The organism is Streptomyces gelaticus (assembly GCF_014649535.1).
Classification (GTDB): Bacteria; Actinomycetota; Actinomycetes; order Streptomycetales; family Streptomycetaceae; genus Streptomyces; species Streptomyces gelaticus.
The window spans coordinates 478,937-534,691 of record NZ_BMTF01000001.1 but is presented as its reverse complement, the minus strand read 5'-3'; the positions used below and the strand labels follow the sequence as shown (position 1 = coordinate 534,691).

The window sequence follows — 55,755 nt, the reverse complement described above, 5'->3', positions numbered from 1 at the left end:
CTACGTCAGGGTGGCGCGCCCGACCGCCCGGCGGTCGGGCGTGTGCCACGCCACACCGCCCCAGGCGTCCCGGTGACCGAGCGTCACGACCAGCTCGGGGCGGTTGCCTGCGGATGGGGCCCGCCGTCAATCCACCCGGCGATCGCCGCCGCGCGGCCGTACTCCATGTCGTCCGGGTGGGCGACCACGGCGAGGGCACGCCGCCGGTCCGCGGGCAGGGGTTCGATCCGCTTCGACCCCGACCGTCCGTGACCGGCCCCGTGGCGTCGCCCCGGCCGGCTCAGGCCAGCGAGAGAAAGAGCTTCTCCAGCCGGGCCCGCATCTGGTCGCGGTCCGCCGGTTCCTGACCACCGTCGGCCATGCAGTGCTGAAGGCCCGTCGCGATGATCGCGAAACCGGCCCGGTCGAGCGCCCGGGACACGGCCGACATCTGCGTGATCACGTCCTCGCAGTCCCGGCCCTCCTCGATCATCCTGATGATCCCGGCGAGCTGGCCCTGTGCGCGGCGAAGGCGGTTGAGGACCGATTTCAGTTCGTCGGCCGCCATGTCGAGTTCCACAACATCCTCCTTCTGATACCCCAAGGGGTATTCTAGCCCGACCGGGGAAAGCGGGACCGCGTCCGTCCCGAGCCCCGGTGAACGAAAGGAAACACTGCTCGTGACCAGCCCCGTCTCCCTCTCCCCCGCCCAGGCCGCGGCGCGCCTCGCGGAGTTCACCGTCATCGATGTGCGGGCTCCCGGCGAGTACGCCTCCGGACATGTCCCCGGTGCGCTGAACATCCCGCTGGACCGCCTCTCCGAGGCCGTGCCCGCCCTGAAGTCCGCAGCGGCCCGCGGCTCGCTGCTCATGGTGTGCGCCTCCGGTGTCCGCTCCACCCGGGCCTGCGACATTCTCGCCGCCGCCGACATCGAGGCCACGACGCTCTCCGGCGGCACCTCGGCCTGGGAGGGCGAGGGCCGCGATCTCGACCACCCCGCCGGGGCCCGCGCCACCTGGCCGATGGAGCGTCAGGTCCGGCTCGCCGCCGGTTCGCTCGTGGTGGCCGGTCTGCTCGCCGGAGTGCGTTTCCCCGCGGCGCGCTGGATCTCCGCCGGTGTCGGCTCCGGTCTCGTGTTCTCCGCCGTGACCAACACCTGCGGCATGGCCGCGGTTCTGTCGAAGCTGCCGTACAACCGGGCCCCTCGCTCGGACACGAGCCTGGATGCCGCGCTGCACGCCCTTCAGAGCTGACACCCGTGGTGCCGTGAGCGGGCGGAACCGGCCGCGCGACGCGTGACCGGCTCCGCCCGCTCGTGGCAGCGGTCAGACTTCGTCCCTGACCAGGGCGAGCAGCCGGTCCAGCACCCGCTCCCCGCCCGCGCGCAGCCCGTCGTGCTCGAACTCATTGGTCACCCAGGTCCGCAGGCCCCGGATCGACGCCGCCGTGCGCAGCGCGTGTTCCGTATCGACGTACATGTCGTCGTGGTAGACGGCGGCCGCGACCGGCACCTGGTTGGCCGCCAAACGCTCGGTGTCGTACAGCGGCGCCCAGTCGGTACGGGCGGCCAGCAGTTCGGCGGTCTCGCGCAACGGGCGCAACGCCGGGTCCACCTCGAAGTGCCAGGGGTGGATGCTCTCACCGGTGAAGAGCACCGGACCGTCGCCCTTGAGCGCCGCGGCGGCGTAGAACTGTGGGAATTCGGCCCGGACCCGCTCGGCCGCCCAGCCGGTGGGCTGCTCGTTCTGGCCGTAGATCGCCTCGTGCATCAGCGCGTACAGCGGATGTCCGGCGAACGAGGTGGCGGTCCGCACTGCCTCCTGGAAGGTGTCGGAGAGCTCGGTGCCGTGCGGTGTGCGGACGAAGGCGTTCTCCAGCAGGTAGTGCAGCTGGTGGCTGCCGGTGCCGCCGCCCAGCATGATGCCGAGGGACTGGAACCCCTCGGGCGTCAGCCGGTGTCCGGCGCTGTCGGTGGGGCACTCCAGCAGATGGGCGGCGATCTCCCGGGCCCGCTCGATGTCCTGCGGGTAGCGGGCGTAGTGGGCGGCGACCTTGCGCTCGATCCTGGGGTAGGCGGCGCGGTACACGTCGTCGGCGTGTGCGTCCAGGGACGGCAGCCCACCGGTGATGAGGACGGTCTTGAGCCCTTCGGGGGCGGCCGACAGATAGCGGACCGCGCAGAAACCGCCGAAGGACTGGCCGAGGACCGTCCACGGCTCGCCGCCGGTCAACTGCGGGCGGATCAGCTCGCAGTCGCGCACGATGCTGTCGGACCGGAAATGGGCGAGGTAGTCGGCCTGCTCGCGGGGGCCGCCCCGCAGCGGCAGGGTCTGGCGGTTGGCCGGGGTGGAGAGGCCGGTGCCGCGCTGATCGAGCAGCAGCACCCGGAATTCCCGTACGGCCCGCCCCAGCCAGGCCTCCGCACCGACGAAACGCCGGGCGCCGAAGCCGGGGCCGCCCTCCAGGTAGAGCAGCCAGGGCAGCTCCTCGTCGGTCCTGCCGCTCGCCACGGCCTGCCTGCCGAAGACTTCGATCTGCTCGCCGCCCGGATCACTGTGGTCGAGCGGGACCGTGAAATAGCGGTCGGTGAAGACGATGCCGGGCTGCCGGTAGCTGCTCACAAGGTGCTCCTGAATCAGATGGGCCACGGACAGTTCAGCACACGGCCGTGACCCGGTCGGTCGCGGCCCGTGTGCGGGGCGCCCGGGTGCCTCCTACCGTGCAGGCATGATCCGGTTCGAGCAGGTCGGCAAGGTGTATCCGGACGGTACGAGCGCGGTCGACGATCTCTCCTTCGAAGTCGCCGAGGGGGAGCTGGTCACCCTCGTCGGACCGTCCGGCTGCGGCAAGACCACCACGATGATGATGGTGAACCGGCTGATCGAGCCCTCGTCGGGCCGGATCCTCGTCGACGGCGAGGACGTCTCCGGTCTCGACCCCGTGAGGCTGCGCCGCAGGATCGGCTACGTCATCCAGCAGGTCGGCCTCTTCCCGCACCGCACCGTCCTCGACAACACCGCGACCGTGCCCGCGCTGGTCGGCTGGAAACGGGCCAGGGCCCGGGAGCGGGCGGCCGAGCTGCTGGATCTGGTCGGCCTGGACCCGAAGACGTACGGCTCCCGCTACCCCGCGCAGCTCTCCGGCGGTCAGCGCCAACGGGTGGGAGTGGCCAGGGCGTTGGCCGCGGATCCGCCGGTGCTGCTGATGGACGAGCCGTTCGGCGCGGTCGACCCGGTGGTGCGCGAGCGGCTGCAGAACGAATTCCTGAGCCTCCAGGCGACGGTCCGCAAGACGGTCCTGATGGTCACCCATGACATCGAGGAGGCGGTCCGGATGGGCGACCGGATCGCGGTGTACGGGGCGGGGCGCATCGAGCAGTTCGACACCCCGGGCGCCGTGCTCGGGGCTCCCGCCACTCCGTACGTGGCGCGGTTCGTCGGCGCCGACCGGGGCCTGCAGCGGCTCTCGGTGACCACGATCGAGCCGGAGGATCTGGAGGGGCCGCCGCTCGCCCGCCTGGACGAGCCGGCCGGTGCGGCGGCGGCACGGCTGAGCGGCGCGGGTGCCCGCTGGGCGGTGGTGCTGAACGGCGAGGGCGATCTGCACGGCTGGGTGGCGGCGGATGCGCTGCGGATCGCGGGCGAGCACGGCACGGTCGGCGAACTGGCCCGCAGGATGGATGCCTGGGTGCCGGTCGGCGCCCCGCTGAAGCGGGCGTTCAGCGAGATGCTCCAGCACGACGCGGGGTGGATCGCGGTACTGGACGGGTCCCGGTTCCTCGGCGTGCTGACCCCGGCCAAGCTCCACGAGGCGCTGCGCCGCTCGGTCGACGCGGACGCGCGGGGCGTGGCCCGGGACGAGGTGGCCTTCGACTCGGTGGCGGACGCCTGAGGGCTGAGCCGGTGCTACCGCCCGCGCCGGTAGCTGCTGCCGTCCTTGGGCCTGACCAGCAGACCGGCGACGACCAGGTAGCGGCGCAGTGCCGAGCAGTCCTCGTGCACCGTGAGCAGCGCGTCGTTGATCTCCCGCTCCGTGTAGCTCCGGTCCCGCTCGAAGAGCGTCTCGGAGAGGTGGACGAGCAACTGCTCGCGACGGGCCGTCTTCCGGGGGATCGCCGTCAGGCGGCCGTGCGAGAAGAGCGCCTCGACCTGGTGCGGACCGCTTTGATCGTTGTCGGACATGGCAGGCAGGGTCGCAGGCGCCCGGCGTGCGGGCAACGGAATTTCGGCCCACCCACGGCCCGCACACAACCCGCCCGCAGCCCACGCTCATCCGCGCGGGACGAGGCGCTCGGACTCCAGGTAGTTGCGCGCCACGTCCTCGGGCAGCCGCCGCCAGGTGTCGACCTGCTCGTTGAGCCGGGCCAGGTCGGCGGTGGTCAGTACGGTGTTGAGCCTGCCGAGCGCCTTGCGTACGCCCTCGCTGCCCGCCCGGGACCGGTTGACGACGGGGACGATGTGGTCGGCGTTCTGGAGGTGCTTGTCGTCGGCGAGCAGGACAAGGCCGAAATCGTCGAGCGTGGCGTCGGTCGTGGTGGTCAGGACCATCTGGTCCTGACCGTTGCGGACGGCCTGCTTGGCCTGGGTGGTGCCGACGCCCTTGGGGTCCACGGCAACGATGCGGATGCCGTAGGTCTTCTTCAGACCGGGCGCGCAGTAGGGGCGCCGCACGCATTCGTCACCGGCCGCCAGACGTACGGACAGGCCGGACCTGCCCAGTTCGCTGAGGGTCTGGAGGTGGTGCTCGGCGGCGTACGGGGCGGCGACCGCGAAGGCGTTCTGGTCGACGGCGCGCCCGGGGTCGAGGACGGTGAGGCCACGCGGCGCGGCCAGCGCGCGCAGCGCCTTCATGGTGGCGGCGAGGTCGGGCGAACCGGCCGGGGCGGCGTCGGCCCCGTTCTGCTTGGCGTTCAGCCAGTCGGCGAAGGTGGCGGCGTACTCCGGCACGACATCGATCTGACCACTCTCCAGCGCCGGTTCGTAGATCTCCCGGTTGGTGACCGAAATGATCTTCGTGGAGTAGCCGGCCCGGTCCAGCAGCAGCGCGTACATCCGGGCGAGCAGGTCGCTCTCGGTGAAGCCGGCGGATCCGATGGTGAGGTGCTTGCTGTCGCCCGGTGGCCCGGTGACCTCGCCCCGGTTCTCCAGGGAGGGGCCGGTGGTGCACGCGGCCGCCGGGAGCAGTGCCAGCAGCACGGGGACGGTGGCCCATGGCCTCATCCGGATCCCCCGCCGCGCAGCCGGCCGGGCACGAGCAGCCGGGCCGCCTCGAAGAGCCCTTCGACGATCAGCGCGAAGACCGCGACGAGGACCGCCCCGGCAACCACCTGGGCGGTGGAGGCGAGGTTGAAGCCGGCCGTGATGATGCGGCCGAGTCCCCCGCCGCCCGCCAGTGCCGCGAGGGTGGCGGTGGCGACGAGCTGGACGGCGGCGATCCGTACCCCGGTGAGGATCAGCGGGAGGGCCAGCGGCAGCTCGACGCCCAGCATCAGCTGTCGGCCCGTCATGCCCATTCCCCTGGCCGCACGCACCACGTCGCGGTCGACCTCCCGCATGCCGACGTAGGCGTTGGTGAGCAGCGGCGGTACGGCGAAGAGCACGAGGGCGATGACGGTCGGCCACTCGCCGTGCCCGCCGATCGGGGTGAGGAGCAGCAGCACCAGCACGGCGAAGGTGGGCACGGCCCGGCCGATGTTGGAGACGTTGACGGCGAGTGCGCCGCCCCTGCCGAGATGGCCGAGCACCAGCGCGACGGGCAGCGCGATCAGGCAGCTGATCAGCAGGCAGACGACGGTGAGGAACAGGTGCTGGCCCAGCCGCTGCCAGATGCCGCCGTCACCGGACCAGTTCGCGGCGGTGGTGAGCCAGGACCAGGCGTCGGCGAGGGTGTTCACGACTGCCTCCGGGTCCACGGGGTGAGCAGTCGCTGCGCCAGCAGGAGCAGCAGGTCGGCGGCGACGGCGATGACGACACAGAGGACGGAGGCGGTGAGCACCTGGGCCTTGAAGTAGGTGTTCATCCCGGAGTAGATGAGGTTGCCGAGCCCGCCGTGGCCGACGATCGCGCCGACCGTGACCAGGGAGACCGCTGAGACGGTCGCGATCCGCAGTCCGGCCATGGCCGCGGGCAGTGCGAGGGGCAGCTCCACGGCGAGCAGCAGCCGCAGGGGCCCGTACCCCATGCCGCGCGCGGCCTGCCGGGTCTCCTCGGGCACCGCGCGCAATCCGGCGAGGATGTTCCGTACGAGGAGGGTGAGCGAGTACAGCACGAGCCCGGCGACGACGAGCGAGGCGGAGAGTCCGTAGACCGGCAGCAGCAACGAGAACATGGCGAGCGACGGCACGGTGTAGAGGATGGTCGTCACGGCGAGCACCGGGCCCGCCGCCCAGCGCCGGTGCCGCGCCGCGAGGGCGAGGGGAACGGCGAGGACCAGGCCGATGAGCACGGAGACGGCGGTGAGCTGGAGGTGCTGCACGACGGCGTCCCAGAGGATCTCGCGACGGCTGGAGAGATAGGCCCCGCAGAGCCACTCGTTGCGTGCCAGGCAGTCGTCCGGGGGCGCGGTCACCCGTCCATTGGAGCGCGTGGGGCGGCGCGGGCGCGCGTCCTGATCGGCTGTCCGGGGCGCTCCGGTGCCGGACTTGCTGCGTACGGGGGGGCATCGGCGCGTCTACCGCCCGGTACGGCCGGACCTGGCGGTAGACCGGGTCCACGTCCCGCGTTCCCTGTGCCCGCCAAGGAGCCCCGAATGCCGCCGTCCGGACCCTCCGACGACGCCTACCGCTTCGACGACCTGCGTGCGCTGTACGTCAACTGCACCCTCAAGCGCTCCCCGGAGGTCAGCAACACGGAGGGGCTGATCGACCGCAGCCGTGCGGTGATGGAGGAGCGCGGCGTCGGCACCGAGGTGGTCCGGGCCGTCGACCACGACATCGCGACGGGCGTCTGGCCGGACATGCGGGAGCACGGCTGGGAGCTGGACGCCTGGCCGGGACTGTACGAGAAGGTGATGGCGGCCGACATCCTGGTGCTGTGCGGGCCCATCTGGCTGGGCGACAACAGCTCGGTGACGAAGCGGGTCGTCGAACGCCTCTACGCCTGTTCCAGCATCCTCAACGACAAGGGCCAGTACGCGTACTACGGCCGGGTCGGCGGCTGTCTGATCACCGGGAACGAGGACGGGGTCAAGCACTGCGCCATGAACCTGCTCTACAGCCTCCAGCACCTGGGGTACACGGTCCCTCCCCAGGCGGACGCGGGCTGGATCGGGGAGGCGGGGCCCGGCCCCTCGTACCTGGACCCGGGGTCGGGTGGTCCGGAGAACAACTTCACCAACCGCAACACCTCGTTCATGGCCTGGAACCTGATGCACCTCGCCGCGATGCTGAAGCGCGCGGGCGGCATCCCGGCCCATGGCAATCAGCGCTCGGCGTGGGATGCGGGCTGCCGTGCGGACGCTCCCAATCCGGAGCACCGCTGACCGTGCCCCGGCCACGGGCGGGGCGCGGGCGGGCCGGCCCGCGCCTCCCCCGACGGTCGGCGGCAGCGCCGGCCCTCGGTCGTCAGTGCTGTCCGGCCGGTTCGAGGACGAAGACCGGAATCTGCCGGTCGGTCTTGAGCTGGTAGTCGGCGTAGTCGGGGAACGCCTCGACCGCGCGCCGCCACCAGAGGGCCTTCTCCTCGCCGGTGGCCTCGCGGGCGTTCATGTCCTGGCGGACCGGGCCGTCCTGGAGCTCCACCCGGGGGTCGGCCACGATGTTGTGGTACCAGACGGGGTGCTTGGGGGCGCCGCCCAGCGAGGCGACCACGGCGTACGTGCCGTCGTGCTCGACCCGCATCAGCGGGGTCTTGCGGATCTTCCCGCTCCTGGCCCCGCGGGTGGTGAGAATGATGACGGGCATGCCCCGCATCGTGGTTCCCTCGGTGCCGCCGGAGCTCTCGAACAGCTCGACCTGGTCGCGGACCCACTGTTCGGGGCTCGGCTCGTACTCTCCCTGCAGAGGCATGGCATCTGTCCCATCGTCGGCTTCCGGACACCCGGGTGTCGGTGTGTCCCGCTGCTCCGGGAAACTCTCGCACCATTCCGTCTGCCCGGCGCCCGGGTGGCTCCGTGCGGCACGGCGACGGAGTGATCCGACTCAGGAGTTCGGCGGTCTCAGCTGCAGTTGCAGCATCGCCTCGAACCGTGCCTCCGGATCGTCGAGGTCGATGCCCGCCACCACGGCCAGCCGCTTGAGCCGGTAGCGGAAGGTGTTGGGGTGGATGTGTACGGCGGCAGCGGCGGCGGCCACATCGCCGAAGGTGCTCAGCCAGGCGTCCAGGGTGTCGGTGAGGGCCGTGTTGTGCCGGGCGTCGTAGGCGCGCAGCCGTATGACGGGGCCGTCCGGCAGGTCGTCCTCGGCGGCCATCCGGTCCGTCAGCTCCTCCAGCAGCGCGGCGGCGTAGACGTCCGAGAGCCGGGCCGCCCTGCGCTGCGTCCGGCCGGAGCCGAGGACCCGCAGCGCACGGTCCGCGTCGGCGCGCGAGCGGCGCAGCTCCGCCGGACGGGCGGCGAGCCTGCCGATCCCGATGACCGCGGGCACCCGGTCCCCGATGCGGCCGAGGAACGCCTCGGCCACCCGGAGTCCCTGTTCGTCCGAGCCGGCGGGGAGGATCGCGTAGGTGACCGGGCCGAGTGTGGCGGCGGCGGTACGGGGATGGATCGCGGCCAGATGCAGGGTGAGCGCCTCGGCGACGCGGAGGCCGGCGGCCACCCGGTCGGGCGCGTACTGCTCGCCGGTCACCGCGAGCGCCAGTACGCAGGCGGGCTGGGCGGCCAGGCCGAGCCGTACGGCGGCCTGCGGTGCGTGCGCACCGCCCTCCAGGACCGTGGCGAGCAGATCCGCGCGCAGCCGGCGTTCGGCGTCCTCGCCCGTGCGGCGGCGCAGCAGGTGCAGGGCCGTCACCTTCGCCGCCTCCTGCAGGGCCTGCGTCCGGTCCGCGCTCAGTGGTCCGTCGACGACGACCCAGATCGAACCCAGGATCTCGCCGCCCGCCCGGACGGCGATCGCGACCCGGGGCTTGTCCGAGACGCCGTCGACATAGACGGGTTCCTCCTTGCGGTAGAGGGCCTGGAAGGCTCCGCGTTCCTCCAGGGCGCGCAATTTCCCGGCGGGCACCTGGCGGTCGAGGACGGTCGCGATCCGGTCGTTGTCGCCCTCGTCCTGCCGGCTGGAGAAGGCCAGCACCCGCCCGCCGCGGTCCTCCACGGTGACCGGGCCGTCCAGCAGCCCGGCCGTCGCGTTGGCCAGGGCGAACAGGTCCCCGGCGAGCGGCTCCGCGCCGTCGGCCTCGTCGGGGCCGCCCACCGTGCCCAGTTCGTCGACGGCGAGCAGCGACCGCAGCAGCGCGGCCACCTGGGCCCAGGACGCGCCGGGCGTCAGGCCGAGAACGGTCAGACCGGTGCGGGCGGCCGCCTCGGACACGGGTCCGTCCACCGGGACCGGGGAGCGGACCACCACGGCCGCCGCGCCGAGACCGGCGGCCCTGTCGACCAGGGCGGCGACCGGCTCGGCGCCGTACACACCGACGCCGAGCACCACCGCTCCGGGCAGCCGCGCCGGTTCGTCCAGGGGGTCCTGGATCAGTACCCCGCTGACGGTGCGGGCCGGGTCGGCCTCCCCGGCCACCACTTCGATCAGCGTCGAGCCGAGATCATTGAGGATCCGGCCGAGCACGGCCCGTGGCTGCTCCGTCATCTTCACAAGGTAGTTGATCGCGGTCCGTGCGGGGCGGGGCCGGTCATCGGCCGATCCATTCCGTCGACCTGGTCACCTCGGCCAGCTGCCCCGGGGCCGGGGAGATTCCGAGGCCGGGTCCCCGCGGCACGTCGAGATGGCCGTCCCGCAGCACGAACGGCTCGGTGATGTCGGTCCGGTAGTACCGGCCGGACGCCGACGTGTCGCCGGGCAGGGTGAAGCCGGGCAGTGCGGCGAGGGCGACGTTGGCGGCCCGGCCGAGGCCGGTCTCCAGCATCCCTCCGCACCAGACGGGGACACCGTTTGCGGCGCACACGTCGTGGATCCGCCGGGCCTCCAGATAGCCGCCGACCCGCCCCGGCTTGATGTTGACGACCGAGCAGGCGCCCATCGCGAGGGCGTCGGCCGCCGAACGGGCGGACACGATCGACTCGTCCAGGCAGATGGGGGTGCGCACCTGCCGGGCGAGTTCCGCGTGGCCCCTGATGTCCTCCTCGTCCAGGGGCTGTTCGATCAGCAGCAGCCCGTACGGGTCGAGCCGGGCCAGCTGTGCGGCGTCGGCGAGGGTGTACGCGGTGTTGGCGTCCACCTGGAGCGGTACGTCGTCGCCGAAGCGTTCGCGGACCGCGCGCACGGGGGCCACGTCCCAGCCGGGCTCGATCTTCAGCTTGATCCGCAGATACCCCTCGGAGAGGTAGCCGTCGACGGCGTCGAGCAGTGCCGGGACGGAGTCCATGATGCCGACGGACACCCCGGCCGGCACCCGCTCGGCCGTCGCGCCCAGCCACTGGCCCATCGACAGGTCGTGGGAGCGCAGCCAGGCGTCGAGGACCGCGGTCTCCAGGGCGGCCTTGGCCATCCGGTGGCCCTTGAACGCGGCCAGTGCCGGGGCGACCGCCCAGGGGTCGAGGTCCGGCAGGGCGGCGAGGGCGGGAACGAGGTAGCTGCGCAGCACGTCCGCGGCGGCCGCGGTGTACTCCGAGGAGTACAGCGGATCGGCCATGGTGACGCATTCGCCGTAGCCCTCGTGGTCCTCGGTCTCGACCCTGACCAGCAGGATCTCCCGGGTGGTCATCGTGGCGAACGAGGTCCGGAACGGTGCGACCAGCGGCATCGCGATCCGGCGCAGTTCCACACCGACGAGCTTCATGGCTGACTCTCCTGACGTCTGTCGATCACGTACCAGCCGTCCCGGGTGAATCCGGTGACGGTGTGCCCCTCGGCCATCAGCCCGCCGAGTACCTCGCGCAGCGCGTACCGCCATTCGCGGGCCAGGGACGGGTCGGTCCGGCGCAGTTCCTCGGCCTCGGCGGGGATCCGGACCAGGACGGTGTCGCCGTCCTGCCGCCCGACGACGGGGCTGCCGTCGGGTCCGGCGTCCAGTGCGACCACGGTGCGGTCACCCGCGCCGTCGACGGTGACGATGTGGGGTGTGCCCGCGGCCGATCCGACGGCGTGCTCGTCGGTCAGCTCCCAGCGCACCATCAGCCGGTCCGTCTCGGTCCCGGCGTTGACCTCGTCCCGCATGGCCCCGTAGAAGTCGGCCAGGTACTCGCTGGGCGTCGCGCCCAGTTTGGCCAGGTTGAAGTAGGCGTTGCGGCCGATCAGCGGGTCGAAGGTCCAGGTGACGGTGGTGATGGAGCGGGCCAGGGACCAGGCCCGCTGGTGCTGTTTGAGCGCGAAGCCGGCCTTGCGTCCCCGGACGCTGTCGTCCACTCCGGCGATGTGCGAATGAAGTCCGGCGCTGGCCAGGAAGCCCAGGCAGAACCCGGTCATCCGGCCGCCCCGCTCGACCCCGACGACATAGCTGCCGCAGTGGGCGAAGACCCGCAGCAACTCCGGGGTGATCATCGGGTTTCCGGGATCGGGGCGCCAGATCCGGTCCAGTACCCGGCACGCCTCGCGCATCTCGTCCAGGCCGTGCAGCTCCCTGATGGTGACGCCCGCGCGCTCGGCGGCCAGGGCCGCCGCGGCCGTAGCGGCAGCCGCCTGTGCGGCGTTCACGGTCCCACCTTGCCGGGGCCGGCCGGTGACGTCCGCTGCAGCGAGGACACCAGGGAGGCCACGAGTGCGGCGCGGCGGGGAAGTTCGGCGACGATCACATGCTCGTCGTCGGCGTGTGCCCCGCCGCCCACCGCCCCCAGGCCGTCGAGCGTGGGCGTGCCCGCTCCGGCGGTGAGGTTGCCGTCGGACCCTCCGCCGACCGCCACACCGCGCAGGGCGCCGAAGCCCAGCTCCGCGTAGTGGTCACGGGCGAGTTCGAACAGCTCGGCCGAGGCGGTCGCGGGCAGCGGCGGCCGGTCCGGGCCGCCGGACAGCGTGAGCGAGGCGCCGTCGAGCACCGGCCGGAGGGCGTGCACGGCACGGTCCACCCGGTCCTGTTCGGCGGGCGTCGCCACGCGCACGTCGACCATCAGCCGGGCCGCATCGGGCACTGTGTTGCGCGTGGTGCCCGAGGAGGCCACGGTCGGTGTCACGGTGGTGCCCGCCGCCGGGTCGGCGAGCGCGGACAACGCGATGACCTGGTGGGCCAGTTCGGTGGTGGCGTTGACGCCCTTGTGGGGTTCCAGACCGGCGTGCGCGGCGCGTCCGGCAATGGTCAGCCCGTAGCCGGACATCCCCTTGCGCTCGGTCTTCAGCGCGCCGCCCTCGCTCGCCTCCAGGACGAGTACGGCCCGGGTCCGGCGGGCCTCGGCCTCGATCAGGGCGCGCGAGGTGGGGGCGCCGATCTCCTCGTCGCCGGTGAGCAGCACCGAGACCCCGTCCAGCTCGTCCAGCGCCGACAACGCGTGGAACAGCTGCGCCACACCTGCCTTCATGTCGAAGCAGCCGGGGCCGGTGAGCCGGCCCCCGGCGACCTCGAAGGGGTGGCGGGCCAGGGAGCCCACCGGCCACACCGTGTCGAAGTGGCCGAGCAGAAGCACCCGGTCGCCGGAGCCGAAACGCCAGCGCAGGGCGGGCCGTCCCGAGCCGTCGATCCACTCGGGCGCCGCTCCGGTCAGCCGGGTGCCGATCCCGGCGACGACGCGCGCGCACTCGGTGACCGCGGTCAGGTCCTCGCTGGGCGATTCGGTGCGGACCAGTTCCTCGATGTCGGCCAGCAGGCCCGGCAGCCCGGCCTCCAGCGCGGGAACGATCGCGGTCACGTCAGCCCACCTTGGGAGTGGCGCGGCCACCGTGGTGGATGTACGGAGTGCCGTCGTCGAGCGTGTAGAAGACGACCGGTACCCAGAGATCGAACCCCGGCCGCCGCACGACGAACAGCCCCGGCTCGACGGGGTGCAGCTCGTACTCCTTCTCCGTGTCGGGGGCCAGTTCGGCCAGTGGTCCGGTGATCCGGTCCAGCATCACCAGGCCGCCGTCCCGCTCCACGATCTCCACCCGGCTGGAGAGCCGCTGGTACACGCCTACGTGGTCGGCGGGGTCCACCGCCACCGGCTCGGTAGCGGGCTCGATGGTGGTGCGCATCGTCACCCCGGCCAGTTCCTGGACGATCTCCGCGTACACCTCCCGGTAGAGGGCCGAGGTGTCGCCGCCATTGGTGAGCAGACAGATCGCCAGCTCGGCCTCGGGCAGGATCCGCAGGTAGGCGCTCTGCCCGATGGTGCCGCCGTCGTGTCCGTACACCCGGTGCCCGTCCCAGGTGTCGAGGAACCAGCCGAGCCCCCAGGCGTCGCCCAGGATGTGCGGGTCGGGGATCTTCACCTGCGGGGTCTGCATGGCGGCCACGGACTCCTCCGAGAGGAGCTTGGTGCCGTTGCCGGTGACGCCCTTGTCGAGGTGCAGCCGGGCGAACTCCAGTACTTCGCGCGGTGTGGAGCAGATCAGTCCGGCCGGTCCGGCCGAGCGCATCAGCCCCCAGACCGGGGCCTGCTCCGGCGGGCTCCCCACGTGCCCGATGGCGGCGCGGTGGCGCAGCACCTCCTCCGGCAGGGTCGCCGTGTGCGTCAGGCCGAGCGGCCGGTACAGGCGCTCGCGCATCAGTTCGTCCCACTGGACGCCGGTGACGACCTCCAGCACCCGGCCGAGCAGGGTGAAGCCCGCGTTGCAGTACGACATGGTGGCGCCGAGCGGGTGGTTGGGGGTGACGTCGCCCAGCAGGGCGACGTACTTCTCCAGGCAGTCGTCGCCCCGGCCGGTGTCGGTGAAGAGGTCGCCGTCGATGCCGCTGGTGTGCGTCAGCAGGTGCCGGAGTGTCACCCCCTGCGTCAACTCTTCGCTCGCGAGGCGCAGTTCGGGCAGTACGGAGCTGATGGGGGCGTCCAGTTCGAGCAGGCCCTCGTCGACCAGGGCCATGGCCACCGTCGTGGTCCAGACCTTGGAGATCGAGCCGATCTGGAAGAGGGTGTCGGTGGTCGCCTCGATCCCGGCCTCGGTGTTGGCCAGGCCGACGGCGGTCTCCGCGACGATCTCACCGCGGTGCAGGATCGCGAGGCCGGCGCCGGGGACGCAGTGGCGGGCGGCGAGTTCGGTGAGCCGGGTGGTCCAGCGGGCTGACAGCTCGGTGGTGTCGGTCATGTCGTGCTCCGATTCCGTTTCGTTCAGCGGTTGGTGTGCGTGGTGACCCAGTCGACAAGCCTGCGGGAGTAGTCCTCCCGGTGCGAGGGCCGGCCGTCCAGGAGGAAGAGATGGGAGCTGCCGGGGTAAACGACCAGGCGGGCCGGTACGTCCCGGGTGCGCAGCGCGTGGAACCACTGCTCGGCCTGGCCCACCGGGCAGGTGTCGTCCGCGCCGCCGTGCAGGATCAGGGTGGGGGCGCGTACCGCGTCGGCATGGCTGATCGGCGAGAGTTCCGTCAGCCGTTCCGGGCCGCCGATCTCGTGACCGGCGATCAGATGGCCTTCCTCGGAGGTGCCGGCCATGCTCTTCAGGTCGACCAGGACGCCGCCCGGTACGACGGCGGCGAACAGGTCGCTGCGGGTGGAGAGCCAGCAGGTCAGGTAGCCGCCGTAGCTGTAGCCGGTGAGGGCGATCCGTTCCGGGTCGACGAGCCCCTCGTCGACGAGGGTGGCGACCGGTTGCAGGATGTCCTGTTCGTCCGTCTCGCCCCAGGCGCCCACGGCGGCCGTGTAGAACGCCTCGCCGTAGCCGTCGCTGGCGCGGACGTTCAGCGTCAGGATCGTCCAGCCCCGCGAGGCCAGTTCCTGGTGGTAGAGGTGGACCGGGTCGGAGTGCGGGGCCCAGGCGTTGTGCGGGCCGCCGTGCACATCGACCAGGAGCGGGCCGCCCGGGGGTGTGTCCGCGGCGCGGGTGATCATGCCGTGCACGGCCGTGCCGTCCGCGACGGTGAACTCGCGTTCGGTGAACGGGTGGAGGGTGATCCCGGGCAGTGACCGGGCCATGTGGTCGGTGAGCCGCGCGGGCTGCGGCCCGGCCGACGCGGGCTCCGGTTCCCCGGACGTCCAGGCGTCCAGGTCGAGCAGCACGACCTCGGCGAAGCGCGTCGCGTCACAGACCACGACCGCCGCCCGGCCGGCCCCGGCGGCGACCGAGCATCCGCTGACCCCGGTGCCGGCGGGCAGCGGGGAGGCGCTGATCCCGTCCGCGCCCAGCCGGTACAGCCGGGTGGCGCCCCGGTCCCTGGCGCAGAACAGGATGTCGTCGCCGTGGAACTGCGGCATTGCGCCCGGGTATCCGGGGCCGCCGCCCATGACGTTGCGGTCCAGGGCGGCGCTGAGGGACACCGGCGCGGAGCCGTCCATCGGCTGGCGCAGCAGCTCCGCGTGGCCGACGCCGAACGAGGTCCGGCCGACGACGAGCAGCGCTGACCCGTCGGGGAACCAGCCCACCGGACCGGCGAGGCCGTCGGCGGGTCCGACCCGGCGGGGCTCGGGCGCGTTCTCCCCGACCCCCACGACATGGGCGGCCGAGGGACCGAACACGGCGGCGTCCGCAGTGGTCTGCGCCGGGTAGGCGAGCCGGGTGCCGTCGGGCGACCAGCTCGGCGGGCCGACGTGCCGGTCGCCCTCGGTGAGCTGTACGACCTCGCCCGAGTCCACCTCCACCACGAACAGCTGACTCCGGAGCGAGCCGATCAGGCCCGCCCCGTCCGCCTTCCAGCCGAGGGCGTCGATGACCACCGGCGCGCTGTCCTCCCGGTACGCCTCGGGGGCGGCGAAGGCGATGCGTGACCCGTCCGGGCTCCAGACCGGTGTGCCCGCCCCGGCCGGGCAGTTGGCGGGCGTGGTGAGCGCCACGGCCTCTCCCCCGTCGGCGGGCAGCAGCTGGAGCTGCCCGGCGCGCAAGAAGGCCAGCCGTGTCCCGTCCGGGGACCAGCGTGGCGCGGTGTCCGCCGGTCCGTGGGTGAGGCGCCGGGCCGGGCCGCCCCCGCCACGTACCTCCCAGATCGAGCGGATCACGCGGTCATTTCCGGCGTCCTGGGTGGTCAGGGTGTACGCGACACGCTCGCCGTCGGGCGACAGCGCGGGATCGCCCGGAATCTCGAACCGGTACAAGTCGTCGATCGTCAGCGGTCGGGTCATGACGCCTCCTCGGCGAGGGCAAGGTCCGGTACACAGGAGATGAGGTCGCGGGTGACCGGGTGCTCCGGGTGCTCCAGCACCCGTCCGGTGGGGCCGCGCTCGACGAGTTGTCCGCCGTCCATCACGGCGACCTGGTCGCAGAGGTAGCGGACGACCGCGAGGTTGTGGGATATGAAGAGCATCGCGAAACCCAGTTCGCGCTGGAGGCGGCGCAGCAGATTGAGCACCGCGCCCTGTACGGAGACGTCCAGCGCCGAGGTGATCTCGTCCGCGATCAGCACGGCGGGCCGGGCGGCCAGGGCCCTGGCGAGGGCCACCCGCTGGCGCTGTCCGCCGGAGAGGGCGTCCGGGGTGCGCGCGCCGCGGGCGGGGTCGATGCCGACCAGTTCGAGGTAGCGCGCCACTTCCGCGTCGCGCGCGGCGCGGCGTTCGCGGGCCGGTGCCCGGCGCCCGGGCGCCCCGCCGGACAGCGCCTCGGCCACGGACGCGCCGACGGTCATACGCGGGTCGAGCGAGGCGTACGAGTTCTGGAAGACCAGCTGTACGGGGCTGCGCCCGCGCCGGCGCGCGACTTCGGTCCCGTCGACCAGCACCCGCCCCGACTGCGTCGGCGCCAGCCCCACGACGGCCCTGCCGAGGGTCGACTTCCCCGACCCCGACCCGCCCACCAGTCCGGTCACCGTTCCTTCCGGCACCAGCAGGTCGACGTTCTCCACGGCGGTGAACCGGCCGTAGCGCACCGTGATCCCGCGCAGTTCGAGTGAGCTCATGACCGTGCCTCCGTTGCGTACGACGTGGCCGCGACGGGTCCGCCGGCCGCTTCCGTCCCGACCGGGTACCAGCAGGCGACCTGTCTGCCCGGTCCGAAGCCGGTCAGTTCGGGGGCGGCTTCGTGGCAGCGGTCCCGGGCGCGTTCGCAGCGCGGCGCGAACGGGCATCCCGTGCCGGTCTCCCCCGGTTCCGGCGGCCGGCCGGGGATGGTGGCCAGTTCCATGCCGGGGTCGGTGGTCATGGTCGGGACCGCCCCCACCAGTGCCCGGGTGTACGGGTGGGCGGCGCCGCCGAGCAGTTCGGTGACCGGAAGGTTCTCGACGATCACACCCGCGTACATCACGAGGATCCGTTCGCAGACCTGGGCGACGACGGCGAGGTCGTGGGAGATCAGCAGCAGCGCGGCGCCGGAGTCCGCGCGCACCTCGGCGAGCAGGCCGAGGACCTGTTGCTGGACCGCCACGTCGAGTGCGGTGGTGGGCTCGTCCGCGATGATCAGTTTCGGCTTCCCCATCAGTCCCATCGCGATGACGGCCCGCTGCCGCATCCCGCCGGAGTACTCGTGCGGCCGCTGCCGGGCACGGCGTTCCGGCAGGGGGATGCGGACGGCGCCGAGCCGGTCGACGGCGCGCGCCGCGGCCTGTGCGCGGCCCGCCCCCAGGTGCACCTCTGCCACCTCGGCGAGCTGCCGGCCCACGCGCAGGGCGGGGTTCAGCGAGGCCATCGGGTCCTGGAAGACCATGGCCAGTTCGGTGCCGAGCCGCGGGTCCGCCCGCGGGTCGTTCCCGTCGAAGCGCAGGGTCCCGGCCGAGACGCTGCCCGGATACGGAACGAGATCGGCGAGTGCCAGCGCGCTCAGGCTCTTGCCGGACCCCGATTCACCGACCAGGCCGACGGCCTCGCCCGCGCCGATGTCCAGCGAGATGCCGCGTACGGCCTGCCGTCCGCCGGGGAACGTCACCCGCAGATCGCGCGCCCGGACCAAGGCCCCGCCGTCGGCGTCGGTGTCGGTGTCGGAGTCGGTGTCGGAGTCGGTGTCGGTGTCGGCAGCCGTGTCCCCGGACGTCCTCGACGGCTGCGGCGGCGCCGGCTCCGGTGCCTGCGGCGCCCGCCGGCCACCGGCCTGCGCGAGCACCTCACCGACCAGACCGAACATCAGCCCCGTCAGGATCACCGCCGCGCCGGGCGCCAGGGCTGCGACCGGGTTGACGAAGATGCGGTTCAGCTGTTCGTTGAGCAGCCGCCCCCAGTCGTACTGCGGGGGCTGTACGCCGAGTCCGAGGAACGAGAGGCCGGAGAAGGCGACCAGAATGCCACCGGCGGCCTGGGTGGCGAACAGCACGGACGGTTCGGCGATGTTGGGCAGCAGATGACGTACCACCAGGTTGAAGCGGCCCACACCGAGGATCCGTGCCGCTGCCACGTAGTCGGAGCCCGCGACCGACGCCGTCAGGTTCTGTACCAGCCGGGCCATGGGCGGGACCATGGCCAGCCCCACGGCGAACACCGCTCCGGTGGTGCCCACCCCGAAGATCGTGGCGAGGAAGAGCAGGAACAGCAGCCCCGGAAAGGCCACCAGTACGCCGACCGTCGCGGTGATCAGCCGGCCCGGGCGCCGGCCCACGACCGCCGGGGCGACGCCTAGGAGCAGCCCGCCGCCGACTCCGATCACGGCGGCCAGCAGGGTGAGTCGCAGGGTCGGCCGGGTCGCCACCACGACACGGGCGGCGATGTCCCGGCCGAGCTGGTCCGTACCCAGCAGATGGGCGGCGCTGCTGCCCTGGTTGATCGCGTCCGTGTCGATCTGCGCGGCACGGTCGCCGAGCAGCACGGGGCCGAGGACGGCGACGAGCGCGACCAGCAGGCAGGCGGCGACCGCGGTGACGCCGATCGGCGTCCGGAGGGTGCGGCCGAGCCGGTTCCGCAGCGGGCCGTCATGGTCCTGATGAGACATCGTCAACTCCCGCGGACGGTGGACTGGGGGTCGGCGACGGCCACGGCCACGTCGACGGCGAAGGTGATCAGCAGTGCGGCGGCCCCGTAGACCAGCACGACGCCCTGGACCAGCGGGTAGTCCTTCTCGGTGATCGCCTGGACGATCGTGGTGCCGAGGCCGGGCCAGGCGAAGACGTTCTCGACCAGCACGGTACCGGCGAGCAGCGAGCTGAACAGCAGGCCGCTCAGGGTGAGCGAGGAGGTCAGCAGATTGGGCAGGGCGTGCCGCAGGTAGCGCAGCCGGGCCGGGAGCCGCTTGGCCCGCGCGGTCCGCATGTAGTCCTCGCCGAGCACCCGCAGGGTCTCCACCCGGACGATGCGCGACAGCGTCGCCGCCGGTACGACGGTCAGGGCCAGCACCGGCAGTACGTAGGAGTCCACGCCGCCCCGCGAGGCGACCGGGAAGAGCGGCCACGCCACGGCGAACGCCGCGATCAGGCCCACCGCCAGCAGGAATTCGGGCACCGCGCCCAGGAAGCCGGTGACCCCGGTGAACGCGAGTTCGCCGCGCCGTCTGCGGCCGTCCTTGGTCAGCACCGCGGCCGTCATGCCGACGGGGACGGCGATCAGCAGGATCAGTACGAATGCGGGAACGGCGATCTGCAAGGTGGCCGGGAGCCGGCCGGAGATGATCTCCGACACCGGCATCCGGGCACCGATCGACTCGCCCAGCCTGCCCTGGAGGAGATTTCCGACGAAGTCGCCGTACTGCTTCGGCAGCGACTGGTCCAGGCCGAGCGACTCCCGTCGGGCGGCGACCAGGGCCGGGTCGGCGGCGGTGCCGAGTGCCGCCCGTACCGGGTCGCCGGGGATCAGGTGGATCATCGCGAAGGCGGCCGTGACCAGTGCCCCGATCGACACCAGCAGCCGCCATGTGCGGCGCAGGACGAATCCGGCCCAGGGGCTGCGAACCCTGGCCCCCAGGGAGTTCAGGGTGATCGTCGCCATCAGCCGGCGCTCCGGCGCAGGGTGCTCGGGACGATGCCGCTGCCGTCCACCTCGAAGGTGACGCCCTTGCCGTAGTACCGGTTCGCCTTGCTGACGATCGGTGCGATGTCGGCATTCTTGACCAGGGCGGCGTCGGCGGCGTCCCACAGGGCGCAGCCGGAGGCGCCGGGCTTGGCCGAGGCCTGGGCGGCCAGCCGGTGGTACTCGGGGTTGGAGACGGAGCCGAAGTTGTTGCCCTTCGGCGGTGGCGGACCGTCGTAGAACTGGGTCAGCTGGTCGGGGAGCGTGACTCCGATGGGCGCCCAGGCGATGTCCCAGTCACCGCCGCCGAGGGTGCTGACGATGCTGCCGGAGCCCCTGGGCTTCGCCGTCGCCCTCACGCCGAAGGCGGTCCACTGCTGGACGGCCAGTTCGACCGCCGAGGCGACCTGCGGGCCCTGGTTGGTCGCGTAGCTGAGACCGACCGCGAGGGGTTTGCCGTCCTTGGTCCAGGTGCCGCCGCTCTTCGTCCAGCCGGCCTCGGTGAGCGCGGCGGCGGCCTTCGCCGTGTCATGGGCGGGGAGGTTGCCCTTGACGGTGTCGCCGGAGCAGGGGGTGGGGGCGATCTCGCCTATCCGGGTCGCCGGCCGGCCCTTCCCGCCGGTGGCGACGTTCCCCAGCTGTTCGAGGTCGAGTACGGAGACCAGGGCCCTGCGTACCGCGACGTCGGCGGTCGGGCGGCCGGCGGCCTGGTTGAACAGCAGTTGTCCGAACAGCGCCTCCAGGCCCCGGTACGTCACCCCGGCCGCGTCGAGGCGGTCCTGGTCGGCGCCGTTGATGAGGGCGACATTGATCTGCCCGGCCATGAGGAGGTTGGCCGCGGTCGACTCGTTGGCGACCACCTTGACCACCACCTTGCCGGGAAGTCCGGCACCGGTGGATCCGCGTGGCCCCCAGCTGTAGCCGTCCCGTTTGACGTAGGTGTAGTGGTCGCCCGGAACCGCTTCGGTCAGTCGGTAGGGGCCGCTCGCGTTGGTGGTCCTGGCCAGTGCGGTCGGCTTCGCAAGGCTGTTCTTGCACAGCAGCGGCAGCAGCCGGGACATCTGCACGATGAACGGGGCGGGCTTCGTCGTGGTGACGGTGACTGTCCGGGCCGCCTTGTCGGCCTTCGCCACAGCGGTGACGGGGACGGAGAGGCCGAGCATCGGCGACTGGTTCTTCGGATCGGCGATGTGGTTGTACTCGGCGGCAACGTCCTCGGCGGTGAGCGCCGAGCCGTCCTCGCAGGTGACCCCGGACCGGATGGTGAACGTCGCCGAGGTGGTCGTGGCGGACCATTTCTCGGCCACTCCGGGAATCGGCGAGCCGTCGGCGTCGAAGTGCACGAGGGTGTCGTACGCGAAGGAGTTCATCGCCAGTGCGGTGCTGACCAGTGCCGTGGTGGGGCTGAGGCTGCCGGGATCACCGGCGACGGCGACCACCACCGTCGAAGCGCCGACACCGCCGGCGGAGGTGCCGCCGCCGCACGCGGTCGTGGTACCGACCAGGCCGAGCACCGTGACCACCGCGGCCGCCACCCGGGTCCTGCGGGGCGTTCTGTTCCTGGTCTCCGTGCCTGCGGTGCTGGCCATGGTCACCTCCGAGGGAGCGGCACTCCGCCGCCGAGTGAGGGAACAGTAGGCAGCGCGGCACCGGCTCCGAGTGGTGGCACCGCACAAAAAACGGGCCCCCCGACGGTGCGCCGCACCGAAGACGGACCCGAGGCCCCAATGATCGCGGACGAAGGGGTTCCGGCAGTGGGAAATCCGATCGCGAGGGAGACCCGCCGCGTGAAAACCTGTGGCGCATGACCCCCCAGCGCCAGATACGGGCCGACTTCGACGCCCGGACGATCGTCGTCTACCAGGCGTACTCACCGGCGGTTGCCGAACCGGCCCTGCGGGCGCAGCGCTTCGTGCCGCCGTTCTCGTTCCGCCGGATGACCTGGATCAAGCCGTCGTTCCTCTGGCTCATGCACCGCAGCAACTGGGCGCAGAAGCCGGGCCAGGAACGGATCCTCGCGGTACGGATCACCCGGGCCGGATGGGAGGAGGCTCTCTCGCAGGCCGTGCTGACGACGGCCGACCCGTCAGCCGTCGCCCGGTCTCCCGTGCATGTCCAGTGGGATCCCGAGCGCTCGCTGCGGGGAGCCGCGCTCAACCACTACAGCATCCAGGTCGGGGTCGGACGCGGTCTGATCCGTACGTTCGCCGAGGAGTGGGTCGTCGACCTCACCGACGTGACGCCCCGCGTCCAGAAGATCGCGGCGCTCAGACAGAACGGCCGGTCCGCGCAGGCCCAGCGGCTGCTGCCGCCCGAGCGGGTCTGTCCGGTGCCCCCGGTCGTGGCGAAGAACCTTCGTATCGACTCCTGAGACCGGGCCCGCCCGGTGCGCGCGCGAGCCCGCCATCGCCGTGAGCGGAGTGCGCGCGAAGGACTGCTCGCAGACGTAGGCGTGCACGGTGCAGCCGCGGCCGATGGTGATCCGCGTGGACTCCTACGGCCGCGGGCAGGCCGCTCCGGGCGCTACGGCGGCGGCTTCGTCCTCGGCGGGGCACCGGTACCGCGTCCGTTGTACCCCCTACAGCGGTGGCTCGGCGAAGAGTTCGAGCAGCCAGCGCGCGCCCTCCGCGTTGCCGGCCCGGCCGCCGCCGATGGACGCACCCGGGAAGAGCCGCCCCCAGGAGCAGGCCCGGCCGATCGCCCCGAGCCGCCAGGCCCGACTCAGCGCACGCCGCAGCTCGGCCGTCGTGCGGCCGTCGTCCGTCCACGGTTCCAGGTAGGCGTCCCGCAGCCGGGCCGGCGCTTCGGGCCCGAACCGCTCGCGGGCCGCACGGGCGGGGACGAGGAAGCTGCAGAAGGGGTGGGAGACGACCGCGTCGCCCCAGTCGAAGAAGGTGAACCGGCCCGGCTCCGGTGCGAAGAGCTGGCCGTCGTGCAGGTCGGAGTGGTCGAGCGTGTCCGCGACGCCCACTCCCGCGAGCTCCTCGCACCACTCGACGAGCCGGGGGCGCAGCTCGGCCAGGGCCCGGCGGTCGGCGGGCTCCAGCGCGGTGTTCTCGGCCACGATCCGGTCGAAGGTCTCCGGGAGCGCGGCGGTGCGCGCACCGGGGACACCGAGCCGTTCGATCTCGTCGGCGTACGGAGCGAGGGCGCGTTGCATCCCGGCGTACTGCCGCAGCGGTTCCTCCCAGGCACGCGGATCGACCGCGCTACGGGCCGCGGCCGAGTCGAGTGCGTCGCGGAAGAGCGTGCCGCCGTCCGGCAGCAGCGACCAGCCCCGGGCCGCGTCGACGGCGAGCGGCCGCAAGACGTACGCCGGCACCCAACAGGCCAGCGCCTCGGTCAGCCCCGCCTCGAAGGCGCTGGCGGGCGGATTGGCCTTGAACCACACGGCGTCGCCGCCCGCGACGGACATCCGCACCAGCACGGACCACGGCCGGAGCCTCACCTTGCGTGGCCCGGTTTCGCGCAGCCCGTGCGCGGCGAGCCCGCGCTCCGCCCATCCGAGGGCCTCCGCCCGCCAGTCCTCCTGTGCCCAGGGCGTCACCGCGTCCGGGTACTGTCCTCGGTCCACCGCTACCGCCGCGTCACTTCGCATCGCACCATCCCACCACCGTGCCGGTCGGCCCTTCATCCGAATTTCCGGTGAGGGCGCGCGGCGAGGCACCGGGCGATGCGGGACCGGGATCTCGCGGGCTCGGTGCCCCGCTCCCCCGGCCGTTCGGCCGGGCGATAGCGTGAGTGACATGACGATCGAGCGTGCTGCAGGCCGGATTTCCGTCACCGCGTTGACCGTGCTTTCCGGTCTGCATGTTGCCTGGGGGCTGGGCTCGACATGGCCGCTGCCCGACCGGGAAACCTACTCCGACGTGGTGGTCGGCCGCCCGAACCCACCTGGCCCGGCGGCGTGTTTCGCGGTGGCGGGCGCATTGGGGACCGCGGCGCTGCTCGTCGCGGGCAGGCCGCGGCGGCGCCCGGCGCTGTCCCGGGTCGGCGCGGCCGGCGTCGCGGGCGTACTCTCTCTGCGCGGTGCGGCCGGGCTCGCGGGCCGGACGGACCTGCTGGCCCCGGGATCCGTCTCGCCCCGCTTCCGGCGCCTGGACCGGCTCGCCTACTCGCCGCTGTGCCTCGCCCTCGCAACCTCGACCGTGATCGCCACCGCCCGGCGCGAGGGGTAGCCGGTTTCTCCCGGACCCGGTCGACACGACAGGGGTCTCACGGCCGGGAGAAGCGGCAGGACGAGCGCGGCCTACTGCCGCATCTCTCCCGCGCCGATCATCCCGAGACTGTCGATCGCCGCGGGGGACAGCCTCGATTCCTCCAAGCCCGACAAGGGCATCCACGTGACGGCAGAGGTGGAGTCGTCGGTCCTGGTCACCGCGATCGGTCCGGGTTTGAGGTCGACCAGGTAGAAGAGCCCCACGAGGTTCCAGTTCACTCCGAGCCGGTGAGCGGTGTACGCCCGGGCGTCCACCAGCCGTGCGTCAAGAAGTTCGAGGCCGGTCTCCTCGTGGAGTTCACGTTCCAGCGTCTCACGCGGCTGCTCGCCGGGATCGATGCCTCCGCCGGGCAGGTGCCACAACCCCGACAGGAAGACCGGTGAGCTGTCCGAGAGCCGTGTCAACAGCAGCCGGCCCTCCGCGACAGCGATTGCATACGCCGAGACGCGTGAACGTACGTCGCTTCCCACCTTTGTCCCTCCGGGCATCGAGGTCCAGGGCTCCGGACGAGCCGTACGGGACAAGCTATCGGTCACACCAAAGGAGTCCGGATTCGGGCCGGAAGACACCCCCGCCTATCGATGCCCCAGCGTGCCCCGGACGAAGGCGGCCTGGCCCGCATGCTGCAGATCGTCCGAGATGACACTGATCAGCCGGACCCCGAGCGTGACCGGCGGCGACCATGCCTCGTCGACGATGCGGTCCAGGGCCCCGTCGTCGAGCCCCCGCACGAACTCGACGGTCCGGTCGTGGACCGCATCGTGGTACCCGAGCAACAGCTTCGCCGAGCGCACCTGCACCGCCGCGACATCAGCGCTGCTGTGTCCGTACCCGGTGGCCTCCTTCGCGAAGGGCAGATCGAAGCGGGAGGCCCAGTCCTCGGAGAACCAGACCTGTTCGACACCGGCTGCGTCGGAGACGTGGTCGTCCTGGATCCGGGTGAGATGCCATACGAGCCAGCTGATCGAGTTCGCACTGTCGTCGGGACGGGCATGGAGGTCGGCGCGTGAAAGGCCCTCGACCGCCGAGTGCACCGTCTCCCGGACGCGGGTGAACGCGTCGGTCAAAAGGTCAGCACTGTTCATGCCCTCACCATCACCGCTGCGGGCCCGCCGCCCCGCCATCGACACGCACCGCGCCCCGCCGTCCGCGTAGGGTGGCCGCATGCTCTGACACCTGCCCGGAAGCCGGGCGCCGCCATGGCCTCCCTCGTACCCGAACCGGTCCGGAACCGACGAAGGAGACTTCCCATGAGCACCTCCCGCCCCATCGACGTCCCCGACGCGTTCGCCGCGTCCTACGGCGAGAACGGTGGTGCGTCGGCCCATGCCTGGATCGCCGCGCTGCCCGGACTGGCCGCGGACTTCCTGGACCGCTGGAACCTGCGGCTGGACGGCGCCGCGGCGCACGGCATGGCTTCGCTCGTACTGCCGGTGACGTGCGCGGACGGTGCGCCCGCGGTGCTGAAGCTCCAGCAGGTCACCGAGGACAACATCGACGCCGCGCCGGGCCTGCGGGCGTGGAACGGCAACGGTGTGGTGCGCCTGCTCGACCACGATCCGGGCACCGGCACCATGCTGCTCGAACGGCTGGACGAGGCACGGCCGCTGTCGGCGGTGACCGACGACACGGCCGCCGTGCAGATCCTCGCCGAGCTACTGGCCCGCCTGGTCGCGGTGCCCGCGCCACCGGGCTTTCGACAGCTGGCCGGCATCGCCGCGGCCATGCTCGACGAGGCACCGCGCGCCGTGCCCATGCTCCATGACCCGGCCGAACGGCAACTGGTGCGCACCTGCGCGTCCGCGGTGGCCGAACTCATCGGCGAACCGGGCGACCGCCTGCTGCACTGGGATCTGCACTACGACAACATCCTCGCCGGACAACGGGAACCGTGGCTGGCCATCGATCCCGAGCCCCTGGCCGGCGACCCCGGGTTCGAACTGTTGCCGGCCATGGACAACCGCTGGGCCGAGGTGGTGGCGACCGGCGATGTGACAGGCACGGTGCTCCGCCGCTTCGACCAGCTGACGGAGGTGCTCGACCTGGACCGGCGGCGGGCGACCGGCTGGACACTGGGCCGCGTCCTGCAGAACGCGTTGTGGGACATCGAGGACGGGAAGACCGCCCTGGAACCGGCCCAAGTCACCATTGCCAGAGTCCTGTTGAGCCGATGAAGGCAGGGGCAGTACCGCCGGGGTCCGTCCGGTCCGGGAGACGGCTTCGCGGCCACGGCCTACAGCATGGTGTACTGCCTGCGCACCTCGTCGAACTCTCGACTCGGTGGCCGTTTTCATTCCGGTCGCAGTCATCGCCTGGGTTTGATGGGTGCTCAGCCACCTGCATGGTTGACCGCACGGTCATCGGAGTGTGACCGCCGGTCCCCGCCGAGGGGGCAGTCGCGTGACCCGGGCCAGGCGACGCAACGATTCGACCGGCGCCATGCGGTCGAACGTACTGGTCGTGACGAGCACCTCGTCGGCGCCGGTCTCCTCGATGGCCCTTTCGAGCTCGGTGACGACTTCGTCCTCCGTGCCGTGGAGTGGCCGGTCAGCCCGTTCTCGTGGAAGCGGCGTTCCTTGTGCGACGCCCGAGCTCGTCAGGATTCCCCCGGCCCCGTACCGCGTCCTGCCGGTACGGGGCCGGGGGGTGGGAAGCGCCCCCCTCCCGGGCTCACTCCATGGGGTAGATGTCCCCGCTCGCCATGCCGCTGACCTGCTCACTCTCCGATTCGATCCGGCGGGCCTTCTCCTTCAGGCGCCGACGTTCCTCGGGGTCGGTGGTGCGCTCGGCTTCGGCCTTCAGGTCCTTCACCTTGGCCCGCATCTGCCGCACGCGACTGCGGAGTTCGTCGGAATCACTCATGATCACTCCTTGTATGTGCCGGCCCCGTCACGGACCCGGGCCCGCCCGTCCAGCGCTCGGCCGCTGGGTCAGCCCCGGGACCGGTGCCATGGGCACCTGGACGCCTGCGCGCGTGACCAGCGGGGCCTGGCGCTCAGGAATCCGAGGCCGATGCCCATCATCCAGAAGTCCTTGGCCAGCGGGGTGCCGGCCTCGGTGGGCCGGAGGCTTCCGGGCTCCCGCATGCCGGGAACCCGCAGATAGAGACCGATCAGGCCGCTGGAGAACCCGGTCAGCGCCAGCCCGGCGAGCCGGGTCGGCACCATGGGCGCGAGCAGCGTTCCGCCGACCGTGATCTCCGTCCAGGCGAGCAGCCGGGTGAATCGCCGGGGCTCGATCTTCTTCAGGAACGGGTAGGCGACACAGGCCATGCCGTGCAGACCTTCGGCCGTCTCCGCGTCGGCCTTCAGCTTGCCCAGGCCGGTGTTCAGGATGAATGCGCCAATGGCGAGGCGAGGGGGCACGTCACGCAGTTGGAAAGTCGTCATGGGAGCCTCCGTCCTGTACCGGGCCCCTCGTCGAGCTTAGCCAGTGGGCGCCGGTGGCGCTTCGCGGGAAGGAGCCCCGCCGCGGGCCCGGCGTCGCGCCGTCCGCCGGATCCTCCGTGAATCAGGCACTCGGGCCAGGTCCAGGGCATCGGACGAGCCATGGTTCCGAATTCAATGATTCAGTCCGCAGGGGTTGCTTCCGCGTTGCCCACCACCGCGACCCGCTGTTCCCCGCTCATGGTCTGCGAGGGGGCGCCCGGCCGGCTTCCGGGCGACGGGCGGAGTCGGTGACACCGGAGGGGTTTCGGCCGGATGAGGGTGGATGACGGTGGATTGACCACCGGACCGCAGTGCGGCCGTACCGGCAATGTCGACTTCTGTTGATCACGGAGCAACCTCGGGCGCGCGAGCGCCGTCTTGATCCACAGCGAAGCGGTTCGCCGCGAGCGACGAGCCACGTCCGCCCCCTCACGAACACCCGGGTCCACCCGTGAGGTGTCTATGCATTGAATGTATACATGGAGTGCATAGTTGTTGTCCGTCCCGATTCGATCCGGCCGCGCACGAAAGGCCCTCATGCACAGCAAGGCACTGGCGCCCGAGTACCAGGGTGCTCTCACCAAGATGTCCGTGAACTCCTCTCTCACCGACGTACTGGCAGAAGGAGTACGTCACTTGAGGAAGGCCGAGCTCTCCGGTTCGCCGCAGGAGGTGGCCCGGTGCGGGCTCGCCGTCGCCGAGGCGCACCGTCGGCTGGGTAATGTGGTGGAAGCCGATCGGGCCTGGAAGGCGAGTTATCGGTCCGCTCGCTCGGCGGGTGATCTCGGGGCGATGGCCTGGGCGTTGTGGAGTGGTGGGACGCTGGCCAGGCAGCGGGGTGAACTCAGGCTTGCTTTCCGGTTGTTGGGGCTTGCGGCGGATATGGGCAAGCGGGGCGGGGACGTCGTTGCCCGGGGCTACTCCCTGGCCGGTCTTGCCGAGACCGGCCGAATACAGGGCGACTACCGGACCGTCGCCGCGCTGCACGAACAGCTGCTCGCAGAAGCACGCGCGCGCGGCGAGGCGCGTCACACGGTGTGGGCGCTGGAGGGGATCGCACAGATCCACCGCAACACCGGCTCGCTCGACACGGCCTTGGCCATGTTCGAGGAGGCGGCCGAGCTGGCGGGCAACGCGGACGACCGGCGCGGCCGGGCGTGGGCGCTGCGCGGCATGGCCGACATCATCTCCCTGCGGGACGATCCGGAGCGCGCCCTCGCGCTGCTCGCGGAGGCCGAACTCACCTGCCGTGAGATGAATTTGTCCAGTGCACTGGCCTACAACCACAAGATGCGGGCCAATGTCCTCTTCCGCGCCCGCCGGTACGAGGAGGCGCGCGCGATGTACGAGGAGGCGCTCGCGGAGTTCGGCGCCATGACCGAACCCCGGGGCCAGGCGCTGGCCCGGCTCGGCCTCGTCAAATCGCTCGCCCGGCTGGGCCGCGACCGGAGCGAAACCGCGGCCGATCTGCACGAGTTGCGCCGCACCCTGGACCGGATCGGCCTGCTCAATGCCCGGGACATGGTCGACAAGGCGTACGCCGAACTCGGTGTGGCACCGGTCGACGGCGACACGGACGGGAAGAGCCGACGACGATGACGCCACCGCCCGCAACCCAGCAACAGTCCGCGGCGCCGGAGGTGCTCGCCCGCTGCCGCGACCTCGTGCGCCCCGCGCTCGCACAGGCCGTACGGCGGCTGCATCCGTGGCACGCGGAGATGGCCGCCTTCTCCCTCGGGTGGAGCGCGGCGGACGGCAGCCCCGCCCCGGGCTCACAGGGCAAGGGGCTCCGCCAGGCCCTCACCCTGCTCAGCGCCGAGGCCGCCGGCGCACCGGCCGAGAACGCGGTGGTGGGCGCGGTCGCCGTGGAACTGATCCATGTCTTCTCCCTCCTCCACGACGACATCATGGACGGCGACGAGACCCGCAGACAGCGCGCCACCGTGTGGAAGGCATACGGCACCGGACCGGCGATCCTCGCAGGTGACGCGCTCTTCGCACTGGCCGTGCAGACCCTGGCCGACTCACCCGGGAAATACAGCGCAACAGCAGTCCGGCACCTCGCCGCGACACTGACCGACCTGGTCCGCGGCCAGGCCGACGACCTCCTCTTCGAGTCCCGGCCGTGGAACGGCCCCCAAGCAGTCCAGCCGCACGAGTACCGGCGAATGACCGAACACAAGACCGGCGCACTGCTCGGCTGCGCGACCGGCCTGGGCGCCGTACTCGCGGGCGCCCCCGCCCCGACCGTCGACGCACTCACCCAGGCGGGCCGCCACCTCGGGATGGCATTCCAGGCAGTGGACGACCTCCTCGGCATCTGGGGCGACCCCGAGATCACGGGCAAGCCCGTACACAGCGATCTACGCCGACTGAAAAAGACCTACCCCGTCCTCTCGGCCCTGGCCACGGACCAGCCCGCCGCACAACAGCTCGCCACACTGCTCGCCACCGGAAACCCACTCGACGCCACCGACATCCAACACGCCGCCGAACTCATCGAAGAAGCCGGCGGACGCACCGCCACCCTGACCGAAGCCCACCACCACCTCGACAACGCCCGCCACAGCCTGGAAAGTGTTCCGCTCACCCCGGCCGCACTCGACGAAATCCTCACGCTGCTCCCGTTCCTCATCGACCGCACCCGCTGACCCCGCCGCCCCGGGACCGGTGGCCGGTCCCGCCGTCCGCGAATCGTCAGCCGGTGAGCCCGGAGATGGACTCCCCCGCGACGGCCGCGGGGCCCCGGGGTGGAGCACCTCGGGGCGATGGACCAGGCGGGGCCGCGGCTGGGCGACGGGAACGGCGATGTCGGGGGGCGTCGATCCGGTGGGCGTCGGCGAGACCGAAGAAACAGGCGTCGGCGAGGCCGAAGAAACAAAAGGGAACGCCGGTGTTCAGGGGGTGGCCCGCAGGGAGGAGGGCCGCGAGGGGTGACCGTCGTTCATCGCGCGTCGTGGAAGACGAGGCCGAGGGTGTGGCGACGGCCGGAGCGGACGGTGCTGACGCCGTGCCGCATGGGCGCCTTCGACCAGCCACGCCTGGCGGCGACCGGGCGGTCACGGGTGGTGAAGACCAGCCCGCGGCCCTGGGGCAGAGTGGTGGCCGATCCGCGTGACTGTGCGCGGGGGCGCTGTTCGGTCATGACGAACTCGCCCCCGGTGTAGTCGGTGCCGGGCACGTCGAGGCCGATGACGACCTGGAGCGGGAAGAGCATGTCGCCGAATACGTCGCGGTGCAGCGCGTTCCAGTCGCCGGCACCGTAGCGCAGGAGGATCTGGGCGCACTTGGACTGTCCCGCTGCGTGACACAGGGCGATCCACTCGGCCAGCTCGTCGGGCCATGGCGCCGATGTGCCGAGCTTCGCGGACCAGTCACGGGCGATGCGCAGCAGGTGCGGATAGAACGCCGCGCGCAACTCCCGTACCACTTCGGGCAGATCGTGGGTGAAGTAGCGGTACTGGCCGGAGCCGAAGCGGTGGCGGACCATGTCGACGGTGGAGCGGAAGCGTTCGGCCTCGTCGTACAGCGTGGCGATCTCCCGGCACTGGGCGGGGGTGAGCAGCCGCCCGGTCGGCGCGCTGCCGTATGCGGCGATCTCTGCGGTGAGCGCGGTCCAGTCGGTGGCATCGACCAGCTCGCGCACGGTTCCGGTCGGGGACGTTGTGTCGATCACGGCTCTGGTTCCTGGTTCCTGGTGCTGGTACTGGTGCTGGTTGCTCATGTCCTGGCTTCGATTCCTGGTTCCGGCCACGGCCCCGGATCGATGTCGCGACGGGGCCCCTGCGATCGATGCTGGCCGACCCCGGGCATCGAGTCCGGCGCTATTCGGACATTGCGCTGCTCGGGCGCGGTGTGCTCCCGCTGATTCGGCCGCACGGAAGGCTCGCCCGGCCCTGCGACCGGCGATGCGGCGATGCGGCGATGCGGATCATTCGCGCCGGCCCCTGCCGGACATGCGACCGTGGAAGGACACCATGCGCTCCGATGAGGGAGGTCCCGGATGCCTGCACAGCCGCTCGACGGGACGACGCTGGAGGAGCTGGTCGCCGATGCCATCGCCGCCCCGTCCATGCACAACGCCCAGCCATGGCGGTTCCGGTACCGGTCCTCCAGCAGGACTCTTACGCTCCGGGCGGAGTTCGACCGTGAGATGCCCGAGGCCGACCCCTCCACTCGCGCCCTGCACGTGGGGTGCGGCGCGGCCCTGCTGAATCTGCGGGTGTCGGCCACCCACCGGGGCCTCGATGCGGTGACCGCACTGCTTCCGGTGCCCGTCGACCCCGCCGTCCTGGCGACGGTCCGCCTGGAGGAACGCGCCGAAGGCGCCGAGCGGCCGGCGGATGATAGGACCCTCGCCGCTCTGTACCCCGCGATCCCGCGCCGTCACACCAGCCGCTGTCCGTTCGACGACCGGGTGATTCCCGACACCGTCCGCACTCTCCTCGCCGAAGCGGCCGGTGCCGAAGGGGCCGACTTCGCGTTTCTGCCGCCACAGCACCTGGAGGTCGTGCTCCTGCTGATCCGGGACGCCGAGGGGTTCGATCTGCACGACCCGGCGAGGGACGCGGAGCAGCGCTACTGGACCCGGGACACGAAGGCGCAGGCACCGGTCGACGGCGTCCCGGACTACGCCTTCGGCCCCATCGACGCGTCGGACAGAGCGATCAACCGGGATTTCGCGGGCACGGACATCATCCCGGGCCGGGCCCGCGTCCGCTTCGAGGACCGGCCGCAACTCGCCCTGCTCCGTACCGCGCGCGACCGCCCGGCCGACTGGTTGCGTGCCGGTCAGGCCCTGGAACGTGTCCTGCTCACCGCCGTACTGCACGGGCTGGTCGCCTCCTTCGCGACCCAGCCCCTCGAATGGCCGGAGCTCCGGTGCCTCCTGCGCGCCCCGGCCCTCGGCACGGGGCACCCGCAGATGATCGTGCGCCTCGGTTACGGACCCGACGGACCGCGCACACCGCGCCGCCCCGTGGCCGAGGTGCTGACGATCGAGCCCTGAGGCGGGACGAGCTGCCGATCCGGGCGGCAGCGCCCCCTGACCGCGGCGGCGGCCGGTCGGGGGCGCATGCCCGTTCATGCTCCACACACCCCTGATCGCCACTTCCTGAAAAACAGTCAGGAGCCTATTCTGCTGCGTCGACCACGAGAACAAACGAATCGATGCTCGTGGCCGCGCTGGGGCGCGGCGGCATGGGGCAGGTGTTCCTCGGCCGGTCGCAGGGCGGCCGCATGGTCGCGGTGAAGCTGGTGAACCCGGAACTGGCCGGAAGCGGAATTCTGGCGGCGGTTCGCCCTGGAGGTCGAGGCGGCCCGGAGGGTCGGCGGTTTCTGCACCGCCCAGGTCGTGGACGCGGGAGCCGGTCACGGACCTCCGGTACCGGCGGTGCGGGTGAGCAGGTCCGCGACCCGGGCAATCATCTGGTTCTCCGCGCCGTCGCGGACGGTCGTCGGATGGTACGCGAGCACGAAGCGGCGCTGCTGGTCACGGGTGGAGAATGCGGCGTTCTCGTAGCCGTACGTCTCGCCGGTCTTGCCCCAGAAAGTGACACCGTTGACGACGGCCTGCTGCAATCCGGTGCTGTAGCGGGCCGGGGAGCCGTCCAGCATCCGCACGCCGTCCGGGGGCAGGGTGAACATCAGCTGAAGCAACTCCGGTGGGAGCAGCTCGCCGGAGAACAGCGCGGCAAGCAACCGGTCGAGGTCTCCCGTGGTGGAGATCATGTCGCCCTCGCCCCGGCTGGAGGACTGGTCGTATGCCGTGATGTCCCGCAGGCCGCCGTCGGCCATGGCCAGGTAGCCGTGCACATGACGGCCGTGGATGCCCGGGTCGTCGCCGGGGATTACGGTGTGTGCCAGGCCCAGCGGACGCAGAATGCGGGCCGCGACGGCCTCGCCGTACGGGCGGCCGGTCACCCTGTCGATGATCAGTGCGGCCAGTACGTAGTTGATGCCGCGGTATTCCTGTCGGGTGCCCGGAGCGAATTTGAGCGGTCCGTGCGTCGCCGTCGCCACCCACTCCTGCGGTGTCCAGTGGTCGAAGCGGTGGCGGAACACCTCCTGCGCGGTATCCGGCTCGGGAATGCCGATGTGGTCGGGCAGACCGCTGGTGTGGTTCAGCAGGTGCGCCACGGTGACACCGGCGAACCGGGCCGGCAGCAGACCCGGGAGGACGTGCCGCACCGAGGCGTCCAGCGCGACCCGGCCCTCGGACACCAGTTGCAGCATCACCGTGGCGACGAAGACCTTGGTGACGCTGCCGATCCGGACCTTGTCGTACGCCGTCACCGGCCGCCGTGTCCTGATGCAGGCCACACCCGAGGTGCCGTACCAGTGCCCGCCCGTGCCACCGACCCGCAGCTGGGCCGCGGTCGAGGGCGGGTGCGCCAGGTCGTCGATCGCCGCCCGCAGGCCCGCGTGATCCAGTGGTGGGAGCGGCAGGGGAGCTGCGGCGGCGCGACCGGCGGGCAGCACCACTCCGGCGGCCAGCGCCGCCGCACCCGACATGGCGATGCCGGCAAAGGTCCTTCGTGACATGTGCGTTGAGGTCATGTCACTCACAGTGCCGACAGCGGCGTGCCCGGACATCGGGGGCCGCCCCGGAGCGATCCCCCATCGCACCCCGACCCGTCCCGCACACGAAGTGGTCTTCCCGGCACCTCGCGCGATCGTTCCACACGCCGGAGCAGGTCGCCGCCACCGTCCACGCCGTTCCGATGCGCCGCAGCCCGGCCGCAGCCGCTCCCCGGAAACACCGGCACCTGCCGGGCCCACGGATCGCGAATCCCGCTCGCGAGCCACCGGCCGGACGCAAGCGATAGGCTCGTTGTGTAGGGCACGCGTTCCGATCACGGAGGCTGCCATGAGGGAGAACATCGAGTACTCGACTCCGTCCCAGGCCGAGGGCGAGAGGCTGGACGAGGACAGGGATCCCACCGAGGAGCGGCACCCCGCCACCATGCGCACCCAGCCGTCCCAGGCGGAGGGCGAGCGCCGCGCGGAGGACGAGGAGACCTGACACGGACGGCACCCGCACGCCGCCTCTTCCCTGCCGGTGAGCGGACCGGTCAGTCGGCCGGGCCCAGTGGGTCCGGGGCCGTCCACGTCGGCAGTCCCGGACCGGCTCCGCCGGGCGTCGTGCCGTCGCGCATCGCCAGCCGCTGCACCTGCGCGTAGGACGGGGCGCTCAGGTCCGTCGGCCGCCCGTCCCGGACGGCGGTCGCGGCGTCGACCGCTGCCGCCAGGGCCCTGCGGTACAACAGCGAACCGAGACTGACTCTGCGTACCCCGAGTTCGGTCAGTTCGGCAAGGGTCGGGCCGGTGGGCGCGTACAGGATGTTCAACGGGACGGCGAGTAGGGCGGTCAGCTCGGCGATCCGGACCGGGTCCGACAGTCCCGGCACGAACACGCCGTCCGCACCGGCCTGTTCGTACATCGCCAGCCGCGTCGTGGTCTCCTCCTCCCGGGCACCCGACCAGTGGGTGTCGGTACGGGCGTTGAGGAACAGAGCAGGCGCGGCGGCCTTCACCGCCGCGATCTTCGCGGCGTGCAACTCCACGGGGGCAAGGGTGCCGTCGGGACGGCCGTCCTCAAGGTTGATCCCCGCCGCGCCCGCCTCGTACAGCTTGCGGGCCAGCTCGGCCACTTCCGCCACATCGTCGCTGAATCCGCCTTCGGCATCGACCGTGAACAGGAAGGAGTCCTGTCCGAGCCGGCGGGCCAGTGCCAAGGTGGCGTCGAGGGCTGCGGCCGCCCCGTCCGGCAGCCCGACGGCCGCGGCCACGCCGAGGCTGGTGGTGCCGACGGCCGCGAACCCTTGCGCCACCAGAGCGGTGGCCGAGGCATGGTCCCAGGCGTTGGGCAGCAGCAGCGGGGCGTCCGCCCGGTGGTGCAGGCGGGCGAAGGCGGTCAGCGGCTGCTCGGGCGTCGGAGGCGTCGGTTGCGTCATGACCCCGACGATAGAGCCGCAACAGTTCGGCAGTGCCCGAAACGTCCTGGCGGCAAAGGCCCGTTCCGGCGCCCGGCGCAGTCGGCGTTCCAGTGCGGGCAGCGGCCGGTGAAGCGAGGAAGCGGTCGGCACGGCTCGCGTCGGCCCCGGCGGGGAGCGCCGGAAAACGTACTCGCCGAAGGAGTCGCGTACGAAGTCGGCGAACCGTGCGGCGAGCGAGAAACCCGGCCGCCGGAACCGCTCCTTGCACCTGCCGAGTACCGTAACCGTGCACACGACAAGTTCCGAGGAGCCTGGCCGAAGCCCTGTGGCGGCCCGGGAAAGCACAGGGCAGAACAGCTAGGGCGCCTCGCCCGCGTGGTCGACGGCGGACCTGGTGAGGACCGCGGAGGTGCCGACGACGGTTCCGGCCGGGCCGGCGTCGTCGGCTTCGGCGAGGACCGTGCGCTCGCCGAGGAACGCGTAGGTGCTCCGGTCGAAGACCCACTGCGTCTGCTGCCCCTGCGCCGTACGGGCGACGGCGACGCCTTCGCGTCCCGTGGCATCGTCGGCCGCGCGGATCACCGTGACCCCGGGGATCTTCGCGGCGGCCCGGTAGAGCGCGGCGCCGACCTCCGGTGGCGCCCAGGTCTCGGCCAGCAGGTCTCCGATCGCGCCGAACGCCCGCTGGTCCGGGTCCTGGCCCTGCCCCCGGGTCTCGTCCCGGATCAGCTTCAGCAGGGCGTCGGGGTCGGTGGGCAGCGAGGCGACGTAGGTGTGGGTGGGATTGCTGACCGACGGGCCGGAAGAGTGCAGGGTACCCGGACGGGGTGTCGCCCCCGGGCCGTCGAGGGTGCCGGCCGGTCCGTCGGTGCCGAGCCGGGTGTCGGGCCGGCCCTCCTCGCGCAGCAGGCCGGGGCGGCTGCCGTCGGCGGAGAGCCACACCTGCCGGGTGTGCACGGGAGGCATCGTCACGGGGCCTCCCCCGGCGCTCTGCGCGGCGTAGGCGACCTTGCTCTCGATGTACACGAACCGGTCGGCGCGGACCGCAGTCCGCTGCTCCGCGGCGGCGGCGAGTGCGATGCGGCCGAGGAGGCGTGTCGCTTCGGTCGCGCGGGGGGCGCCGCCCACCACCGCGGAGGGGCTGCGCCGGGGCGCGTCCGGGAGGTTCACCACCACGACGCCGCCGACCGTCAGGGCGCAGACGACGGCCGGCGCCAGAATTCGGAGCAGCTGTCGGCGCGGGCGTCCGGCCCGGCGGGCGGGCGTGCCGGACGGTACGGTGCGGGCGGCCTCGGCCAGCAGTGCCTGCTTCAGCAGCAGTTCACGGTCGGGGGTGAGGCCGGGGACCGGCGGCGGGGGCAGCAGACCGGTGAGGGCAAGGCGTTCGTTCTCCTCGGACCGGTGGTCCGTGGTGTGACGCGGGGTGGCGTTCATCCGTGGTTCTCCTGGCGGGACGAGCGGACCGCGGGAATGCGGCCCGGTACGGGCTTGTCGGGGGTGGCACCGGGTTCGCCGCCCGCCGCGGCCGGCCGGCCGGCTTCGGGCCGCCCGGGGCGCGGGCGTGTGGACCGCGCCTCGGCGTCGGCGAGTTGGCGCAGTCGGCCGCGGGCCCTGGAGAGACGTGACCGGACGGTGCCGACCGGTACGTCGAGTGCCTCGGCCGCCGCCGCGTAGTCCAGGCCCTCCCACACCACGAGGGTGAAGACTTCCCGGTCGTGGCGGCGCAGCCGGGCAAGTGCGGTGTGCGCCGCGCGCAGTTGCTCGGAATCAGCGAGGTGTGTGACGAGGTCGTCGACGAAGTCGGGCACGGAACCGCGTTCCGGGACGCGGGCGAGCGCGACGTCCCGGAGCCGGCGTGAACGCGCGTTGCGGCGCATGAGGTTGGTGGCGATGCCCAACAGCCACGGGCGCAGGCTGTCCCCATCGGGGTGCAGGTTCTCCCGGCTGCGCCAGGCCTCCAGGAAGGTCGCCGAGACGACGTCCTCGGCCTCCGCCCAGTCACCGGTCACGCGAAGGGCATAGCGGTACAGCACCTGGGAGTGCTCGTCGTACAGCTCTCCCAGGGCGACGCGGTCCCCGCGGCGGAGGCGATTCCTCATGAGTGATTCCACACTCTGCTCTGCCGCGTCCATTGCGCCGGTTCCCGTGACGTGCACCACATGCCCTGTCCCGGGTTCGCGCCCCCGCACCGATGTGACGCGGATCACTGGAACTCCGGCGCTCGGTGGCGCAGTGCAGGTCATGAACAATTCTTCCCTGCCCCGCCGCAGCGTGCTGCGGACCATGGCGCTCGCCGTGGCCGTGGCCGGCACCGCGACGCCCGCCCTGGAAGCCACCGCCTTCGCCGCGGAGCCGCAGACGTACGCCCTCACGATCAGACACCTCGACCGCACCGGCCGGCCGACGGGGACGTACGAGACCACCGTCACCGGAATCTCCGGCGCCGGTGCCGACGAGGTCGTGCAGCCGTACGACGCCTCCGGCACGGTCACCGTGCGGCTTCCCAAGGGCCGCTATCTGCTGAACAGTTCACTGAGCTCCGGCGACGCCTCGGCCGGCACGGACTGGATCGTGCAGCCGCGCCTCGACCTGGACCGCGACACCACCGTCACCGTCGACGCCCGGACCACGGCCGCCGTCGACGTACGACCGCCCGACCGCTCGGCGAGATTCCTGCACAGCGCGATGGTCGTCGAGGTCAGGCACCAGGGCGCCGAACGGCTCGTCAACCTGATCTCGTCCACGGCGAACCTGCGCGTCGCCCACCTGGGCCCCGCCGCCGAGGCCGGATCGGTGAAGCAGTGGTTCGACGCGTACTGGACGTCCGCGAGCGCGGACTACGGGCTCGGCTACCTCGTCACCGGCACCCGCGCCCTGACCGGGCTCACCCGTCACCCCTCCGCCAAGGACCTCGCCACCGTGAAGGTCCTCGGGGCGGCCCTGCCGGGCACCGCGGGGACCGGATTCGTCAGCCTGCAGCCGAGTACCGGACTGACCGTCGGGGCCTCCCGGTCCCTGACCACTCCCGGCACGGCCACCTATCTCGTGACGCCTGAACGCGGCGCCTGGGACATCACCTACATGGCTCCCCGTGCTTCCGGCGCGGAGCCGAACCGCTATCTCGCGGAGGGTGTCGTCGTGCGTGCCGGCGGTACCACCACCCACGTCTTCGACAACGCCGTCTTCGGCCCCGGCCTCACCGACCGGCCCGGAGTGGTGCGCGACGGCGACAGGATCGCCCTCGACGTCCCCTTGCTCATGGACGGCGGCGGCCATGCGCCGTCCTCGCCGCCGTACGCCTCGGCCTCGACCACGCTGCACCGCAACGGTGTGCTCGTCGGGACGCGTGCCGACGCCCCCGGGCGGGCCGACTTCACCGTGGCGCCGGAGCAGGCGGCGTACCGGCTCACCAGCACGGTGAAGCGCACCGGTGCGCCGGGCGCCGCCACTCGCGTCACCGCGGTGTGGACCTTCGACTCGGACACGACCACCGGTCCGGCCCCGGTCCCGGTGAGCGCCGTACGGTTCTCCCCCGCGCTCAGCCCCACCGGCACCGCGCCGGCGGACGCGCTCTTCCGTGTCCCGGTCACCGTGCAGGGCGCCGCCGCGGACGGAAACGTCCGCTCGCTGGCCGTGTCGGTCTCCGTCGACGACGGCTCCTCGTGGACCCGGGTGCCGGTCGAACGCGACGCCGTCACCGTCCACAACCCGGGCGCGGGCACCGGCGTCTGCTTGCGTGCGGAGCTGACCGACACCGGCGGGCGCACTCTCACCCAGACCGTCGTCGACGCGTACCGCACGGAGTGATTCCACCGCCGGGAGTTCCTGGCTGAGGACCGTCAAGGGCTCACCGTCCCCGGGCCGGACAGTTCAGGCCACGGTCATCCTCGGTATCCCCTCGGGCCACCCTGAGCGGCGACACTCCCCGCGTCCCATTCGCACGGGTGCGCACCGACGAAGGAAGTACCGATGGATCGCAGATCGTTCATGGCCACCACAGGCACCGCGTCGCTGGTGGGCGGTGCGCTCGCCGCCGGCGCGGGGCTGACGGCTCCGGCGGCCGAGGCCACCGAGCACCGGCCCGACAAGGGCCGGACGGTCCGGTTCAACGTCATCAGTGACATCCAGGGCGACCTCGCCGACTTCGGCAGGGCCCTGGACGATCTGCACCGCATCAATCCCGGAAGTGCCGGCCTCGGCATAGCCGGCGACATCACGCCGCGCGGCTACGACTTCGAGTACGCGGCGGTCCGCCGGACCCTCGAACAGCACTCGCACCCCGAGAACATCGCGTGGGCCATCGGCAACCACGAGTTCTACGTACCGAAGTACAGCGACCCGAACACTCTCGCCCAGGCGACCTGGCCCAACGGCACCACCGAGGACTCCCTCTTCCGCAGCTTCTACAACTTCGCGGAACGCAACAAGGTGTACGCGGAGACGTCGTTCGGCGGCGTCCCCGTGCTCAGCCTCGGCACCGAGCGCTATTCCCACTACCACGACGCGAAGCTGTGGGACGAAGTGTGGATCAGCGACGAGCAGTTCGCCTGGCTGGAAGACCGGCTCGCGTACTGGGCGCGCCGCCGCAGGCCCGTCATGGTGCTGACCCATCACCCGCTGCCCAACACGGTGTCGGGCACGCACAACAAGCTCTACCTCAACGACTACCTCCAGGCCGACCGGCTGCTGTCGGTCCTGGGCCGCCACAAGGACGTGTTCCTGTTCTCCGGGCACACCCACTGGGACCTCGGTCTGTCCGACTGGGTGGTGCGCCGGGTCGTCCCGGGCACCGGCAACCTCGAAGGGTTCACCGTGGTGAACACCTCGGCCGTCCAGGTGGGCTGGATGGACGACGGCAAGGGCGGCGAGGTCTCCCTCGGCGGTGCCTTCAACCAGGGGCTGCAGGTCGAGGTCGGTCCCCACTCCGTCGTCATCAAGGCCCGTGACTTCACCACCGGCACCTGGCTCAAGCAGTTGACCGTGCCGCTTCACACCAGGGCCTGATCCGGGCACCGGGACCTGATGCGCCGTTGGGCGGATGCCACACCGACGGCCGGCACCGCATCCACCCGATCAGCGGGTCCCGGTGCTCAGTCCGGCAGCCACGCCCGCCAGGTGGACTCGTTCTTCCGCACCCACCGCTCCGCGGCTTCCTCCGGCGACAGCTTCCGGTCCGCGATCATCAGCGCCACCTCGTTCTGTGCCTCTGTCGTCCAGTGGAACTTCTTCAGGAACTCGGCGGCCCTGCCGCCCCCGTCCGCGAACCGGGCGTTGAGGAACTTCCGCAGCGGAGTGTGCGGGTAGGCACACGCCACCTTCTCCGGGTCGGCGTCGCAGCCCTCCTTGTACGCGGGCAGCTTCACCTCCGTCATCGGGACCTGCTCGAACAGCCACTGCGGCTTGTACCAGTAGGTGAGGAACGGCTTCTTCTCCTTGGCGAACTGCTTGATCTGCGTGATCTGCGCCGCTTCGGAGCCGGAGAACACCACCTGGTAGTCCAGGTCGAGGTTCCGCACGAGCGCCTTGTCGTTGGTGACGTACGAGGGCGAGCCGTCCAGGAGCTGGCCCTTGCCGCCGCTCTCCGCGGTGCGGAGCAGGCCGGCGTACTTGTCGAGGTTCTTCCAGTCCGTCACGTCCGGTTCGGCATCGGCGAAGTACTTCGGTACGAACCAGCCGATGTGGCCGGTCACCCCGAGTTCGCCGCCCGGCGCGATGGTCTTCTTGTCCGCGACGTACCGCTGCTCCTGCTCCGGGTGGCCCCAGTCCTCCAGGATCGCGTCGACCCGGCCCTGGCTCAGTGCGTCCCAGGCAGGGACCTCGTCGATCTGGACGGTGTCGACGCGGTATCCCAGCTCGTGCTTGAGCAGGTACTGGGCGACCGCGGCGTTCGCCTGTGCGCCCACCCACGACTGGACGGAGAGGGTCACGGTCCTGGCCCCGTGCGCGTCGGCGTACGGGGAGGACTGCTTGGTCATGTCCGCGGCGCCGCAGCCCGTCAGGACCGGCAGCGCGAAGGCCGCGGCCGCGGCGATGGCACGTCTACGCATCCCGGCTCTCCCTTCCGACAGGCTGTGTGACCCGGTCCAGCATCAGCCCGAGGCACACGATCGCCGCGCCCGCGACAAGACCGGTCGCCAGGTCGCCCTGGGCCAGCCCGAACACCACCTCGTAGCCGAGCGCACCACCGCCGACGAGGCCGCCGATGATGACGACGGCCAGGACCAGGACCACGCCCTGGTTGACGGCCAGCAGCAACGCGGGTCTGGCAAGGGGAAGTTGGACCTGGCGCAGCTGCTGCCAGCCCGTCGCGCCGAGCGAGCGGGACGACTCCATCGCGACCGGGTCCACGGCGCGCATGCCCTGTGCGGTGATACGCACGACGGCGGGCAGCGCGTACACCACGGCCGCGGCGGTGGCGGGTGCCCGGCCGACGCCGAACAGCGCGACCACCGGGATGAGGTACACGAACTGCGGCATCGTCTGGAATACGTCGAGCACGGGCCGCAACACCCGCTCCAGGCGGGGGCTCCGGGCCGCGACGACACCGATGGCGACACCGGCGAGGAGTGTGACGGCGACCGCGGCCAGCACCTGCGAGAGGGTGTCCAGCGCCGGGTCCCACACCCCGAGCACCCCGATCGCGGCCATCGCGAGCACGGCGGTCAGCGCGGTGCGCCAGCTGCCGATGAGCTGGGCGACGACCCCCACCAGGAGCAGTACGGCCCACCAGGGCAGCCACTGCAGGCCGTCACGCAACGGGTCGAGGACCCAGGTGGTGAAGCGGGCGGCCCAGTCCGCGGTGCCGCCGACGACGGGAATCCCGGAATACAGGTGCGCGGTCATCCAGTCGACGGCGCTGTTGACCGGACCCGCGATGTCCACGGTCCAGGCGTCCGGCCACGAGAGCCGGTCGGTGCAGCGGCCGACGAGTGCGACGGCGACCGTACCGGCCGCGGCGACGGCCCAGCCGAGGCCGGTGCCCCGGGCAGGCGCGGCACCGATCCGCTCCCCTGCCGCACCGGTGACACGGTCGAGCACCACGGCGAGCAGTACGACCGGCACGCCGGCAGCGAGCGCCGCGCCCACATCGACGGAGGCGAGGGCCTGGTACACCCGGTCGCCGAGACCGCCCGCGCCGATCACGGACGCGATCACGGCCATCGAGAGCGCCATCATGATCGACTGATTGACGCCGAGCAGCAGTTCCTTGCGGGCCAGCGGGAGCCGGGCGGTCAGCAGCCGCTGCCGGCCGGTCGCGCCGAGCGAGGCGGCGGCCTCCATCACCCCGGCGTCCGCGCCGCGCAGGCCGAGCGCGGTCAGCCGGGCCATGGGCGGAGCCGCGTAGACGACGGTGGCGAGGACCGCGGCGGGCACGCCGATGCCGAAGACCAGCACGACCGGGAGCAGATATGCGAAGGCGGGCAGCACCTGCATGGTGTCGAGCACCGGGCGCAGGGCCCGGTGCACACGGCCGGAGAGTCCGGCGGCAAGCCCGAGCACCGCGCCGAGCAGCACGGACGCCGCGACGGCGACGACCATCAGGGCGAGGGTCTGCATGGTGGGGACCCACATGCCGAGCAGCCCGCACAGGGCGAAGGCGGAGACCGCGGTGAGTGCCGGTCGGAGGCCCGCGAGGCACCCGGCGACGAGGCCGGCGGCGGCGGTGACCCCGGCCCAGCCGATGGCGAGGAGGACGAGGTAGACGGCGCGTACGGACAGCACGACGACGTTGCTGATGTGGCCGAAGAAGTACAGGAAGAGCGGGTGGCTGTCCCGGTTGTCGGTGATCCAGTCGCTGGTGTCGCCCATCGGTCCGGACAGATCGACGGCGAAGTGTGCGGGCCAGCCGCCACCGCCCAGGAGCACGGTGCCGAGGAGGAGCGCCACGAGTGCGGCGCCCCCGATGAGTGCGGTGCGGTGCCGGGCGACGCCACCGGTCAGCGGCGCGCCCGCCTCGGCGGCAGGGGTGGCGGTGGTGCTCATCGGGTCCGCCTCCTCGTCGTGTCCGCTGCGCGCACGGTCGCGGCCGGATGCGCGGGACGCGGGCCCGGTGAGCCCCAGGTGGTGTGCGCGGGCATCAGGCCGCCTCCGTCCGCGGGGCGAGCCCCGCCACCACACCGAGCAGGTCCGCGTGGCCGACCACGCCCAGGCAGCGGCCGTCCTCGACGACACGGGCGGTCCCGCCGCTGCGGACGACGGCCTCGATGGCCTCGTGGACCGTCGCGTCGGGGGCCAGTGCCGGTCCGCTGTCCGTCTCGGCGGGCCCGGCCGGGCGCATCGCCGAGCGCACGGTCATCACCTGTTCGCGCGGCACGTCGCGGACGAAGTCGCGTACGTAGTCGTCCGCGGGGGCACCCACGATCTGCTCGGGTGTGCCGAGCTGCACGATCCGGCCGCCCCGCATCAGCGCGATCCGGTCGCCGAGTTTCAGCGCCTCGCCGAGGTCGTGCGTGATGAAGACCATCGTGCGGCCCTCCTCGCCGTGCAGCCGTACGACCTCCTCCTGCATGTCGCGCCTGATCAGGGGGTCCAGTGCGCTGAACGGCTCGTCGAACAGCAATACTTCGGGGTCCACGGCGAGGGCACGGGCCAGCCCGACCCGTTGTTGCTGGCCGCCGGAGAGCTGGGCGGGGCGGCGGTGCTCCATGCCTTCGAGGCCGACCTTGGTGACGAACTCGGCCGCCCGCTCACGTCGTTCGGCGCGCGCGATGCCCTGGATCTCCAGCCCGTACGCGACGTTGTCCAGGACCGACCGGTGCGGCAGCAGCCCGAAGTGCTGGAAGACCATCGCGGCGCGGTGGCGGCGCAGTTGGCGCAGCCGGGACGCGTCCATCGACAGCACGTCCTCGCCATCGATGGCGATCGAGCCGGAGGTGGGCTCGATCAGCCGGGTCAGGCAGCGCACGAGCGTCGACTTGCCGGAGCCGGACAGGCCCATGACGACGAAGACCTCCCCCTTGCGGACGTCGAACGACACATCGCGCACGGCGGCGGTGCAGCCGGTGCGTTCACGCAGCGCGGCCGGGCCGAGTGCGGCGAGATCCGGATCCGCCGGCACCCGGTCGGCCTTCGGACCGAAGACCTTCCACAGCTCGCGTACGGAGAACACGGGCGGCCCGGAAGGGACAGAAGGCCCGGAAGGGGCGGGCGGCTCGGTGTTCATCAGGCGTTGCCTCCCAGAAGGTCCGCGCATTTCTCCCCGATCATCAGCACGCCGATCATCGGGTTGACGGTCGGCATCGTCGGGAAGACGGAGGCATCGGCGATCCGGATGCCGTCCAGGCCACGGATCCTCAGATCGGGTGACACCACGGCGAGTTCGTCGTCCGCAGCACCCATCCGGCAGGTCCCGGCCGGATGGTAGACGGTGTGCGCGACCTTGCGCGCGTACTCGCCGAGCTCCTCGTCGGAGGTGACCTCGGGCCCCGGGCAGACCTCGCGCCCGAGCCAGCCGGCCAGCGGTTCCTGCTCCGCGATGCGGCGGGCGATGCGGATGCCGTCGATGAGGGTGCGGCCGTCGTAGTCGTCCTCGTCGGTGAAGTACCGGAAGTCGAGGGCGGGTTTGACCCCGGGGTCGGCGCTGGTCAGATACAGCCGCCCGCGACTGCGCGGCTTGGGGACGTTGGGGGTCATCGACACTCCGTGCGGGGGCCGCCGATAGCCCAGCCGTTCGGGGTTGTCGGTGAACGGGATCTGGTAGAAGTGGAACATCAGGTCCGGCCCGTCGGCCTCCGGGTCCCGGCGTACGAACAGGCCCGCGTCGCTGTCCATCGCGGAGTTCTCCGGGATCGGCCCGTCGGTCTCCCAGACGATGACCGACTCGGGGTGGTCGAGAAGGTTCTCGCCGACACCCGGCAGATCGTGCACGACGGGGATACCGAGCTTCTCCAGGTCGGCGCGGGGCCCGATGCCGGAGTGCAGCAGCAGCCGGGGGGTGTCCACGGCGCCCGCGCACACCAGCACCTCGCGCCGGGCCCGTACGACGTGCTCCGCGCCGTCCTTGGTGCGCACCCGCACACCGGTGACCCGGGTCCCCTCCAGCTCCAGCCCGAACGCCCAGGTCTCCAGGGCGATATGGAGGTTCGCACGGTCCAGGAACGGGTGCAGATACGCCACGGAGGCCGAGGAGCGCTTGTTGTTCTCCGGGTGGTAGGCGAGGTCGAAGAAACCGACGCCCTCGTGGAACGGCTGCTTGTTGAATCCTTCGACGCGCGGCACGTCCAGAGCGGCCTGCGCTGCTTCGACGAAGTCGCGGGCGATGGCGTTCCGGTCGGCCTCGTCGACGGGGACGATGTTGTTGCGGAGCCTGGCGAAGTACGGGTCCATCGACGCCGCGTCCCAGCCTTCGGCGCCCGCGTCGGCCCACTCGTCCCAGTCGGCCGGCAGCGGCTTGAAGGCGATGAGGGTGTTGTGGGACGAGCAGCCGCCGAGTACCCGGGCGCGGCTGTGGCGGATGTACGAGTTGCCTCGGGGCTGCTCGGTCGTCGGGTAGTCGTAGTCCAGTTCACCGCCGAGGAGGCCCATCCAGCGGCGCAGCGTGAGGACGTCGTCCCGTCCGACGTCGCTGGGGCCGCCCTCGATGACGGCGACGGTGGTGTCCGGGTTCTCGGTGAGCCGGGAGGCGATCACCGATCCGGCCGTGCCGCCGCCGATGACGACGTAGTCGTAGAGGTGGTTCTCGGTCATGTGCTCGCTTCCCTCTGCTCCGTTGCGCGCGGTTGCGTCGGTGGACTGCGTTGCACCGGTCGGCTGTGCTGCGCCGGTCGGCAGCGTCGAGTCCGTCGCGTCTGCTGCGTCCCGTGCCTGTGCGTCTTGCGTCACGCGTGGTCTGTGCGTCGCGTCTTTCGTCTGCGTCTCAGCCCGCGAACCAGCGCACGGGGCGCGGAGCGAGGTTCTGGTAGATGTGCTTGGCCTCGCGGTACTCCGCGAGGCCGGTCGGGCCCAGTTCACGGCCGATGCCCGACTTCCCGAAACCGCCCCATTCGGCCTGCGGGAGGTAGGGGTGGAAATCGTTGATCCAGACGGTGCCGTGGCGCAGCCGGCCCGCGACGCGCCGGGCGCGGACCGCGTCGGAGGTCCACACGGCGCCCGCGAGCCCGTACTCGGTGTCGTTGGCGAGGGTGACGGCCTCGTCCTCCGTACGGAAGGTCTCGACGGTCAGGACGGGGCCGAAGACCTCTTCGCGCACGACGCGCATCCGGCGGTCGCACCGGTCGAGGACGGTGGGGCGGTAGAAGTAGCCGGGGCCTTCGGGCCGTTCGCCGCCGGTCCGGAGCACGGCGCCCTCCGCGAGGGCGGACGCGACGAAGTCCTCGGTCCTCGCGAGCTGTCGCGCGGAGACGAGCGGTCCGCACTCGACGCCCGGGTCGGTGCCGCGGCCGAGGCGGATCTTCGCGGCACGGCGGGCGAGTTCAGCGACGAAGCGTTCGCGCAGCGACTCCTCGACGATGAGGCGGGAGCCGGCGGAGCACACCTGGCCGCTGTGGATGAAGGCGGCGTTGAGCGCCTGGTCGACGGCGGTGTCGAAGCCTTCCTCGGTGGCACAGGCGTCGGCGAAGACGACATTGGGGTTCTTGCCGCCGAGTTCGAGGGCGACCTTCTTCACGGTGTCGGCGGCGGCGCGGGCCACCTTCGTACCGCTGGCCAGCCCGCCGGTGAACGACACGAGGTCGACGTCCGGGTGTTCGACGAGACGGGCGCCGACGGTGGCACCGGGGCCGGTGACGATGTTGGCGGCACCCTGCGGCAGTCCGGCCTCCATCAGGAGCCCGATCAGTGCGACGGTGGTGAGCGGGGTGATCTCGCTCGGCTTGATCACGAAGGTGTTCCCGGCGGCGAGGGCCGGGGCGATCTTCCAACTCGCCTGGAGCAGCGGGTAGTTCCATGGGGTGATGAGTGCGCACACACCGACGGGCTCGTGTACGACGACGCTGTGGATCTCGTCGGACCCGGCGTCGACGACACGCCCGCCGCTCTCGTTCATGACGAGGTCGGCGAAGTAGACGAAGGCGTCGCGCACACAGTCCACGTCGACGCGCCCCTCTTCGAGGGTCTTGCCCGCGTCCCGGCTCTCCAGGGCGCCGATCTTCTCCCGGTCCCGCTCCAGCAGTGCCGCGACGCGGCGTAGCAGGGCGGCCCGTTCGGCGACGGGCGTACGCGGCCAGGAACCTTCGTCGAAGGCGGCACGCGCCGCGGCGACGGCGTCATCGGTGTCGGTGACGCCGCCCTCGGACACGACGGCGAAGACTCCTGCGTCGACGGGGTCGATGATCTCGCGCGTGGCGCCGGAGGCGGCCGAACGCCACTCTCCGCCCACGTGGATGGTCTGTTGTACTGCCGACACGTCGTGATTGGCCCTTCGGTTCCGGTTTGCTCTTCACGCCGGTCGCACCCCGGCGATCTGGCCGCCTGCCCCGGGTCCGGAGAACCATGCGCCGATCAGGAAGGAAAGTGATCCGCCTCACCTCCCGGGCTCCGGCCTTGTGCCGTCGCGCAGTTCGGGAATGCGCAGCCACGGATTCGGCGACAGAGGGCGCTTCCGGGCCGCCCGGGAACCGGCCGGCTCGGTTCCGCCCCTCCCGTGGAGTTCGCGGGGTGGGCGAGGCCCTCGCGCGCGGTGCGACACGGGTCGACCGACGCGCGGAATCAAAGGACGTGCAGGTGGGCCTCCCCTTGCTCTCCGAGCAGAGGAGGCCCAGGGACTACGGGACAGCCCTCAGCGTTGCGGGTCCGGGGCGACGGCGGCGGAGTCCACCGCGGCGAGCCAGGCTTCGGCGACGATCCGGTGGCCGAGTGGCGTCGGATGGACCCCGTCCCGGGCCAGCTCCGCGGCTTCCTTCGTCTCCGCGGCGCGACGCAGCGCGAGGTCCGCACGGACCACCTGGGCTCCGTTGGCCGCCGCGGCGCGAAGGACGGCATCGGTACGGGGCGTCAGGTCCTCGAACCAGCTTTCCTGTTCCGGGGTGACCGGGAGCAGGAACGGTGTGATGACGACCAGTTGAGCGGAGAGTTCCCGTACGGTGTCCGCGAGGAGGCGGGCGAGGCACGCCTCGAACTCGTCGACGGGGCTGGCGAGTCGGCTGTCGTAGAGCCGCCAGGTGTCGTTGATGCCGATCTTGACCGTGACCACGGTGGGCCCGTGTTCGATGACATCGGTGGTCCATCTGGCCTCGAGGTCGTAGACGCGATTGCCGCTGATGCCCCGGTTGATGACAGCGGGCACGGGTCCGTCGCCCGCCCTCGCGCGCAGGGTCCGGGCGATCTCGTTGACGTACCCGTCGCCGAGCGATGCGAAGTCTCCGCGGTCGCGGCCAGCGTCGGTGATGGAGTCACCGATGAACAGGAGTGTGTCGGTTTCCTTGATGTGCATGTCTGCCGTCCTGGTGTCGGATGTCGGGAGGGGAGCCGCTCAGCGGTGAGCCGCGACGCGCCGCAGCGTATCGGCCTCGCGCGGGAGCACGGCCGGGTCGTCGCCGGGCACGAACTCCAGGAGCGCCTCCAGTGGGACGCCCCGTCCGTTCAGCAGGCCGAAGACTCCGGCCCACAGGTCCTCTCGGTCTGCGAGCGGCAGTCGGTGATTGCCCGGCCACCAGGAGAAGACGTGCACCGCGCTGATCCGGTCGACGAGCGCGGAGAGCCCCGCCAGCGCATCCTCGTCGGGAGCGTCCTGCGGCGGCTGCCAGTACGTGCGGAGGTTGTCCGCGCCCACCTCGTCCAGCAGCCGGACGGTGGACTCCACGGTGTCGGTGAGGGTCTTCGAGTGGAACTCCAGCGCGAGCTCCAGCCCGTGGTCGGCCGCGGTCCGCGCCGCCTCCCGCAGGCGGGCGGCGGTCGCGCTGCGCTCCCTGGGTGCAGCGGCCCGGGAGCCGACCCCGCCCGCCCAGACCCGCACCCGCGGCGCCCCGAGGAGAACCGCGGCGCGGGCGATCGCGGGGAACGCGGCCGCCTCGTCCGGTGTGGCGCGGAAGTAGGAGCCGTACGAGCAGCAGGTGAGCCCGTAGCGGTCGGAGGCCTCGCGGGCAGCACGGACGGTGTCGGGGTCGCCCGGGGGCGCGTGCACGTCCGCTCCCCACTCGACCGCTTCCAGGCCCGCGTCGGCGGCACGGCGGGCGAGCTCGGCCGCGGGCAGCCGCCGGAAGGTGACCGAGCAGAGCCCCGGCCTGATCACCGGCTGCCCCGGCCCGGCCGGTGGACCGCCCGGCGCGCTGTCCGCCGCTCGGCTCCCTCGTTCCTCGCGGCCATGGCTTTCCCTGCCCGTCACCACATTCCCTTCTCATTCGGCAGCCTCGTGGCGGCGCTTCCCGCCGCCCTTGCCGTGCGGTTGCGAACGGTCCGCCCGGCGTGGGCGGGCGGACCGGATCACCGGTGAGACCTCACGACGCGTTCGGCCCCACGTCCGCGGACGTGAGGGGGTGGCGCAGCGCGGCCGCGGTCGAGTACTCGTCGGCACCGATGTCCCGCGTCGTGCCCCGCGAGTCGCCGTCGATGTCGTCGGCCACGCCCGGGTCGGGCAGCGTGGCGGCGCCGATCGCCGGACTGCCCGCCGACAGCCGGGCCACACCGTCCGGGCCCGTCACCAGCTTCGGGTCGACGCGGGTAAAACCACCGGACGGAATGTTGCCGTTGGCCGCCGCACCCCACACCATGTTGCTCTGCCAGGTGAAGCCGGTCGTCACGCCCATCGCGACGAGGCTGCCCGAGTCGCCGACCAGCAGGTTGTCGGCGATGACCACGTCCCGGGGCTCGTAGGTGCGGGTCTCGCCCGAGAGCGTGCCGGAGTTGCCGATCAGCGTGTTGTGCACGATCACCGCGCGGTCGCAGGCGTCGTTGCCCCGCCGCTCGTCCTGCGTCTCGCCCGAGTTGTGGTCGCGGGTGGTGCCGCTGCCGACCACCAGAGCCCGGCCCGACAGCCCGCTGAGGTAGTTGTTGACGATCAGGTGGTCGTTCCCGTAGAGCCGCACGCCCTCGATGCCACCGATCAGGTAATTGCCCTCCACCCTGGAGCGGTTGCCGTGGCGGAGCACGATTCCGCCACGGCTGTTGCGGATGGTGTTGTATCGGATGGTGTTGTCGGAGGACTTCACCGAGATCGCCTCGGGGTCACCGTCGGCACGCTCGAACAGGTTGTACTCCACGACCGCATGGGCGCCCGACAGCGCCCGCCCGCTGACACCGAGGCGGATCGACTCGCCGCCGTTGTCCCCGGAGAAACTGTGGTCGGAGAAATGGTTCTTGAAGATGTGGATGTTCTGGGCCATGTCGGTCGAACCGGGGCCGTCGACGACGAGGAAGATGCCGGCGGTGGTCTTGTCGTGGAAGTGGTTCCGGTCGATCTTCGTGTCGTTCGCCCGCACGACGAGCCAGTACGGGTCGCCGGTGTCCGCGTGCTGGAAGTCGTTGCGGGTCAGCCGGATCGACGAACAGTTCGCCGGGATCTCCGTCGTGGTGCTCTGCCGGAAGGCGAAACCACTGACGGTGATGTTGCTCGAATTGGCGAAGACGAAGCCGCGTTCGCCGCGCAGCACCGCGCCGCCGCGGGTCTTCGAGACGATCGTGATCGGCGCGGCGCCGGTGCCGTTCTTGCCGGAGACGATGATCGCGCCGCCCGCCGGAACGGTGTAGGTGCCGTCGGCCACGACGATCCGGTCGCCCGGTGCGGCGCCGTTGATCGCGCTCTGGAGTTCGGCCAGGGAGCCGACCGGTGTGTCGGCCGCCGAGGCGTCGACGGACATCGAGGTGCTGAGGGGCACGGTGGCGAGGGCTGCTATCGCGGTGCCCCTGAGGAACGTGCGTCGTTGCATGATGCCTCCTGTGGCGACAAATACGTGACGGGCCGGTCCGTACAGCCCCCGCGCTGGACGTGGTCGGCCGGTGGTGGGGACAGCCGGTGGCGGACCGGACCGGCTGTCCCTCCCGGGAGTGTGATCAGCGGGCGTGCGGACCGACGTCGGCCGGGGTCAGCGGCCGGTGCCTGGGCGCCCGCTCCGCGTACTCGTCCGCGCCCACGTCCCGGTACCGGCCGCGCGGGTCCCCGTCGATGTCGTGGGTGACCGGTGACCGCCCGAGCGTGCCCGCGCCGATCGCGGGGCTGCCCGCGGCGAGCCGGGCCACCCCGTCCGGGCCCGTCACCAGCTTCGGGTCGACGCGGGTGTACCCACCGGCGGGGATGTTGCCGTCGGCTGCGGCACCCCACAGGATGTTGCCGGACCAGGTGAACCGTACGGTGTTCGCCATCGCGACCAGCTCGCCCGAGTCCCCGACGAGCAGATTGTCCGCGACGGTCACATCGCGTGGCTCGTGGGGTCGCCGGCTCTCGCCGGAGAGTGTGCCCTTGTTGTTCACCAGGGTGTTGTACGCGATGAGGACCCGGTCGGGGGCGTCGTTGCCGCGGCGCGCCTCGGGCGTCTCGCCGGGCAGGTGGTCGCGCTCCGAACCGCTGCCGATCACCAGGGCCCGCCCGGACAGGCCGGCCAGGTGGTTGTTGACGATCACATGGTCGTTGCCGTAGATCCGCACACCCTCCGTGCCGGCGACGAGATGGTTGGCCTCCACTCGGTTGCGGTTGCCGTGCCGCAGGACGATCCCGCCGAGGCTGTCGCGGATGGTGTTGTGCCGGATGACGTTGTCCGAGCTCTTGACGGAGATGGCCTCCGGGTCGCCGTTGGCGCGCTCGAACAGGTTGTACTCCACCACCGCGTGGGCGCTCGACAGCGCCCGGGGGCTGACACCGAGCCGGATGGGCTCTCCGCCGTTGGACCCGGTGAAGGTGTGGTCGGAGAAGTAGTTCCTGAACACATGGACGCGCTGCGCCATCTCGTCGGTACCCGCGCCCTCGATGCCCAGGTAGATGCCGAGCGTGGATTTGCCGTGGAAGTGGTTGTGGTCGACCTTGCTGTCGTCCGCACGCACCATCACCCAGTGCAGGCCCTCGATGTCGGCGAGCTGGAAGTCGTTGCGGGTCAGCCTGATGTGCGAGCAGTTCGGCGGGATGTCCAGGGTGCTGCTCTGGCGGAAGGAGAAGCCGCTGACGGTGATGTGGCTGGACGCGTCGAGGACGAAGCTCCGTTCGCCGTCGAGGACGACGCCACCGCGGGACCGGGCGGCGATCGTGATGGGCGCGTGCTCGGTTCCCCGCTTGTTCCGGATGGTGAGGGGGCGGTCCGAGGGGACGGTGTATCTGCCGTCGGCCACGACGATGCGGTCACCGGGCCGTGCCCGGTCGATCGCGGCCCGGAGTTCGTCCAGCGAACCGACGGTGGCCGGGGCTGCCGTCGCACTCGCGGTCGGGAGACCGCCGGTGGGGACGACGGTCAGCGCCGCCCCTGCCGCGGTGGCCCTGAGGAACGTGCGGCGTTGCATGATGCCTCCGTGAGTGTGGTGGATGGGGGCCGGGCCTGACCCGGCGGCCGGGTCAGTGGTCGGCCGGAGTGTCCAGGTACAGCTCGATGACGGGCACGGCGGTGTCGGGGCGCTGGACGGGGAGCTCCAGCGTGAGCGTTCCGGCGGGCTGCCCGCCCATCTCGGTGTTGAGCGCGGCCCGGTCCGGATCGATGTGGACCCGGGTGATCTCGGAGGCGTCGTTCAGCAACTGGGCGTAGCGCACCCGGCCGGCGAGCCCCGGCAGGTGCAGATGGCGCAGCGGCCAGGCGAACAGGTGGACGTAGAGCCGGTCGCCGCGCTGGGTGTACCGGCATTCGGCGGGCGCGGTGTACGGGGACGGGCCGCAGCCGCGGACCGACCGCTCGTGCAGCTCCATCCACCGGCCGATCTCCCCGAGGACGGCGACGGCGCGCGGTTCGAGGTCGCCGCGGCCGGTCGGGCCGACGTTGAGGAGCAGGTTGCCGCCCTTGGACACCCCGTCGACGAGCATGCGGATCAGCAGGTCGGCGCTCTTGTGGTCCAGGTTGTCGCGGTCGTAGCCCCAGCTCCCGTTGAGCGTCTGGCACGCCTCCCAGAGCACGGGCCGGCCGTCCTTGGTCATGGGGCCCGAGGGCTGGTACTGCTCGGGGGTGATGAAGTCCCCGGGCAGGCCCGTCCGGTCGTTGACGAGGACGTGCGGCTGGAGTTCGCGGACCATGGAGAGCAGCTTCGGGGAGTCCCAGTCGTCCGGTCCCTTGCCGCCCCACCATGTGCGGCCCGCATACGAGAAGTCGAAGAACAGGTAGTCGACGCGGCCGAAGGACGTCAGCAGTTCGCGGACCTGGCCGTGCAGATAGCGCTGGTAGTCGCGAATGTCCCGGTCGGCGGCCGCGGCCTTGAACTCCTCGTCGTCGCGCTGCGGATGGGTTCCGTCCACCGGGAACGACGGGTGGTGCCAGTCGATGAGGGAGTGGTAGAAGCCGACCTTGAGCCCTTCGGCGCGGCACGCCTCGACGAACGGTCCGACGAGGTCGCGGCCGTACGGGGTGTTGGTGACCTTGTACTCGGTGAGGGCGCTGTCCCACAGGCAGAAGCCGTCGTGGTGCTTGGTGGTCAGGACGACGTAGCGCATGCCCGCCGCCCTGGCCGCCCTGGCCCACCGGACCGGGTCGTAGCGGTCGGGGTCGAAGTGGTCGAAGTAGACCTGGTACTGCTCGTCGGTCAGTTTCTCGCGGTTCTTGACCCACTCGTGCCGTGCGGCGAGCGAGTACAGGCCCCAGTGGACGAACATCCCGAACCGGTCGGTGGTGAACCAGGTCGTGTCCGGGGCGGGCGCGGGAGCCGGGGTCTCGGCGCTCTGGGGCATGGGGCATCGTTCCTTTTCGTCGGCGTCCGGTGGCGTGTCCGGTGCGCTGCGGAGGGCTGGTGGCAGGGGTTCTGTGGGTGCGGCTTGCCGGTCAGCCCTTCAGGGCGCCGGAGGACAGGCCGTGCACGAAAGAACGCTGGAAGAACAGGAAGACGATCACGGAGGGGAGCAGAGCCAGCAGGGAGGCGGCCATCACCACTCCGGGGGTGACGGCAGGGTCGATCCGCAGGGTCCGCAGCGCCAGCGGGAGCGTGTACGAGGAGGAGTCGGTGGAGACCAGGAGGGGCAGCAGGTACTGGTCCCAGATCATGGTGAAGCCGAAGACTCCGATGACCCCGAGTGCGGGCTTGCACATCGGCAGGATGATCTGGGCGAAGATGCGCAGGTCACCGGCGCCGTCGATGCGGGCGGCCTCTTCGAGCTCCCGGGGCACGTCCTTCATGAACTCGGTCATCACAAGGATGGAGAATCCCCAGGCGCCCAGCGGGACGATCATTCCGGCCAGGGTGCCGATGAGGTTGAAGTGGACGACCGGCAGATCGGAGAGGATCACGGACAGCGGGAGTGCCAGGATCTCCTCGGGCAGCATCAGCGTCGCCAGGACGGCGACGAGCACCAGCGTCATCCCTGGGAAGACCTTCCTGGCCAGGGCGTATCCGGCCAGCACGGAGACGGCCACCTGGAGCAGCAGGCCGAAGCCGACCACGAAGAAGGAGTTCAGCAGGTACGCGAGCACTCCCTGGTCGAAGGCGATCCGGAAGTTGTCGAGGGTGGCGCCCGAGGGGATGACGCTCAGCTGTGTCGGGTCCTTGACCTGGCTGAAGGCGCTGACCAGCAGGGCCAGCAGGGGCCCGGCGAAGACGATCAGGACCAGCAGATAGGTGACGGCCTTCAGGATCCGCCCGCCCGGACTCCTGCTTTCCGTGAGGCCCAGCGCGGTCTCGGTCGGCGCGTTCATTTGCTCTCTCTCCGTCGCAGCAGGTGGACGACGACTGTCAGGACCAGCGTCGCGATGAACAGCAGGACGGCTCCCGCCGCGCCGACGCCGAGTCTGTTCTGCTCCAGCCCGAGCTTGTAGATCAGGGTCATCACGACCTCGGTGGAACCGTCGGGACCGCCGTTGGTGAGCAGGAACACCTCGGTGAACACGCGCAGTCCGCGGATCGCGGCGAGGATGAACAGGATCGAGAAGACCGACCGCAGGCCGGGCACCGTCACATGCCAGACCCGTTGCAGCCTGGAGGCGCCGTCGACCTTCGCGGCCTCGTACAGACCGCGGTCCACACCGGTGAGGCCGGCGAGGAAGATCATCATGTCGTAGGGGGCGCCCCGCCAGATGCCGGTGATCATGATGGAGGCCATCGATGTGTCGGGGTCGTTGATGAATCCCGAGGGGCCGAGCCCCACGAGGCCGAGGAGGGAGTTGAGCATGCCGTCCGCGGTCGGGTGGTACATGATCCGCCACAGTTCGGCGACGACCGCGATCGGCACCACGACCGGCAGGAACGCCGCGG

Annotated in this window: 51 protein-coding genes and 2 pseudogenes (1 of these 53 running past the window's edge); 12 read left to right on the top strand and 41 right to left on the bottom strand. The window is 71.6% G+C overall.

The annotated features are described in order from the left end of the window. Positions 1-6 precede the first annotated feature (6 nt). Both IE107_RS34700 and IE107_RS02425 read right to left on the bottom strand, forming a co-directional pair. Positions 7-284: pseudogene (locus IE107_RS34700) on the bottom strand (hypothetical protein); the annotation flags it as partial. Next, positions 281-559: a metal-sensitive transcriptional regulator gene (locus IE107_RS02425; protein ID WP_189540428.1), complete on the bottom strand. Its 279-nt coding sequence runs from the start codon at positions 557-559 to the stop codon at positions 281-283. The gene IE107_RS02425 and the pseudogene IE107_RS34700, both read right to left, overlap by 4 nt. 100 nt (positions 560-659) lie before the next feature. Here IE107_RS02425 and IE107_RS02420 point away from each other — a divergent pair, with 100 nt between their 5' ends. Next, on the top strand, positions 660-1,232 hold the full coding sequence (locus tag IE107_RS02420; RefSeq protein ID WP_189540426.1) for a rhodanese-like domain-containing protein: 573 nt from the start codon (positions 660-662) through the stop codon (positions 1,230-1,232). Positions 1,233-1,304: 72 nt separating this feature from the next. Here IE107_RS02420 and IE107_RS02415 read toward each other — a convergent pair whose 3' ends face one another. Continuing rightward, complete coding sequence (locus tag IE107_RS02415; protein ID WP_189540424.1) at positions 1,305-2,600, bottom strand: alpha/beta fold hydrolase; 1,296 nt, start codon at positions 2,598-2,600, stop codon at positions 1,305-1,307. A 106-nt stretch (positions 2,601-2,706) separates the two neighbouring features. On the opposite strand from IE107_RS02415, the gene IE107_RS02410 reads away from it, so the two are divergent. Next, complete coding sequence (locus IE107_RS02410; protein ID WP_189540422.1) at positions 2,707-3,870, top strand: ABC transporter ATP-binding protein; 1,164 nt, start codon at positions 2,707-2,709, stop codon at positions 3,868-3,870. 14 nt (positions 3,871-3,884) lie between these two features. Here the strand turns inward: IE107_RS02410 and IE107_RS02405 are convergent, their stop codons facing one another. The 4 genes from IE107_RS02405 to IE107_RS02390 form a co-directional block, all read right to left on the bottom strand. After that, complete coding sequence (locus IE107_RS02405) at positions 3,885-4,160, bottom strand: DUF2087 domain-containing protein (protein WP_189540421.1); 276 nt, start codon at positions 4,158-4,160, stop codon at positions 3,885-3,887. A gap of 87 nt (positions 4,161-4,247) precedes the next feature. Continuing rightward, positions 4,248-5,198 (bottom strand): ABC transporter substrate-binding protein, encoded by a 951-nt coding sequence (locus tag IE107_RS02400; RefSeq protein ID WP_189540419.1) that lies wholly within the window; start codon positions 5,196-5,198, stop codon positions 4,248-4,250. Continuing rightward, positions 5,195-5,872 carry an ABC transporter permease gene (locus tag IE107_RS02395; RefSeq protein WP_189540417.1) on the bottom strand — a complete coding sequence of 226 codons (678 nt, stop codon included), beginning with the start codon at positions 5,870-5,872 and terminating at the stop codon, positions 5,195-5,197. The genes IE107_RS02400 and IE107_RS02395 overlap by 4 nt, the downstream gene beginning before the upstream one ends. After that, the gene (locus tag IE107_RS02390) at positions 5,869-6,546 is read right to left on the bottom strand and encodes an ABC transporter permease (RefSeq protein WP_189540415.1); all 678 of its coding nucleotides are present in this window, start codon (positions 6,544-6,546) and stop codon (positions 5,869-5,871) included. Before IE107_RS02390 ends, IE107_RS02395 begins: the two co-directional genes overlap by 4 nt. A gap of 180 nt (positions 6,547-6,726) precedes the next feature. Between IE107_RS02390 and IE107_RS02385 the strand changes: the two genes are divergently transcribed. Continuing rightward, positions 6,727-7,458: a flavodoxin family protein gene (locus tag IE107_RS02385; protein WP_189540413.1), complete on the top strand. Its 732-nt coding sequence runs from the start codon at positions 6,727-6,729 to the stop codon at positions 7,456-7,458. Between the two features lie 82 nt (positions 7,459-7,540). Here the strand turns inward: IE107_RS02385 and IE107_RS02380 are convergent, their stop codons facing one another. The 11 genes from IE107_RS02380 to IE107_RS02335 all read right to left on the bottom strand — a co-directional run bounded on the left by IE107_RS02380 (position 7,541) and on the right by IE107_RS02335 (position 21,521). After that, on the bottom strand, positions 7,541-7,984 hold the full coding sequence (locus IE107_RS02380; protein ID WP_189540411.1) for a nitroreductase family deazaflavin-dependent oxidoreductase: 444 nt from the start codon (positions 7,982-7,984) through the stop codon (positions 7,541-7,543). A gap of 132 nt (positions 7,985-8,116) precedes the next feature. Then, positions 8,117-9,715, bottom strand: a complete 1,599-nt coding sequence (locus IE107_RS02375; protein WP_189540409.1) for a PucR family transcriptional regulator — start codon at positions 9,713-9,715, stop codon at positions 8,117-8,119. Between the two features lie 43 nt (positions 9,716-9,758). Further along, entirely contained in the window at positions 9,759-10,865 is a 1,107-nt protein-coding gene (gene menC, locus IE107_RS02370; RefSeq protein ID WP_189540407.1) for an o-succinylbenzoate synthase, read from the bottom strand. After that, a complete protein-coding gene (locus tag IE107_RS02365; protein WP_189540405.1) occupies positions 10,862-11,719 on the bottom strand; it encodes a GNAT family N-acetyltransferase in 858 nt (285 codons plus the stop codon). The genes menC and IE107_RS02365 overlap by 4 nt, the downstream gene beginning before the upstream one ends. Then, positions 11,716-12,861: a M20 family metallopeptidase gene (locus tag IE107_RS02360; protein ID WP_229866646.1), complete on the bottom strand. Its 1,146-nt coding sequence runs from the start codon at positions 12,859-12,861 to the stop codon at positions 11,716-11,718. Before IE107_RS02360 ends, IE107_RS02365 begins: the two co-directional genes overlap by 4 nt. 1 nt (position 12,862) lies before the next feature. Further along, positions 12,863-14,233, bottom strand: a complete 1,371-nt coding sequence (locus tag IE107_RS34695) for a serine hydrolase domain-containing protein (protein WP_229866645.1) — start codon at positions 14,231-14,233, stop codon at positions 12,863-12,865. A gap of 23 nt (positions 14,234-14,256) precedes the next feature. Beyond that, positions 14,257-16,197 (bottom strand): S9 family peptidase, encoded by a 1,941-nt coding sequence (locus IE107_RS34690; protein ID WP_229866644.1) that lies wholly within the window; start codon positions 16,195-16,197, stop codon positions 14,257-14,259. After that, complete coding sequence (locus IE107_RS02350; protein WP_189540403.1) at positions 16,194-16,967, bottom strand: ABC transporter ATP-binding protein; 774 nt, start codon at positions 16,965-16,967, stop codon at positions 16,194-16,196. The genes IE107_RS34690 and IE107_RS02350 overlap by 4 nt, the downstream gene beginning before the upstream one ends. Continuing rightward, on the bottom strand, positions 16,964-18,922 hold the full coding sequence (locus tag IE107_RS02345; RefSeq protein ID WP_189540401.1) for a dipeptide/oligopeptide/nickel ABC transporter permease/ATP-binding protein: 1,959 nt from the start codon (positions 18,920-18,922) through the stop codon (positions 16,964-16,966). The genes IE107_RS02350 and IE107_RS02345 overlap by 4 nt, the downstream gene beginning before the upstream one ends. A gap of 2 nt (positions 18,923-18,924) precedes the next feature. Next, positions 18,925-19,911, bottom strand: coding sequence for an ABC transporter permease (locus IE107_RS02340; RefSeq protein ID WP_189540400.1), 987 nt, complete (start codon positions 19,909-19,911; stop codon positions 18,925-18,927). Further along, positions 19,911-21,521, bottom strand: coding sequence for an ABC transporter substrate-binding protein (locus IE107_RS02335; protein WP_189540398.1), 1,611 nt, complete (start codon positions 21,519-21,521; stop codon positions 19,911-19,913). Before IE107_RS02335 ends, IE107_RS02340 begins: the two co-directional genes overlap by 1 nt. Positions 21,522-21,736: 215 nt before the next feature. On the opposite strand from IE107_RS02335, the gene IE107_RS02330 reads away from it, so the two are divergent. Next, positions 21,737-22,303 (top strand): DUF4291 domain-containing protein, encoded by a 567-nt coding sequence (locus IE107_RS02330; protein ID WP_189540396.1) that lies wholly within the window; start codon positions 21,737-21,739, stop codon positions 22,301-22,303. A 207-nt stretch (positions 22,304-22,510) separates the two neighbouring features. Here the strand turns inward: IE107_RS02330 and IE107_RS02325 are convergent, their stop codons facing one another. Beyond that, on the bottom strand, positions 22,511-23,530 hold the full coding sequence (locus tag IE107_RS02325; RefSeq protein ID WP_189540394.1) for a phosphotransferase: 1,020 nt from the start codon (positions 23,528-23,530) through the stop codon (positions 22,511-22,513). Positions 23,531-23,678: 148 nt separating this feature from the next. Between IE107_RS02325 and IE107_RS02320 the strand changes: the two genes are divergently transcribed. Beyond that, entirely contained in the window at positions 23,679-24,110 is a 432-nt protein-coding gene (locus tag IE107_RS02320; protein WP_189540392.1) for a DUF3995 domain-containing protein, read from the top strand. Positions 24,111-24,181: 71 nt separating this feature from the next. On the opposite strand, the gene IE107_RS02315 is transcribed toward IE107_RS02320, so the two are convergent. Together IE107_RS02315 and IE107_RS02310 are read right to left on the bottom strand one after the other, a co-directional pair. Next, a complete protein-coding gene (locus tag IE107_RS02315; protein ID WP_189540390.1) occupies positions 24,182-24,622 on the bottom strand; it encodes an NUDIX domain-containing protein in 441 nt (146 codons plus the stop codon). Positions 24,623-24,727: 105 nt separating this feature from the next. Continuing rightward, entirely contained in the window at positions 24,728-25,237 is a 510-nt protein-coding gene (locus IE107_RS02310; protein ID WP_189540388.1) for a mycothiol transferase, read from the bottom strand. A 165-nt stretch (positions 25,238-25,402) separates the two neighbouring features. Between IE107_RS02310 and IE107_RS02305 the strand changes: the two genes are divergently transcribed. Further along, entirely contained in the window at positions 25,403-26,326 is a 924-nt protein-coding gene (locus tag IE107_RS02305) for an aminoglycoside phosphotransferase family protein (protein WP_189540386.1), read from the top strand. 183 nt (positions 26,327-26,509) lie between these two features. On the opposite strand, the pseudogene IE107_RS34685 reads toward IE107_RS02305, so the two are convergent. The 3 genes and pseudogenes from IE107_RS34685 to IE107_RS02295 form a co-directional block, all read right to left on the bottom strand. Next, positions 26,510-26,733, bottom strand: a pseudogene (locus IE107_RS34685) (LLM class flavin-dependent oxidoreductase); the annotation flags it as partial. A gap of 89 nt (positions 26,734-26,822) precedes the next feature. Next, positions 26,823-27,014 carry a DUF6381 family protein gene (locus tag IE107_RS02300; RefSeq protein WP_189540384.1) on the bottom strand — a complete coding sequence of 64 codons (192 nt, stop codon included), beginning with the start codon at positions 27,012-27,014 and terminating at the stop codon, positions 26,823-26,825. 68 nt (positions 27,015-27,082) lie between these two features. Beyond that, positions 27,083-27,541, bottom strand: coding sequence for a hypothetical protein (locus IE107_RS02295; RefSeq protein ID WP_189540382.1), 459 nt, complete (start codon positions 27,539-27,541; stop codon positions 27,083-27,085). A 576-nt stretch (positions 27,542-28,117) separates the two neighbouring features. Here IE107_RS02295 and IE107_RS02290 point away from each other — a divergent pair. Further along, the gene (locus IE107_RS02290) at positions 28,118-29,179 is read left to right on the top strand and encodes a tetratricopeptide repeat protein (RefSeq protein ID WP_189540380.1); all 1,062 of its coding nucleotides are present in this window, start codon (positions 28,118-28,120) and stop codon (positions 29,177-29,179) included. Beyond that, on the top strand, positions 29,176-30,231 hold the full coding sequence (locus IE107_RS02285) for a polyprenyl synthetase family protein (RefSeq protein WP_189540378.1): 1,056 nt from the start codon (positions 29,176-29,178) through the stop codon (positions 30,229-30,231). Before IE107_RS02290 ends, IE107_RS02285 begins: the two co-directional genes overlap by 4 nt. 293 nt (positions 30,232-30,524) lie before the next feature. Here IE107_RS02285 and IE107_RS02280 read toward each other — a convergent pair whose 3' ends face one another. Further along, the gene (locus IE107_RS02280; protein WP_189540376.1) at positions 30,525-31,304 is read right to left on the bottom strand and encodes a 2OG-Fe(II) oxygenase; all 780 of its coding nucleotides are present in this window, start codon (positions 31,302-31,304) and stop codon (positions 30,525-30,527) included. 279 nt (positions 31,305-31,583) lie between these two features. On the opposite strand from IE107_RS02280, the gene IE107_RS02275 reads away from it, so the two are divergent. Next, positions 31,584-32,588: an Acg family FMN-binding oxidoreductase gene (locus IE107_RS02275; protein ID WP_189540374.1), complete on the top strand. Its 1,005-nt coding sequence runs from the start codon at positions 31,584-31,586 to the stop codon at positions 32,586-32,588. A gap of 362 nt (positions 32,589-32,950) precedes the next feature. Here the strand turns inward: IE107_RS02275 and IE107_RS02270 are convergent, their stop codons facing one another. Beyond that, a complete protein-coding gene (locus IE107_RS02270) occupies positions 32,951-34,138 on the bottom strand; it encodes a serine hydrolase domain-containing protein (RefSeq protein WP_189540372.1) in 1,188 nt (395 codons plus the stop codon). Positions 34,139-34,448: 310 nt separating this feature from the next. On the opposite strand from IE107_RS02270, the gene IE107_RS02265 reads away from it, so the two are divergent. Continuing rightward, a complete protein-coding gene (locus tag IE107_RS02265) occupies positions 34,449-34,604 on the top strand; it encodes a hypothetical protein (RefSeq protein WP_189540371.1) in 156 nt (51 codons plus the stop codon). A 49-nt stretch (positions 34,605-34,653) separates the two neighbouring features. On the opposite strand, the gene IE107_RS02260 is transcribed toward IE107_RS02265, so the two are convergent. The 3 genes from IE107_RS02260 to IE107_RS02250 all read right to left on the bottom strand — a co-directional run bounded on the left by IE107_RS02260 (position 34,654) and on the right by IE107_RS02250 (position 37,616). Next, complete coding sequence (locus tag IE107_RS02260; protein WP_189540369.1) at positions 34,654-35,535, bottom strand: isocitrate lyase/PEP mutase family protein; 882 nt, start codon at positions 35,533-35,535, stop codon at positions 34,654-34,656. Between the two features lie 339 nt (positions 35,536-35,874). Next, positions 35,875-36,951: a CU044_5270 family protein gene (locus IE107_RS02255; protein ID WP_189540367.1), complete on the bottom strand. Its 1,077-nt coding sequence runs from the start codon at positions 36,949-36,951 to the stop codon at positions 35,875-35,877. Continuing rightward, a complete protein-coding gene (locus IE107_RS02250; protein WP_189540365.1) occupies positions 36,948-37,616 on the bottom strand; it encodes an RNA polymerase sigma factor in 669 nt (222 codons plus the stop codon). Before IE107_RS02250 ends, IE107_RS02255 begins: the two co-directional genes overlap by 4 nt. 142 nt (positions 37,617-37,758) lie before the next feature. Here IE107_RS02250 and IE107_RS02245 point away from each other — a divergent pair, with 142 nt between their 5' ends. Together IE107_RS02245 and IE107_RS02240 are read left to right on the top strand one after the other, a co-directional pair. Continuing rightward, entirely contained in the window at positions 37,759-39,324 is a 1,566-nt protein-coding gene (locus IE107_RS02245) for a serine protease (RefSeq protein ID WP_189540364.1), read from the top strand. A gap of 162 nt (positions 39,325-39,486) precedes the next feature. Then, positions 39,487-40,521 carry a metallophosphoesterase family protein gene (locus IE107_RS02240; RefSeq protein WP_189540362.1) on the top strand — a complete coding sequence of 345 codons (1,035 nt, stop codon included), beginning with the start codon at positions 39,487-39,489 and terminating at the stop codon, positions 40,519-40,521. 86 nt (positions 40,522-40,607) lie between these two features. Here the strand turns inward: IE107_RS02240 and IE107_RS02235 are convergent, their stop codons facing one another. The 12 genes from IE107_RS02235 to IE107_RS02180 all read right to left on the bottom strand — a co-directional run. Next, positions 40,608-41,564 carry an ABC transporter substrate-binding protein gene (locus IE107_RS02235; protein ID WP_189540359.1) on the bottom strand — a complete coding sequence of 319 codons (957 nt, stop codon included), beginning with the start codon at positions 41,562-41,564 and terminating at the stop codon, positions 40,608-40,610. Continuing rightward, positions 41,557-43,500 carry an ABC transporter permease gene (locus IE107_RS02230; RefSeq protein ID WP_189540357.1) on the bottom strand — a complete coding sequence of 648 codons (1,944 nt, stop codon included), beginning with the start codon at positions 43,498-43,500 and terminating at the stop codon, positions 41,557-41,559. Before IE107_RS02230 ends, IE107_RS02235 begins: the two co-directional genes overlap by 8 nt. Before the next feature lie 94 nt (positions 43,501-43,594). Next, on the bottom strand, positions 43,595-44,680 hold the full coding sequence (locus IE107_RS02225) for a quaternary amine ABC transporter ATP-binding protein (RefSeq protein WP_229866643.1): 1,086 nt from the start codon (positions 44,678-44,680) through the stop codon (positions 43,595-43,597). Continuing rightward, entirely contained in the window at positions 44,680-46,203 is a 1,524-nt protein-coding gene (locus IE107_RS02220) for a GMC family oxidoreductase (protein ID WP_189540354.1), read from the bottom strand. The genes IE107_RS02225 and IE107_RS02220 overlap by 1 nt, the downstream gene beginning before the upstream one ends. A gap of 169 nt (positions 46,204-46,372) precedes the next feature. Further along, positions 46,373-47,860: an aldehyde dehydrogenase family protein gene (locus IE107_RS02215; protein ID WP_189540352.1), complete on the bottom strand. Its 1,488-nt coding sequence runs from the start codon at positions 47,858-47,860 to the stop codon at positions 46,373-46,375. A 372-nt stretch (positions 47,861-48,232) separates the two neighbouring features. Next, positions 48,233-48,886: an SGNH/GDSL hydrolase family protein gene (locus tag IE107_RS02210; RefSeq protein WP_189540350.1), complete on the bottom strand. Its 654-nt coding sequence runs from the start codon at positions 48,884-48,886 to the stop codon at positions 48,233-48,235. Between the two features lie 39 nt (positions 48,887-48,925). After that, the gene (locus IE107_RS02205; RefSeq protein ID WP_229866641.1) at positions 48,926-49,777 is read right to left on the bottom strand and encodes a sugar phosphate isomerase/epimerase family protein; all 852 of its coding nucleotides are present in this window, start codon (positions 49,775-49,777) and stop codon (positions 48,926-48,928) included. A gap of 112 nt (positions 49,778-49,889) precedes the next feature. Further along, on the bottom strand, positions 49,890-51,317 hold the full coding sequence (locus IE107_RS02200) for a polysaccharide lyase 6 family protein (RefSeq protein WP_189540348.1): 1,428 nt from the start codon (positions 51,315-51,317) through the stop codon (positions 49,890-49,892). Between the two features lie 124 nt (positions 51,318-51,441). Further along, positions 51,442-52,875, bottom strand: coding sequence for a polysaccharide lyase 6 family protein (locus IE107_RS02195; RefSeq protein ID WP_189540346.1), 1,434 nt, complete (start codon positions 52,873-52,875; stop codon positions 51,442-51,444). A 52-nt stretch (positions 52,876-52,927) separates the two neighbouring features. Beyond that, the gene (locus tag IE107_RS02190; RefSeq protein WP_189540343.1) at positions 52,928-54,241 is read right to left on the bottom strand and encodes an alpha-L-fucosidase; all 1,314 of its coding nucleotides are present in this window, start codon (positions 54,239-54,241) and stop codon (positions 52,928-52,930) included. Between the two features lie 91 nt (positions 54,242-54,332). Next, a complete protein-coding gene (locus tag IE107_RS02185) occupies positions 54,333-55,199 on the bottom strand; it encodes a carbohydrate ABC transporter permease (protein ID WP_189540342.1) in 867 nt (288 codons plus the stop codon). Beyond that, positions 55,196-55,755 carry the 3' portion of a carbohydrate ABC transporter permease gene (locus tag IE107_RS02180; RefSeq protein ID WP_189540340.1) on the bottom strand. Its footprint extends 412 nt past the window's final position, so only the last 560 of its 972 coding nucleotides appear in the window; its start codon lies beyond the right edge, outside the window — the gene reads right to left on this strand; the stop codon is at positions 55,196-55,198. The genes IE107_RS02185 and IE107_RS02180 overlap by 4 nt, the downstream gene beginning before the upstream one ends.

What these genes read in the sequence shown, in the direction of transcription:
- IE107_RS02410 (WP_189540422.1), top strand. Translation starts at nt 2,707, where the DNA reads ATGATCCGGTTCGAGCAGGTCGGCAAGGTGTATCCGGACGGTACGAGC.
- IE107_RS02405 (WP_189540421.1), bottom strand. Translation starts at nt 4,160, where the DNA reads ATGTCCGACAACGATCAAAGCGGTCCGCACCAGGTCGAGGCGCTCTTC.
- IE107_RS02400 (WP_189540419.1), bottom strand. Translation starts at nt 5,198, where the DNA reads ATGAGGCCATGGGCCACCGTCCCCGTGCTGCTGGCACTGCTCCCGGCG.
- IE107_RS02385 (WP_189540413.1), top strand. Translation starts at nt 6,727, where the DNA reads ATGCCGCCGTCCGGACCCTCCGACGACGCCTACCGCTTCGACGACCTG.
- IE107_RS02380 (WP_189540411.1), bottom strand. Translation starts at nt 7,984, where the DNA reads ATGCCTCTGCAGGGAGAGTACGAGCCGAGCCCCGAACAGTGGGTCCGC.
- IE107_RS02375 (WP_189540409.1), bottom strand. Translation starts at nt 9,715, where the DNA reads ATGACGGAGCAGCCACGGGCCGTGCTCGGCCGGATCCTCAATGATCTC.
- menC (WP_189540407.1), bottom strand. Translation starts at nt 10,865, where the DNA reads ATGAAGCTCGTCGGTGTGGAACTGCGCCGGATCGCGATGCCGCTGGTC.
- IE107_RS34695 (WP_229866645.1), bottom strand. Translation starts at nt 14,233, where the DNA reads ATGACCGACACCACCGAGCTGTCAGCCCGCTGGACCACCCGGCTCACC.
- IE107_RS34690 (WP_229866644.1), bottom strand. Translation starts at nt 16,197, where the DNA reads ATGACCCGACCGCTGACGATCGACGACTTGTACCGGTTCGAGATTCCG.
- IE107_RS02350 (WP_189540403.1), bottom strand. Translation starts at nt 16,967, where the DNA reads ATGAGCTCACTCGAACTGCGCGGGATCACGGTGCGCTACGGCCGGTTC.
- IE107_RS02345 (WP_189540401.1), bottom strand. Translation starts at nt 18,922, where the DNA reads ATGTCTCATCAGGACCATGACGGCCCGCTGCGGAACCGGCTCGGCCGC.
- IE107_RS02340 (WP_189540400.1), bottom strand. Translation starts at nt 19,911, where the DNA reads ATGGCGACGATCACCCTGAACTCCCTGGGGGCCAGGGTTCGCAGCCCC.
- IE107_RS02335 (WP_189540398.1), bottom strand. Translation starts at nt 21,521, where the DNA reads ATGGCCAGCACCGCAGGCACGGAGACCAGGAACAGAACGCCCCGCAGG.
- IE107_RS02330 (WP_189540396.1), top strand. Translation starts at nt 21,737, where the DNA reads ATGACCCCCCAGCGCCAGATACGGGCCGACTTCGACGCCCGGACGATC.
- IE107_RS02325 (WP_189540394.1), bottom strand. Translation starts at nt 23,530, where the DNA reads ATGCGAAGTGACGCGGCGGTAGCGGTGGACCGAGGACAGTACCCGGAC.
- IE107_RS02320 (WP_189540392.1), top strand. Translation starts at nt 23,679, where the DNA reads ATGACGATCGAGCGTGCTGCAGGCCGGATTTCCGTCACCGCGTTGACC.
- IE107_RS02310 (WP_189540388.1), bottom strand. Translation starts at nt 25,237, where the DNA reads ATGAACAGTGCTGACCTTTTGACCGACGCGTTCACCCGCGTCCGGGAG.
- IE107_RS02305 (WP_189540386.1), top strand. Translation starts at nt 25,403, where the DNA reads ATGAGCACCTCCCGCCCCATCGACGTCCCCGACGCGTTCGCCGCGTCC.
- IE107_RS02300 (WP_189540384.1), bottom strand. Translation starts at nt 27,014, where the DNA reads ATGAGTGATTCCGACGAACTCCGCAGTCGCGTGCGGCAGATGCGGGCC.
- IE107_RS02295 (WP_189540382.1), bottom strand. Translation starts at nt 27,541, where the DNA reads ATGACGACTTTCCAACTGCGTGACGTGCCCCCTCGCCTCGCCATTGGC.
- IE107_RS02290 (WP_189540380.1), top strand. Translation starts at nt 28,118, where the DNA reads ATGCACAGCAAGGCACTGGCGCCCGAGTACCAGGGTGCTCTCACCAAG.
- IE107_RS02285 (WP_189540378.1), top strand. Translation starts at nt 29,176, where the DNA reads ATGACGCCACCGCCCGCAACCCAGCAACAGTCCGCGGCGCCGGAGGTG.
- IE107_RS02280 (WP_189540376.1), bottom strand. Translation starts at nt 31,304, where the DNA reads ATGAGCAACCAGCACCAGTACCAGCACCAGGAACCAGGAACCAGAGCC.
- IE107_RS02275 (WP_189540374.1), top strand. Translation starts at nt 31,584, where the DNA reads ATGCCTGCACAGCCGCTCGACGGGACGACGCTGGAGGAGCTGGTCGCC.
- IE107_RS02270 (WP_189540372.1), bottom strand. Translation starts at nt 34,138, where the DNA reads ATGACCTCAACGCACATGTCACGAAGGACCTTTGCCGGCATCGCCATG.
- IE107_RS02265 (WP_189540371.1), top strand. Translation starts at nt 34,449, where the DNA reads ATGAGGGAGAACATCGAGTACTCGACTCCGTCCCAGGCCGAGGGCGAG.
- IE107_RS02260 (WP_189540369.1), bottom strand. Translation starts at nt 35,535, where the DNA reads ATGACGCAACCGACGCCTCCGACGCCCGAGCAGCCGCTGACCGCCTTC.
- IE107_RS02255 (WP_189540367.1), bottom strand. Translation starts at nt 36,951, where the DNA reads ATGAACGCCACCCCGCGTCACACCACGGACCACCGGTCCGAGGAGAAC.
- IE107_RS02250 (WP_189540365.1), bottom strand. Translation starts at nt 37,616, where the DNA reads ATGAGGAATCGCCTCCGCCGCGGGGACCGCGTCGCCCTGGGAGAGCTG.
- IE107_RS02245 (WP_189540364.1), top strand. Translation starts at nt 37,759, where the DNA reads ATGAACAATTCTTCCCTGCCCCGCCGCAGCGTGCTGCGGACCATGGCG.
- IE107_RS02240 (WP_189540362.1), top strand. Translation starts at nt 39,487, where the DNA reads ATGGATCGCAGATCGTTCATGGCCACCACAGGCACCGCGTCGCTGGTG.
- IE107_RS02235 (WP_189540359.1), bottom strand. Translation starts at nt 41,564, where the DNA reads ATGCGTAGACGTGCCATCGCCGCGGCCGCGGCCTTCGCGCTGCCGGTC.
- IE107_RS02230 (WP_189540357.1), bottom strand. Translation starts at nt 43,500, where the DNA reads ATGAGCACCACCGCCACCCCTGCCGCCGAGGCGGGCGCGCCGCTGACC.
- IE107_RS02225 (WP_229866643.1), bottom strand. Translation starts at nt 44,680, where the DNA reads ATGAACACCGAGCCGCCCGCCCCTTCCGGGCCTTCTGTCCCTTCCGGG.
- IE107_RS02220 (WP_189540354.1), bottom strand. Translation starts at nt 46,203, where the DNA reads ATGACCGAGAACCACCTCTACGACTACGTCGTCATCGGCGGCGGCACG.
- IE107_RS02210 (WP_189540350.1), bottom strand. Translation starts at nt 48,886, where the DNA reads ATGCACATCAAGGAAACCGACACACTCCTGTTCATCGGTGACTCCATC.
- IE107_RS02200 (WP_189540348.1), bottom strand. Translation starts at nt 51,317, where the DNA reads ATGCAACGACGCACGTTCCTCAGGGGCACCGCGATAGCAGCCCTCGCC.
- IE107_RS02195 (WP_189540346.1), bottom strand. Translation starts at nt 52,875, where the DNA reads ATGCAACGCCGCACGTTCCTCAGGGCCACCGCGGCAGGGGCGGCGCTG.
- IE107_RS02190 (WP_189540343.1), bottom strand. Translation starts at nt 54,241, where the DNA reads ATGCCCCAGAGCGCCGAGACCCCGGCTCCCGCGCCCGCCCCGGACACG.
- IE107_RS02185 (WP_189540342.1), bottom strand. Translation starts at nt 55,199, where the DNA reads ATGAACGCGCCGACCGAGACCGCGCTGGGCCTCACGGAAAGCAGGAGT.